Source organism: Ideonella sp., from assembly GCF_041914305.1.
Taxonomy (GTDB): Bacteria; Pseudomonadota; Gammaproteobacteria; order Burkholderiales; family Burkholderiaceae_C; genus Ideonella.
In genome coordinates this window covers 115,344-171,823 of record NZ_JAYSDQ010000005.1, presented here as the reverse complement: position 1 = coordinate 171,823, position 56,480 = coordinate 115,344, and the positions used below count along the sequence as shown (strand labels likewise).

Below are 56,480 nucleotides of genomic sequence, written 5' to 3'. Positions count from 1 at the left end.
AGGTCAATGCCGATGATCTTTCCCATGATTCGTGCTCCTGATGCGTTAGGGCGTGTTGTTCTGGATTTGTGGATAACTCAGGCGTCTTCAAGGGCCGGGGCCTGTGAAAAACCGCCTCGGGGTGCTTACTTCGGGGCGGCCACGGTGACCAGCGCCGGGCGCAGCACCCGGTCGGTGATCAGGTAGCCTTTTTGCAGCACGGCGACCACGGTGTTCGCGTCCTGCTCGGCGGGCACCATGCTGATGGCCTGGTGCTGGTGCGGGTCGAACTTGGTGCCGGCGGGCGGGTTGATCTGCAGCACCTTGTTGCGCTCGAGCGCGGCGCTCAGCTGGCGCAATGTGGCGTGCACGCCTTCGAGCACTTTCTCGAGCGGCGCGTCGGGCATGGCGATCGCCGCTTCGAGGCTGTCTCGCACCGGCAGCAGGCTGTCGGCGAACGATTCGACGGCGTACTTGCGTGCCTTGCTGATCTCTTCTTCAGACCGGCGGCGCACGTTCTCGGCCTCGGCCTTGGCGCGCAGGTGGCCGTCCTGGGCTTCGGCCAGCTGGGCCTGGGCCAGGGCCAGTTGGGCCGCCAGGTCGCCGGCGTCGGGGGCGGCCGCGGGGGTTGGGGTGTCGGGAGCGTCGGCCATGGAGTGGGGGGTCTCGAGGTTCGGTTCTTGGCTGCTCATGTCGAAGTTCGTCAGAGGTCAGTTTTCGGGTTCTGCGGCCATTTGGGGCCGCTTTCCCCGGGTTCAAGAGGGTTTCTGCCCGCCGCGGTCACAAAAAATGGCGGCATATGCTGTGCCCGTGGGCACGGCGGCGTCACTCGTCGGCCGAGGCGCTCCAGCGGTCCCAGTCGGCCAGTTGGCGCCGGTCACGCTTGGTGGGCCGCCCGTGCTCGATCGTCTGGGCCGGCTCCACGCCCTGGCGCCGCGCCTCGCGGGCCGCCTCGCGCGCAGCCAGGCTGGCGGCCGTCTCGGCATACAGCTGCTGGGCGATCGGGGCCGGGCCGCGCAGTTCGCTCAGGCCCAGCACCTCGACCGTGCGTGGCGGCAGGCCCGGCTCGCGCACGGTCAGCGCATCGCCCACGCGCACGTCGCGCGAGGGTTTGGCGGGTTGGCCGTTGACGTCGACACGGTTCTTGCCGATCGCCTCGACGGCCAGGGCGCGGGTCTTGTAGAAGCGCGCCGCCCAGAGCCATTTGTCCAGCCGGACCGGCGCTGCGCTGAGCTTGGGTTCCTTCACGGGCGGGATTTTCTCTCAACGCGCGGCCCTTGCCAGCGGCAAGCGCACGGTGGCGTCCAGGCCTTCCACCGTGCCGTGGTTGACCCGGTTCTCCAGCTCGATTTGGCCACCCAGCGTGGTAACGATCTCATGGCAGATCGCCAGCCCGAGGCCCGAGCCGCTGCGCGCGCTGCCGGCCGCAAAGGGCTGGAACAGGCGTTGGCGCTGCTCGGCGCTGATGCCGGCGCCGCTGTCGGACACGGTCAGTGCCGCGTGGTGGCGGTCGGCCAGCAGGTGGATGGACAGCCGGCCACCGACCGGGCCGTGCTTGATCGCGTTGTGGATCAGGTTGCGCGACAGTTCGCGCAGCGCCCATTCGTGGGCGTGCACCGGGGCGGCTTGCGTCTCGATGTCGAAGTCGAGCTGGTGCTCGACGATCAGCGCCGACAGGTCGAGCGCGACGGCGCGCACGATCTCGGCCCAGTCCAGCGCCTTGGCATCGGCCTGCTGGCGGATCTGCTCGACCTTGGCCAGCGCGAGCATCTGGTTGGCCAGCAGCGTGGCGCGGTCGACCGTGTCGCCGATCTCGCTCAGGGCCTGCTGCGGCGCCACGTCACCGCGCTGGGCCGATTGGACCTGCGCCTTCAGCACCGCCAGCGGTGTGCGCAGCTGGTGTGAGGCGTCGCGCACGAAGCGCTTCTGGTGGTCCAGCAGGTGGCTCAGGCGGCCCATCAGGTGGTTGGTGGCGGCCACCAGCGGCTGCAGTTCGCGTGGCACGCCGTCGTCTTCGAGCGGCGCCAGGTCGCCCTCGGCGCGCGAGCGCAGGCGCAGGCTCAGCTCGCGCACCGGGCGCGTCGCGCGCTGCACGACGAACACCACCACGCCGGCAATCAGCACCAGCATCACCGCCTGGCGCCACAGCGTGTCCAGCAGCAGGCTGCGGGCGAGCGTTTCGCGCAGCTCCAAGGTCTCGGCCACCTGGATCGTCGCCATGCCCTGGCCGGTGGCCCAGGTCACCGGTTGCAGCAGCACCGCCACGCGCACCGGGGTGCCCTGGTAGCGGTCGTCGTAGAAGTCGACCAGCGCGGCGTAGGGGCCTTTCTGCGGCAGCTTGCCGTGCCAGGGCGCCAGGGCTTCGAAGCCCGAGACGGTTTCACCATCGAAGCCGGTCACCCGGTAGTACAGGCGGCTGCGGTTGTCGGCCTCGAAGGGCTCCAGCGCCGAGTACAGCAGCGTCGACTTCAGGCGCGGCTTGTCGCCCTCGATGGTGACCTCGAGCAGGTCGCCGATCGACTTGGCGGTGGCCAGCAGCGTGCGGTCGTAGGCGGTGTCTGCCGCGCGCAGCGCCTGGCGGTACAGCACCCCGGTGTTGATGGCGATGAAGCCCAGCACCGGCAGCAAGATGCCCAGCATCAGCCGGTCGCGCAGCGAGCGCCGGGCCCACCAGCGTTTCATTCGGCAGGGGCCTTCAGCAGGTAGCCCAGCCCGCGCAGCGTCACCAGCTGCACGCCCGTCGGGGCAAGCCGCTTGCGCAGCCGGTAGGCCACGACTTCGATGGCTTCGAGCTGCACCTCGGGGTGGCCCGGGAAGACGGCTTCGAACAGGCGCTCCTTCGCCTGGGCATGGCCGGGGCGCTGCAGCAGCGTGCGCAGCAGCGTGGCCTCGCGCGGCGCCAGCTCCAGCGCCTCGCCGCGAAAGTAGACCGCGCCGCTGTCGGGGTCGCTGCGCAGGCCGGCGAACTCGGGCGCGACGAGCGTCGGCGCGCTGTGGCCGGCCTGCGCCTGGCGGCGGGTGAGGGCGCGGATGCGCGCGTCCAGCTCGTCCAGGTCGAAGGGCTTGGGCAGGTAGTCGTCGGCACCGGTGTTCAGGCCGATGATGCGGTCGCCGATGGTGCCGCGCGCGGTGAGCACGATGACCGGTGTCGTCAGCCCTTCGGCGCGGGCGCGTTCGAGCACCTTCAGGCCGTCGAGGCCGGGCAGGCTCAGGTCCAGCAGCACCACGTCGGGCACGGCGGCTTGCCAGCGCTCCAGCGCGCGGGCGCCGTCGCCACAGGTGACCACGCGCATGCCGCGGCGTTCGAGCGTGCGCTGCAGCGTGGCTTGCAGCGTGGGGTCGTCTTCGATCAGCAGGACTTTCACCGCAGCCACCTTAGCACCCCGTTTGCCCCTGCATTCGCGCTTCGCCTGTTGGCGGCGGATCCGGGGTTTCCCTAGCCGGATCGACAGCCGGATGACAGCCCCATTGGCGAGCATGCCAGTGTCCCCAAACGAACCTCCAAGGAGACTGCGATGCGCCGAGACACCTTCCTGAAGTCACTCGCTGCCCTGGCCGCCGGCTCGGGCCTGCCGCTGCAGGCACTGGCCGCGGGTGCCAACCTGAAGATGATGATCCCGGCCAACCCCGGCGGCGGCTGGGACACCACCGGCCGCGCGCTGGGCAAGGCGCTGCAAGAGTCCGGCGCCGCGGCCACGGTCAGCTACGACAACAAGGGCGGCGCGGCCGGCGCGCTGGGCCTGGCGCAGTTCGCCAACGCCAGCAAGGGCGACCCGAACGCGGTGATGGTGATGGGCGCGGTGATGCTGGGCGGCATCATCACCGGCAAGCCGCCGGTGAGCCTGTCGCAGGCCACGCCGATCGCGCGCCTGACCAGCGAATACAACGTCTTCGTGCTGCCGGCCGATTCACCCTTCAAGACCATGAAGGACGTGGTCGAGCAGATGAAGAAAGACCCGGGCAGCGTCAAGTGGGGCGGCGGTTCGCGCGGCTCGACCGAGCACGTGGCCGCGGCGATGATCGCCCGCGAGGTGGGCGTGGATGCGGCCAAGATCAACTACGTGCCGTTCCGTGGGGGCGGCGAGGCCACCGCAGCCATCCTGGGCGGCAACGTGACCATCGGCGGCAGCGGCTACAGCGAGTTCCAGAGCTACATCGAGGCCGGCAAGATGCGCGCGATCGGCGTCACGTCAGACACGCGCCTGAAGGGCATCAACGTGCCGACGCTGAAAGAGCAGGGCATCAACGTCGTGATCGGCAACTGGCGCGGGGTCTACGGCGCGGGCGGCATCACGCCGGACCAGCGCAAGGCGCTGACCGAGATGATCGTCAAGGCCACCAAGAGCAAGGCCTGGGCCGAGTCGCTGGAGAAGAACGGCTGGACTTCGGCGCTGATGGTCGGCCCGGAGTTCGAGAAGTTCGTCGACGACGAGTTCGCGGGCCTGCGCGCGATCATGGTCAAGGCCGGGATGATCTGACGATGGCCACGTCAGCGCACCGCCCTGCGCAGGGCGAACCGACGGGCCGGGCGCTGCGCGCCGGCCTGGCGTGGGGGCCGGCATGAAGGCGCCGCAGGCAGCGCCGCAGATGGCACTCGGTGCCGGCACGCTGCTGGCCGGCATCGGGTTCGTCTGGGGGGCCTTCCAGCTCTCTTCCGACGCGGGCTATGCCGGCGTCGGGCCGAACTTCCTGCCGCTGGTGGTGGGGGCGATGCTGTGCGTCTGCGGCGTGTGGCTGGTCTGGGAGGCCGCGAGCGGCGGCTTTCGCAACATGGAAGAGCCCTCGGGCGCTGACCGTGGCGACTGGCGCGGCTTCGCATGGGTCAGCGCCGGCATCCTGGCGAATGCCGCGCTGATCACGACGATTGGCTTCATCCTCAGCTGCACCTTGTGCTTCGTGCTGGCCGCGCGCGGCTTCAAGGAGGCCGAGGGTGAGCGCGGCATCCGGCTGCGGGCGCTGGCGCTCGACGCGCTGGTCGGCCTGGCGATCTCGGCCCCTGTCTTCTGGATGTTCACCCAGTTGCTCTCCATCGGCCTGCCCGGTCTCACCTCGACCGGATGGCTTTAATGAAACCCCCAAGCTCACAGCGTTCGCAGCTCCCCGAGGGGGTGCTGCGAACCTTGGGAACGGCCCGGCGGTACTCATGGAAATTTTGAACCAGCTGCTGCACGGCTTCGCCACGGCAGGCACCCCGATCAACCTGCTCTGGGCGCTGCTCGGCTGCATCATCGGCACGGCAGTCGGTGTGCTGCCGGGCATCGGCCCAGCCACCGCGGTGGCGATGCTGTTGCCGATCACGCTGAAGGTCGAGCCGACGGCGTCGATGATCTTCTTTGCCGGCATCTACTACGGTGCGATGTACGGCGGCTCGACGACCTCCATCTTGCTGAACACACCGGGCGAATCGGGCTCGATGGTGACCGCGATGGAGGGCAACAAGATGGCCAAGAGCGGCCGCGCCGGTGCCGCGCTGGCCACGGCCGCGATCGGCTCGTTCGTCGCCGGCACCATCGCCACGGTGGTGGTCACCTTCTGCTCGCCGCTGGTCGCGAACTACGCGGTCAAGCTGGGCCCGCCCGAGTACTTCATGCTGATGCTGCTGGCCTTCACCACCGTCTCCGCGGTGCTGGGGCAGAGCACGCTGCGCGGCCTGACCGCGCTGGCCATTGGCCTGGCGATGGGGCTGGTCGGCATCGACCAGATCTCGGGTGTGGCGCGCTTCACCGGCGGCGTGCCCGAGCTGATGGACGGCGTGGAGGTGGTGCTGATCGCGGTCGGCCTGTTCGCGGTGGGCGAGGCCTTGTACAACGTGCTGTACGAAGGCAAGACGGTTGACACGCAGAACAGGATGAGCCGCGTGCACATGAGCCGCAGCGACTGGAAGCGCTCTTGGCCGGCGTGGCTCCGCGCCACGTTCATCGGCATACCGTTCGGCACCATCCCGGCCGGCGGCAGCGAGATCCCGACCTTTCTGAGCTACGCCACCGAGAAGAAGCTGTCTGACCACAAGGAAGAGTTCGGCACCACCGGCGCGATCGAAGGTGTGGCCGGGCCCGAAGCCGCCAACAACGCGGCCATCACGGCCACGCTGATGCCGCTGCTGACGCTGGGCATCCCGACCTCGAACACCACGGCGATCCTGCTCGGCGCGTTCCAGAACTACGGCATCCAGCCCGGGCCGCAGCTGTTCGACACCAACGGGCCGCTGGTGTGGGCGTTGATCGCGTCGCTGTACATCGGCAACGTGATGCTGCTGGTGCTGAACCTGCCGCTGGTGGGGCTGTGGGTCAAGCTGCTGAAGGTGCCGAAGGCGCCGCTGTACGCCGGCATCCTGATCTTCGCCACGGTGGGCGTCTACGGCATGCGGCAGTCGGCGTTCGACCTGGTGCTGCTGTACGCGATCGGCCTGCTCGGCGTGGCGATGCGGCGTTACGACTTCCCGACTGCGCCGGTGGTCGTCGGCATGATCCTCGGGCCGCTGGCCGAGGCGCAGATGCGCAACGCGCTGTCGATCGGCGAGGGCCACTGGTCGATCTTCCTGCAGCGGCCGATGTCGCTGACGCTGATGATCATCGTGGTCGGCGTGCTGGTCCTGCCGCGCCTGGTGCGCTGGCTCAAGCCTCAGCACGAGCCAGACGCGGTCGTCCGCGCTTGACGATCCCAGGGCCGCCTTGTGCGGCCCTTTTCGATTCAGCGCGTCAGTCGCCGGCGCCCATGGCCAGGGCCCGCTGGCGCGAGGCCTGGCACTGCGCGTCGGTCGGCGCCGGCGCGTCGACCCAGCCCGCCAGGTGGCGCTTGGCCAGATCGGCCAGCGCGGCCATGCCGGCGGGCGCGTCGTTCAGGCAGGCGATGTAGTGGAAGGCCTGGCCGCCAGCGTGCAGGAAGGTCTCGCGGCCTTCCTGGGCAATCTCTTCGAGCGTCTCCAGGCAATCGGCGGCGAAGCCGGGGCAGATCACGTCCAGGCGCTTGGTGCCGCCGGTGGCCAGTTGCTTCAGCGTGGCGTCGGTCGCCGGGCCCAGCCACTTGGCGCGGCCGAAGCGGCTTTGAAAGCTGATGCGCCACTCGTGGGGCGCCAGGCGCAGCTCGTCGGCCAGCAGGCGCGCGGTCTTCTGGCACTGGCAGTGGTAGGGGTCACCCAGCGTCAGTGTGCGCTCGGGCATGCCGTGAAAGCTCATCAGCAGCATCTCGCCGCGGCCTTCGCGCTGCCAGTGCGCGCGCACGCTGGCCGCCAGCGCTGCGATGTGGGCCGGGTCGTCGTGGTACTGGTGGATGAAGCGGAACTCGGGCACCCAGCGCGTGCGCTGGCCCCAGCGGCTGACCGCGTCGAAGGTGCTGGCCGTCGTCGCGCCCGAGTACTGCGGGTAGGCCGGCAGCACCAGCACGCGGCGCACGCCGGCGGCCTGGAAGGCGTCGAGCGCCGAGGCGATCGACGGGTTGCCGTAGCGCATGGCCGGCTTGACGATGACCGTGCAGCCGCGCTCGCCCAGGTAACCCTGCAGCAGCTTGGCTTGCCGATCCGTCCACACCGCCAGCGGCGAGCCTTCGGGCAGCCAGACGCTGGCGTACTTCTTGGCCGAGGCGGCGGGCCGGGTGCGCAAGATGATGCCGTGCAGGATCGGCCACCAGACCACCTTCGGGATCTCGACCACCCGCGGGTCGCTCAGGAACTCGGCCAGGTAGCGGCGCAACGCGGCCGGCGTGGCTGCGTCCGGTGTGCCCAGGTTGGCCAGCAGCACGCCGATGGGTGATGGCTGGCCGTGGTGGTACGAAGCAGTGGTGGTCGGCATGTCCGTTGGCTCGTCTCAATCTGCGCGGCGCTCCGCCGGAGCCGCCGCCCTTCAAGTGGCGTGCGCGGATCCGGCTTGGCCGGCCCGCTGCGCGAGCCCCTCAGAGGGGCGTGGAGGCTCAATGCCCCGGTGAGGGCAGCCGCATCGGCACGGTGTCGTCCATGCTCGACATCACGCTGAACTGCAGCACCGGCACGCCCACCTCGTTGGGCGAGCCGCCCAGGCCGATGTCGCCGCTGCCGTGCAGCGTGCAGGCGCCGCGGCGCAGGCTCAGCACTTCGTCGTCGCCGGTGAAGCGCACATAGGTGCCGTTGATGCTGAGGTCGGCCACCTGCAGGCCGCCGCCGGTCCAGTCGATGCGGGCATGGGTGCGCGAGACGCGGGCTTCGTCGATCTGCAGGCCGCAGGTCGAGCCGCGGCCGATCAGCACCGGCAGGTCGCTGCGGCTCAGGCGGTAGACGTTGTCGCGGTACAGCAGCTGCAGGCCTTCGGGCTCGGCCAGGTCGAAGCGAGTTTCCATCAGCGTGGCGGTGGTGTCCACGCCGCGTGGCGGCAGCATGTGCACCTCGACCGGCTCGGCGCGGCCGCGCAGGTGCACCCGGTCGAGCGAGCGGTAGGCGGCCCGGGTGTCCATCGGCAGCTCGTCGTAGAGGTCGCCGGTGATCAGGGTTTCGTTGTCGCCGGCGTGGTCGAGCAGGCGGGCGGCCACGTTGACGGCGTCGCCGAAGCAGTCGCTGTTGACCTCGACCACTTCGCCGATCGCCATCGCGATCTGCAGCCGCAACCTGGCCACGCCGGGGGCGGCGTGGGGCGCCGCGACCGTGGACTCGAGCAGGTCGTGCATCTGCATCGCGCTGGCGACCGCCATCGTGGGGACCGAGAACACGGCCATCAGGCCGTCGCCCAGCGTCTTGATGAGCTGGCCCCCCATGGCGGGCACACGCTGCGCCAGGGCATTGATGGTTTGGGTGACAACCGCGGTGGCCTGCGCGTTGCCGAGGGATTCATACAACGCCGTGCTGCCGCGCAGGTCGGCGAACAGGACGGTGCGACGCTTGATGATGGCCATGCGTCAAGCAGTTTAGCTTGCCAACCCAAGGCCGGCAGGCGCCCTCCGAGAGGGCTCTGTACTCAGATGTTATTGGGGCAGGGGTGTGGCTCGCGGCTGAGCTGCGCCGCGGGCTGACGCCCGCCCAACATCCGACCGCAGGCGGTCAGATGTTGTCCAGATAGGTGCGCAACTTGTCCGAGCGGCTCGGGTGCTTGAGCTTGCGGATCGCCTTGGCTTCGATCTGGCGGATGCGCTCGCGGGTGACGTCGAACTGCTTGCCGACTTCTTCGAGCGTGTGGTCCGTGCTCATCTCGATGCCGAAGCGCATGCGCAGCACCTTGGCCTCGCGCGGGGTCAGGCTGTCGAGGATGTCCTTCACCACGTCGCGCAGGCCGGCCTGCATGGCGGCTTCGATCGGCGCGGTGTTGTTGGTGTCCTCGATGAAGTCGCCCAGGTGCGAATCGTCGTCGTCGCCGATCGGCGTTTCCATGGAGATCGGCTCTTTGGCGATCTTCATGATCTTGCGGATCTTGTCCTCGGGCATCTCCATCTTCTCGGCCAGCGTCGGGGCATCGGGCTCGAAGCCGAACTCTTGCAGGTGCTGGCGAGACAGGCGGTTCATCTTGTTGATCGTCTCGATCATGTGAACCGGGATGCGGATGGTGCGCGCCTGGTCGGCGATCGAGCGGGTGATGGCCTGGCGGATCCACCACGTGGCGTAGGTCGAGAACTTGTAGCCGCGGCGGTATTCGAACTTGTCGACCGCCTTCATCAGGCCGATGTTGCCTTCCTGGATCAGGTCGAGGAACTGCAGGCCGCGGTTGGTGTACTTCTTCGCGATCGAGATCACCAGCCGCAGGTTGGCCTCGATCATCTCCTTCTTCGCGTCGCGCGAGGCCTTCTCGCCCTCGTTCATGCGGCGGTTGATGTGCTTCAGGTCATCGACCGGTACCACGGCGCGGGCCTGCAGGTCGACCAGCTTCTGCTGCAGCTCCTGGATCGCGGGCAGGCTGCGCGTCATCACCGCGCTGTAGGGCTTGCCGGCCTGGCTTTCCTTCTCGGACCACTTCAGGTTCAGCGCATTGGGCGGGAAGGTCTTGATGAAGTGCTCTTGCGGCATGCCGCACTTGTCGACCACGATCTTGCGGATCTCGCGTTCGTAGCGGCGCACGTCGTCGACCTGCGAGCGCAGGATGTCGCACAGCTTCTCGATCGTCTTGACCGTGAAGCGGATCGTCATCAGGTCTTCGCTGATGGCGTGCTGGGCCTTGTTGTAGGCCTGCGATTGGTAGCCTTCTTTCTCGAAGGCCTTGCGCATCTTGTCGAAGTGGATGCGCAGCTCGCCGAACTTGGTCAGCGCCTGGCTCTTCAGCTCTTCGAGCTTCTTGGTCAGCGCCTTCGAGCCGCCGTTGCCGTCGTCGTCGTCTTCCTCGTCGAATTCGTCGAAGTCTTCTTCGGCCACGTAGTCGTCGGCCTCGTCTTCGGCGACGAAGCCGTCGACGACCTCGGAGATCTGCATCTCGCCCGCGGCGATGCGGTCGGCCATGGCCAGGATCTCGGCGATGGTGGTGGGCGACGCGCTGATCGCCAGCATCATGGCCTGCAGGCCACCTTCGATGCGCTTGGCGATCTCGATTTCGCCTTCGCGCGTCAGCAGCTCGACCGAGCCCATCTCGCGCATGTACATGCGCACCGGGTCGGTGGTGCGGCCGAATTCCGAGTCGACCGTCGACAGCGCGGCTTCGGCGGCTTCTTCGGCTTCTTCTTCGGTGGCGGTCGAGGTGGCGCCGCCGGCGATCAGCAGCGTGGCCGCGTCGGGGGCCTGCTCGTAGACCGCGATGCCCATGTCGTTGAGCATCGAGATGATGGCTTCGAGGATTTCCTCGTTGACCAGCTTCTCGGGCAGGTGGTCGTTGATTTCCTGGTGCGTGAGGTAACCACGCGTCTTGCCCATCTTGATGAGCGTCTTCAGCTCCTGGCGGCGCTTGGCGACCTCTTCTTCGGTCAGCGCCGTTTCGTCCAGGCCGAACTCGCGCATCAGCGCGCGCTCCTTGGCGCGCGAAACCTTCATCCGCAGCGGCTTGGCCTTGGGCTTGTCTTCGCCTTCCTCGACCTCGGCCGTTTCGCCGGCGTCAGCCTCGACTTCGCCTTCGATGTCGGCCTCGATGTCGGCCAGGTCTTCCTCGACCTCGGCGGCCTTCTTGGGCGTCGGTTCGGCCTTGCCGCCCTTCTTGGCCTTCTTGCCCTCGTCTTCAGCCGGCTTGCCCGCCTTGCCCTTGGCCGCCGCCTTCTTCGGGTCTTCGACCGCAGCGCTCGCCTTGGCCGCCTTTGCAGCGGGCTTGGCCGGTGCCGCCGTCGTCGGCTTGGCGGCGGTCTTGGCGGCAGGGGTGGCAGCGGCAGCGGGCTTCTTCGCGGTCATGCAGAGGTCTCGATGAGGTGATCCTTTGATGGCCCGGGGGATTTGCGCAGCCCTCTGCCGGCCGCGCTACAAGAGCACGCGGCTCCAGAGCGCGAAACAACGAAATCAGGCGGAACAAATCGCCCACCGGCCACCGAGGACAAAGGCGGCGGCGCGGGTCGGGCAGGCAAGCTGGCGTGAACGTCTGGAAGTGCAGCCCTGGCGGGGGAGTTGGCCTGTGATTGCCCTGTGTCGCAGGGGGCCGGGTCCGGAGGTGCTGCTGTCACTCTTGCCGCTGATACATGGATTGTACCGATTATGCACATGGCGCGACGGGTATCCAGGGGGGCTATTCCTGGGGCGCTGTACCCAGTCGTGACTTCGCATCTTTCCAGCGCAATTCGAGCTGTCGATACTCGGTCAGGGCTTCTCGGCGCGTGGCCGCTTCGGCGATCAGGCGTTTCATCTGCTCGCCCAATTCGCGTATCAGCACGGTGTCCATCGCGCGCCGCAGATCGGCCGGCGTGGCGCCCGGATCGGCGTCGCCATCGGCCAGGGCCCGGGCTTCGTTGTCGAGGCTGTCGTCGGCCTCCAGCGCTTCGCGGATGACCGCCCAGGGCCGGGCGCCGTGCTCGGCCAGCTCACGCTCCAGCCAGGCAATCAGGGTGCCGTGCGGGGCGGGCAGCTGGTGCAGCAGATCATGTTCATCGGCGGGCAGGTCGTCCCACCAGCCGGGCTGGCCGAACAGCATCTGCACCACTCGATCTTCGGGCCGCTTGGGGGGCTGGCGGCGGCCCTGTGGGCGCGGCAGGCCGTCGTCGTTCTCGTCGCGGCGTTTCCAGCGGCCCTTGCGTTCGCCGCCGCTGAACGAGCGACGCGGCTGGGCTTCGCCGGCGCTGTCGCCATCGTCTGGGTCGCGGTCGCGCGAGCGGGCGCCGCCCAGCTGCCACAGGCGCGCCAGCTCTTCGGCCGGCAGGCCGCCGCGAATGGCCAGCTCGCTCAGCAGCTGCAGGCGCAGCGCGCCCTCTGGCAGCGCCTGCCACAACGGCTTGGCCTGCGACAGCATGCGCGAGCGGCCCTCGGCGGTGGTCAGGTCGCAATCGGCCGCGGCATGGTCCAGCAGCTGGCGCGACAGCGGCACGGCGTTGCGCACGAAGCTCTCGAAGGCCTCGGCGCCGTACTCGCGCACGTAGCTGTCCGGGTCATGCTCGGGCGGCAAGAAGAGGAAGCGGAAGCTGCGCGTGTCGGTGGCGTGGGGCAGGGCGGCTTCGAGCGCGCGGCCGGCGGCGCGGCGGCCGGCAGCGTCGCCGTCGAAGCTGAACACCACCTGCTCGGTGAAGCGCAGCAGCTTGTGCACGTGGTCGGCGGTGCAGGCGGTGCCCAGCGTGGCCACTGCGTTGGGAAAGCCCAGCTGCGCCAGCGCCACCACGTCCATGTAGCCCTCGGTGACCAGCGCATAACCCTTGCTGCGCAGGCCGGCGCGGCATTCGTACAGGCCATACAACTCGCGGCCCTTGACGAAGATCGGGGTTTCCGGCGAGTTCAGGTATTTGGGCTCGCCCTTGTCCAGCACCCGCCCACCAAAGGCGATGGTCTCGCCCTTGACGTTGCGGATCGGGAACATGATGCGGTCGCGGAAACGGTCGTAGCGCTTCTGCTCGGCCTCGTCTTCACCCTGCACGATGACCATGCCGGACTCGGCCAGCGTGGGGTCGTCGTAGCGGGGGAATACGCTTGCCAGCGTGCGCCAGCCCTCGGGCGCGTAGCCCAGGCCGAAGCGTGCGGCGATCTCGCCGGTCAGGCCGCGGCCCTTGAGGTAGCCGATCGCCCGCTGGTTGCCTTTGAGCTGGCGGCGGTAGTGCTCGGCCGCCTTTTCCAACACATCGATCAAGGTGACTTGCTGTTCGCGGGCCTGGGCGGCCTGGGCCTGCTCCTGCGGGCTGGCCTCGTCTTCCGGCACGATCAGGCCGGCTTCCTGCGCCAGGTCCTTGACGGCTTCGACAAAGCTCATGCCGTGGTGTTCGGTGAGGAAGCGGATCGCGTCGCCATGCGCGCCACAGCCGAAGCAGTGGTAGGTCTGGCGCGATGGGCTGACGATGAAGCTGGGTGTCTTCTCGCCATGGAACGGGCACAGGCCCTTGTAGTTGATGCCGGCCTTCTTGAGCTCGACGTGGCGGCCCACCACACCGACCACATCGGTGCGGGCCAGCAGTTCCTGGATGAAGCCGGAAGGGATCACGGGCGGGGAGTCGGACGAAGGCTAGGCGCAAACGACATCGGGGCAGCCGAAGCTGCCCCGATGCGGGTAGGTGATCTTCGCACAGCGCCGGCCTTGGCCAGCACCGGCGGTGCGCTCAAAAAGCGCTCAGAAATCGCTCAGATGGCGAAGTCGTCGAGCGACTTGCCGCTGGCCAGCGCCGCCTGCAGCCACTTGGGCTTCAGGCCGCGGCCGGTCCAGGACTGGCCGCTGGCCGGGTCGCGGTATTTCGGGGCCACCTTCTTGCCGCCTTCGGCCTTGGCGGCCATGGGCGCCTTGCCGGCCAGGTCAGCGGCGGTCAGGCCATATTCGGCCATCAAGGCCTTGACCTTGGCGATGGCGTCGGCCTTGGCCGTGCGCTGGGCCTCGGCAATCCTCTTTTCGAGGTTCGCCTTTTGCGCCAGCAATTCTTGAATCGATTCCATGCGAGAGCTCCTGAGATACCCGGGGGGCGGGTGGATGATATCGCAGGAAACTGCCGCTGTTACGTGGCGCTCAGGTAATTACTTATACCCGACCCGGTCCAGCATTTGCTGGACCTTGATCTGGTTCATTCCGATCACCGAGATCGGCACGGATTCAGCCTTGAAGCTGCCCAGCTTGTCCAGTGCGGGATTCGCCAATTTCAAGCCCGCCACCGCCGGCCATTCGTTGTTGCCGTTGGCAAAGTACGACTGGGCGGCATCGCTGGCCAGGTATTCAAGGAAACGCACGGCCGCCGCGCGGTTCTTCGCGTAGCGGGCCACGGCGCCGCCGGCGATATTCACGTGGGTGCCGGTGGTGGCCTGGTTGGGCATCACCGCGGCAATCTGCTGCACGACGGCTTTGTCCTCGGGCTTTTCCGAGCGCATCAGCCGGGCCAGGTAGTAGGTGTTGGTCAGCGCGATCGCGCATTCGCCGCTGGCCACCGCCTTGATCTGGTCGGTGTCGCCGCCCATCGGCGGGCGCGCCATGTTGGCCACCAGCCCCTTGAGCCAGGCCTCGGTCTTGGCGGGCCCCAGGTGCTCGGTCATGGCGCCGAACAGCGACAGGTTATAAGGGTGCGAGCCCGACCGGGTGCAGAGTTTGCCGCGGTTTTTCGGGTCGGCCAGCTCTTCGTAGGTATCCACGTCTTCGCGTGCGACCACCTGCTTGTTGTAAACGACGATGCGGGCCCGGGTCGAGAAACCGAACCACTGCGAGCCTTCGCCTTTGTCCTGGCTGCGCAATTGGGCCGGGATGCGGCTTTCGAGCAAGGGGTCACGCACCGGCTGGAACAGCCCATCGACCTCGGCGCGCCACAGGCGGGCGGCATCGACCAGCAAAATCACATCGGCCGGGCTGGCGCTGCCTTCGCTTTTCAGCCGGGCCAGGATGCCGGCGTCGTCGGCGTCGACCCGGTTGATCTTGATGCCGGTGGCCTTGGTGAAATTGTCGTAAAGCGCTTCGTCGGTCTGGTAGTGGCGCGCTGAATACAGATTCAGCACGTTTTCTTCAGCCTGGGCAGCCAGGGGCATGGCGGCCACGGCGGCCATGGATGCGATACGGGCGGCCAAAGCCGCCAAGCGGGGAACCATGCGCATTCGAAACTCCAGACGTGGGTCAGTCAAACAACTGGCCCCAGTCTAGCCTATAAACGCGAATGGTTCGCAATTGCGTTGTTGACGCAGATCAGGCGCTGGGCGGCACGTAGCCGGTGGGCTGGTCGGCGTTGCCGCCGAAGAGGAACTGCTCCATCTGCCGCGCCAGGTACTGGCGGGCGCGTGCGTCGGCCAGGTTCAGGCGGTTCTCATTGACCAGCATGGTCTGGTGCTTCTTCCAGAGCTCGAAGGCTTCCTTGCTGATGTTGTCGTAGATGCGCTTGCCCAGCTCGCCCGGGTAGGGCGCAAAGTCGAGGCCGTCGGCCTCTTTCTTCAGGTAGGTGCATTGAACGGTGCGGGCCATGAGGCGGTCTCCAACGAAGATTGAAAGAAGTGCGCCCGGCGCGATCAGCCGAGCTTCTTGACCAGCACCTGCGAGCGCCGGTCCCAGTTGTATTTGCGCTTGCGGGCCTCGGGCAACCAGTCGGGGTCGACCGGCGCGAAGCCGCGCTTGATGAACCAGTGCATCGTGCGCGTGGTGAGCACGAAGATCGAATCGAGCCCCATCGTGCGGGCGCGCTGCTCGACACGCTTCAGGATCTTGTCGCCGTCGCCCTGGCCCTGCACCTGCGGCGAGACGGTGAGCGCGGCCATCTCGCCGGTGCGTGCCTCGGGGTAAGGGTAGAGCGCGGCGCAGCCGAAGATCACGCCGTCGTGCTCGATCACGGTGTAGTTGGCGATGTCGCGTTCGATCTCGGTGCGGTCGCGCTTGACCAGCGTGCCGTCGCGCTCGAACGGCTCGATCAGCTGCAGGATGCCGCCGACGTCGTCGGAGCCGGCTTCGCGCAGGCTCTCGAGCTTCTCGTCGACCACCATCGTGCCGATGCCGTCGTGGGTGAAGACTTCCATCAGCAGCGCGCCGTCGGTGGCGAACGGCAGGATGTGCGAGCGCTCGACGCCACCGTCGCAGGCCTTCACGCAGTGCTTCAGGTAGAAGGCCACGTCGGTCGGCTGCATCGGCACCGGCAACGAGGCCAGCAGGCGCTCGGCATCGGCCAGCGCCAGCTCGGTGTCGATCGGCGTCTCGGGGTTGTTCGGGTCTTCGTGGATGCCCGGCACCTCGGTCAGGAACAGCAGTTTGTCGGCCTGCAGCGCGATCGCCGTTTCGGTCGCCACGTCTTCCATCGACAGGTTGAAGGCCTCGCCGGTGGGCGAGAAGCCGAACGGCGACAACAGCACCATCGCGCCGATGTCGATCAACCGGCGAATGGCGGCCGAATCGACCTTGCGCACCACGCCGCTGTGCTGGAAATCGATGCCGTCGATGATGCCGACCGGCCGCGCGGTGAGGAAGTTGCCCGACACCACCCGCACCGTCGAATTCGCCATCGGCGTGTTCGGCAGGCCTTGCGAGAACGCCGCCTCGATCTCGAAGCGCAACTGGCCGGCGGCCTCTTGCGCGCAGTCGAGCGCCACGCCGTCGGTGATGCGCATGCCATGCGAGAAGTGGGCGGTCTGGCCCTTGGCGGCCAACTGCTCATTCACCTGCGGACGGAAGCCATGCACCAGCACCAATCGCACGCCCATGGCATGCAGGATGGCCATGTCCTGCGCAAAGAAAGCCAGCTTGCCGGCGGCGACCAGCTCGCCGGTGATGCCGACGACAAAGGTCTTGCCACGGTAGGCGTGGATGTGTGGAGCCACTGATCGAAACCAGGGCACGAAGGTGTGGGGGAAGACGAGGTCCATCTGGAACAGATTGTGCCGCGGATAATCCGCCCCCTCCATGTCGTCCCCTCGAACAGAACGCCCATCCGGCCCAGGCCCCGGCCCGAGACCGCCGCGCGCGAATCGCCCGCCGCGGCCGGTGACCGCCAACCCGGTCCCGCCCATCACCTATCCCGACGCGCTGCCGGTCTCGGCCCGGCGCGACGAGATCGCGCGCGCCATCCAGGACCACCCGGTCGTCATCGTCTGCGGCGAAACGGGCTCGGGCAAGACCACCCAGTTGCCCAAGATCGCACTGGAGCTGGGCCGCGGCCTGGGCGCCGGCGGCACCGGCCTGATCGGCCACACCCAGCCGCGGCGGATTGCCGCCAGCTCGGTGGCCAAGCGCATTGCCGACGAGCTGAAGTCGCCGCTGGGCGAGGTGGTGGGCTACAAGGTGCGCTTCCAGGACCGGCTGCAGCCGGGCGCCTCGGTCAAGCTGATGACCGACGGCATCTTGCTGGCCGAGACGCAGACCGACCCGCTGCTCAAGGCCTACGACACGCTGATCATCGACGAGGCGCACGAGCGCTCGTTGAACATCGACTTCCTGCTCGGCTACCTGAAAGAGGTGCTGGCGCGCCGGCCCGACCTGAAGATCATCGTGACCTCGGCGACGATCGATGCCGATCGCTTCGCCAACCACTTCGCCTCGGCCAAGGGCCCGGCACCGGTGATCCAGGTCAGCGGCCGCACCTTCCCGGTCGAGCAGCGCTGGCGCCCGTTCGAGGAAAGCCGGGAGTTCGATCTCAACGACGCGATCGCCGACGGCGTCGACGAGCTCTGGCGCGAAGGCTCGGGTGACATCCTCGTCTTCCTGCCCGGCGAGCGCGAGATCCGCGAGGCGGCGGACCACCTGCGCAAGCACCTGGCGCACCAGCCGCTGCACCGCAACGCCGACATCCTGCCGCTGTTCGCCCGCCTGTCGCAGGCCGAGCAGGACCGTGTCTTCGAGACCGGCGGCGGCAAGCGCATCGTGCTGGCCACCAACGTGGCCGAAACCTCGCTCACGGTGCCGGGCATCCGCTACGTGGTCGACGCGGGCCTGGCGCGCGTCAAGCGCTACAGCTACCGCAACAAGGTCGAGCAGTTGCAGGTCGAGTCGGTCAGCCAGGCGGCGGCCAACCAGCGCGCCGGCCGCTGCGGGCGCGTGGCCAACGGCATCTGCATTCGCCTGTACGACGAGAAGGATTTCGCCAGCCGCCCGCGCTTCACCGACCCCGAGATCCTGCGCTCGTCGCTGGCCGGCGTGATCTTGCGCATGAAGGCGCTTCACCTCGGCTTGGTCGAAGACTTTCCGTTCCTCGAACCACCGCCGCGCAAGGCGATTGCCGATGGCTACGCGCTGCTGGCCGAGCTGGGCGCGGTGGACGAAGCCAACGAGCTGACGCCGATCGGCAAAGAGCTCGCCAAGCTGCCGCTGGACCCGCGCGTCGGCCGCATGATCCTCGAAGCGCGCGAGCGCCAGTCGCTGACCGAGGTGCTGATCATCGCCAGCGCCTTGAGCGTGCAGGACGTGCGCGACCGCCCGCTCGAGCACCAGCAAGCCGCCGACGAGAAGCACAAGAAGTTCGACGATGAGAAGTCGGAGTTCATGGGCTACCTGAAGCTGTGGAAGTGGATCGAAGAAGGCCGCGGCACCCACGGCCACGCCGGCGCGAAAGAGCAGAAGACCGACAGCCACAAGCTCAGCAATCGCCAGCAAGAGCAACGCCTGCGCGAAAGCTTCGTCAACCCGCGCCGTGTGCGCGAATGGCGCGACATCCACTCGCAGCTGCAAACGGTGGTGGCCGAGCACGGCTGGCGCTTGAACGGCGCGCCGGCCACCTACGAGCAGGTGCACCTGGCCATGCTCGCCGGGTTGCTGGGCAACATCGGGCTCAAGGCCGATGACGACGACTGGTACCTCGGCGCACGGGGCATCAAGTTCTGGCGCCACCCCGGCGCGCACCTGAGCAAGAAGCCGGGCCGATGGCTGATCGCCGCCGAGCTGGTGGACACCACCCGCCTGTTCGGCCGCGGCCTGGCCGCGATCGAGCCGCAGTGGATCCCGCCGATTGCCGGCCATCTGCTGAAGACCCAGCTGCTGGAGCCGCACTGGGAGAAGAAGGCCGGCGAGGTGATCGCGCTGGAGCGGGCCACGCTCTATGGCATCGTCGTCTACGCCAATCGCCGCGTGAATTTCGGCAACGTGGACCCGAAGGCCGCGCGCGAGATATTCATCCGCGAGGGCCTGGTCAACGGCGAGTGGGAGACCCGGCTCCCTTTCCTGGCGCACAACCGCAAGATGATCGCGCAGGTCGAAGAGCTGGAGCACAAGGCGCGCCGGCAAGACGTGCTGGTCGACGACGAGCTGATCTACGCCTACTACGACCAGCAACTGCCGGCCGATGTGGTGAGCGGCGCCAGCTTCGAGCGCTGGTACCGCGAAGAGTTGAAGAAGCAGCCCAAACTGCTGATGCTCAGCCGCGAAGAGCTGATGCGCCACGAGGCGGCGGGCATCACCACCTCGGCCTTCCCGAAGACCATTCGCCTGGGTGGTGTCGACTGCGCGGCCACCTACCTGCACCAGCCCGGTGACCCGAAAGACGGCGTCACCGTCACCGTGCCGATCTACGCGCTGAACCAGGTCAGCGAAGAACGTTGCGAGTGGCTGGTGCCCGGCATGCTGGAGGGCAAGGTGTTGGCGCTGGTCAAGAGCCTGCACCAGCGGCCGCGCTCGCGCCTGGTGCCGCTGCCCGACTACGCGGCCGAGTTCTGCGAGCTGACCCCGTTTGCGCAAGGCCCGTTGATGGACGCGTTGCTGAAAGCCGTGCGCGAGCGCACCCAGCTGGCGGTGCAGCGCAACGACTTCAAGCTCGAGCAGTTGGCGCCGCACCTGTTCATGAACTTCCGCGTGGTCGACGAGCATGGCCGCCAGCTGGGCATGGGCCGGCAGCTGGCCACCTTGAAGGCCGAGTGGGGTGGCCAGGCGCGCTCGGCGTTCCAGGCTTTGGCGGCCTTGAAACGGCCCGATGCACCGCCACCCGCGCCCGTACCGTCTGCGACGCCTGCTGCGCCCTCGCGCGGCGTCACGGCCGTGGTCAAAGCGCCACCGCCGCCCGCGCCCGATGCACCCGCCGCGCGCTACACCGCCTGGACCTTCGGCGAGCTGCCCGAGCTGATGGAGATCCGCCAGAAGGGCCAGACGCTGATCGGCTTTCCGGCGCTGATCGACAAGGGCGCGCATGTCGAGATCGAGGTCTTCGACGAGCCCGACGTGGCGGCCGCGCAGCACCGCGCCGGCCTGCGCCGGCTGGTCGCGCTGCAGATCAAGGAGCCGCTGAAGTACCTGGAAAAGAACATCCCGGACCTGCAGAAGATGGCCGTGGCCTACATGCCGCTGGGCACGATCGAAGAGCTGCGTGACCAGATCATCGCCGTGGCGCTGGACCGCGCGTTCCTGCAAGACCCGCTGCCGCAGGATGCGATGGCGTTCAGCAAGCGCATCGACGAAGGCCGCGCGCGGCTGAACCTGATCGCCCAAGAGGTGGCGCGCATGGCCGGCACGGTGCTGGTCGAGTACGCCGCCGCGGTGCGCAAGCTCAAAGACAGCAAGCCGCCGAAAGACGTGGCCGACGACATCCAGGCGCAGCTGCAGCGCCTGGTGCCCAAGCGCTTTGTCGCGCAGAGCCCGTGGGCCCAGATGCAGCACTATCCGCGCTACCTCAAGGGCGTGGTGATGCGACTGGACAAGCTGCGTGCCGACCCCGCGCGCGACGCCCAGCGCCTGGCCGAGCTGCGGCCGATGGAGCAGCGCTACATGCGCCGCCTGGCCGACCTGAAAGGCCAGGCCGACGCGCGGATGGACGAGTTCCGCTGGCTGCTCGAAGAGCTGCGCATCAGCCTGTTCGCCCAAGAGCTGCGCACGCCGCAGCCGGTGTCGGCGAAGCGGCTTGAAAAGGTCTGGGCTCAACTGACCAGTTGAGCCCGGACCTTTCGGCGAAGACTGACATCTGCCCGCAGGGCATGTCATGTCGAAGCCAGAAGGTGTGGGCCCAGCTGACCAGCTGACGATCCGCACTTCGCTGAAGCACACCAAAGCAGAAGGGCCCGACGTTGCCGCCGGGCCCTGCATGAAGATCGCCTCGCCGGGTTTTACTGCCGGTGCGCGTTGAAGTAGTCGGCCATGCCGACCCACGCGGTGTCGCCGGCCACGCTGGGCGCCGCCTGGCAGGTGTTGGCGCCTTCGGTCTTGGCCTGGTATTGGCGGCACAGCTGGTAGCCGAAATCGGGGTAGTGCACGTCGACGTCCGACGCGTGCACCAGCTCCATCCGGAACGGGCGGTCGTAGGCGGCGTGGATCGGGGGCGCGCTCGGGCCGACAGCCTTCAGCGAAGAACCCGCGCCGGGTACCGCGGTGCACTGGGTCATGAACAGCGCACGGTCGCTTTCGAGCACGAAGTCGTTGGCCATCTCGGTGCAGTTGAAGGTCGTCTGCGCCTGGTAGGTCCACAGCGCGCGCACGGTCGTGCCGTTGGTGAAGCTGCCGGTCAGGGCGGTCAGCAGGCCCAGGCCGCCGCCACGCGATTGGCCGGTGATGAACGAGTTCGTCGTGTCGGCGTTCAGGGTCACCGCGTACTGGTTGGCGAAGTAGTTGATGGCCTTCTGGATGTCGTAGCGCGGGGCCGGGCTGCCAGCCACGTAGTTGACGACCGGGTGGCGGAACTCGTACGACACGACGATGTAGCCCTGGTCGGTCAGCGGCTTGACGAAGCGGCTGTACAGCGAGCCGGCGGTCTTGTCGAGGGCGATGAAGTTGCTGGTGCCGTTCGGGTGGCCGTAGTAGACGATCGGGCGCGCACCGCCGAAACCCGTCGGCATCCAGATGTCCATCACCTGGCGGGCCATCTTGCGGGTGGTCGGCTCGAGCCAGGTGGTCGAGCCGTAGGGCACGGCGCGGTAGCAGTTGCAGTTGGCGTTGTAGCCCGGGGGCACAGCGCCTTCGGCTTGTTGGGTCAGTGCTTGTGAAGCAACCGGGGTGAAGCCAGCGGCGAATACGGCGGCAGCGGCCCACAGCGACTTGGAGATGAGAGGCATGAGTCTTCCTTGGCGTCAGCGCCGGGCCCGACGGGCCTCGAAGCGCCGGATAGCGCCCCACTCAGCTCAAAACACCAGAAGAAGCGAGTCAGGCGACAGCCACCTCATCGACGCGGCGTCGATGCGGATAAGGAAGCGAAAAGCCGGAGATGGCCGTGAATCGGCGGCCGTCTTGCAAGATGGTTACAACTGCCGTGCTGGCCGCGGCGGGGCCTGTCACGGGCCCGCGCGGCCTCATTGGCCAGCGGTCATGCGCGCGCTGGCGGCGGTGTAGCGGGGCTCGCCGTTCACCAACTGGATCGTGGCCTGCTGGGTCGACGATGCGCTGGCGCCGCGGCCACCCATGCGCACCGTCTCTGTCACCTCCAGGCTCACGTCGGCCTGCTGACCATCGTCGGCCAGGTCGAACGAGAGGACGTTGACATGGGTGTCGATCGACACGCCCGCGGGCAGCGCGGCGTAGCCTTGCCGGAGGTAGTCGCACCACTGGGCCTTGTCGTAGTTCGCCACCTCCGAGCCCGAGAAGCGCACCGTCACCAGCCTGATCTTCGCGTCGTCGGCGTACTGGTTGCACAGCGCCGCGGCATTGCGCTGGCTCGAGGCCTGTGCGCCCGCCATCACGAAGGCCTCGACCCGTTGCTGGTCCAGCCCGGTGGCCTTGGCCGCCGTGCCGCGCAGGCCGAACCAGGCACCGCAGGCCACCGCGCCGATGGCCAGCGATTTGATCCATGACAAGCCGGTCAGCCGCTGCAGCACGACGACCAGCACCAAGACGCCGAAGGCGATGCCGGCGAGGCGGCCGTTGCGGTAGGCGGTGCTGGTGGTGTCGACCGCAGCCAGGCACAACGCCGGGCAGGCCCACAGCGCGGCCAGGGCCGCCAGGGCGAGCTTGTTCATGGTGATTTCTCCCTCGGGATCTTCTTGTCGGTATGGGCATGGGTGCCCGCGCAGGGGCCGGATTGTCCCGGCGCCGCGGCCCTGCTCAGGGCCTGTCTCGGTTCAATCTTGCCCGAGCGCGCAGTTCGTCACAGACGACTTCACATCTGCTTGAACAGGTGCGCGTAGCTCTCGGCCACCAGCAGCACCTCGTTGCGCTCTTTGAGCTTCAGCTGCAGGCGGCCGCGGAAGTCGCGGCTGGCGCCGGCGATGGCGGTGGCGTTGACCAGCGTCGAGCGGTGGATCTGCCAGAACAGCTGCGGGTCGAGCTCTTCGACCAGTTCTTTCAGCGGCTTGCGGATCAGGGCCTCGCCTTCACGCAGCGCCACGCGGGTGTATTTGTTGTCGGCCTGGAAGTACAGCACCTCGTCGACCGTGATCAGCTTCAGCGTCTGGCCGACCGAGGCGTTGATCCAGCGCAGGTACTGGCGCGCCTGGGCGGCGCCGGGCAAGGCGGCCAGGCGGTCCAGCACCGCGCCCAGGTCGCTCGGGGCTTCGCCCAGGCGCTCTTTGACGCGGCCGATGGCGGTGAACAGGCGTGCCGGCTGCAGCGGCTTGAGCAGGTAGTCGACCGCGCCATGGTCGAACGCGGCCACCGCATGCTCGTCGTAGGCGGTGACAAAGACCACGCGGCTGCGGCCGCTGGCCTGGCGCGCCACGTCCAGCCCGGTGGCGCCAGGCATCTGGATGTCGAGGAACATCACGTCGGGGCGCAGCTCGTCGAGCAGGCGCAGCGCCTGCACGCCGTCGGCGGCTTCGCCGACGATGCTCAGCTCGGGCCACAGCTTGCCGATCTGCTCGATCAGTTCGGCGCGCAGGGTGGCTTCGTCTTCGGCCACGATGGCGGTGGGGTGCTTCATGAGGGCAGGGTCAACGTGAATCGGGTGGTGCCGTCGATGTCGTGGCAGCGCAGGCCGGCCAGGTCGCCGGTCAGCACGCGCAGGCGCTCGCGGTGGGCGGCCAGCTCGGCGTCGTCGCCGCACAGCCCGGTGGCGCTGACCTGCAGAAAGACTTGCAGCGCCTGCGGGTTGGCCAGCGTGCCACGCTGTGCCCGCAGCACCACGCGCGGCGGCAGCCCGCCGGGTGCCAGGCGCAGCGCGCGCTGCAGCAGCGGCAGCAGCAGCATGGCCGGCAGCGGCGCACTGCGCAAGGCCGCCGGCAGCTCGTCCACCAGCTCGACCGGCTGGCGCTGCAGCCCCTGGCGCAGCGCCAGGTAGCTGCCCAGCAGCGCGGCCTCGGCGTCCAGCGTGGTCACGTTCTGCTCGCGCAGCCGCGGCAGCGCGGCCCGCAGGTGGTGGATCAGGCGCTCCAGCTGCTCGGCGGCGTCGTCGCTCTGGCCCAGCGCGTATTGCTGTTGCACATCCACCAGCACGTCGAACAGGAAACGCGGCTCGACCTGGGCCTGCATCGCGGCCAGGCGCGCGGCCATGGCCTGGCGGCCGAGGGCGGTCTGCTCTTCGACCAGTGCCTGCAACTGGGCCTGCGAGCGCCAGCGCCGGCGCAGCATCTCGACCACGCCGATGGCCAGCGCACCCGGCAGCAGCACCGACAGGAAGTCGCCCGTGAAGCGCTGCCACAGCGGCAGCGTCTGCGGCAGGCATTTGGGCGCGCACAGCTCTTGCAGCGTCGGCAGGTCCAGCCAGTCGGGCACGGCCCACATCAGCGGCACGGCGATCAGGCAGCCCAGCACCGTGGCCGCCACCAGCGCGTGGCTGCGGTAGCGCCAGGTGGGCGCGCTGCGGTCGGCCGGCAGCCAGGTCAGCAGCAGCACCACCGTGCACAGCGCGGGCGACAGCAGCAGGCGCCAGAACAGCGCCCACGGCCGCGCGATGTCTTTCGCATCGGCCAGCGAGGTCAGGTCGACCGCGCCGTACAGCAGGCCCAGCGCCAGGAAGCCAGCGATCTCGGCCCCGCGCACCGAGCGCCACGACCGCAGCAGGTGGCCCAGCCAGCCGGCGGTCGGAAAGCCCGCCGGCACGGCCACCGGAGCGTCCATCACCCGGCTCATGACACGACCACCGGCTCGGCCACGGTGCCGGGGGCCCTGGCGACGGCGGGCTCGGGCGCCACCGCCCGCAGCGGCAGGCAGACGCGGGCCAACACCCCACGGGGCTGCGCCGCTTCGAGCGACAGGCTGCCCTGCGCGCCATACAGCGCCAACAAGCGCGCGCGGGTGTTGGCCAGGCCCACGCCGCTGCCGCCGGCGCCGACGAAACCGCGGCCATCGTCCAGCACCTCGACCGCCAGCCGGCCATCGGCCTCGATGCGGGCGCTGATGTGCAGCCGGCCGCCTTCGGGCAACGGCGACAGGCCGTGCTTGATCGCGTTCTCGACCAGCGTCGCGATCACCATCGGCGGCATCTCGGCGTCGTGCAGCGCGGCGGGGGCGTCGATCTCGAAGCGCAGCCGGTCGCCCATGCGCATCTGCAGGATCGCCAGGTAGTGGCGCACACGCTCGAGCTCGTCGCCCAGGCAGGCGCGCTGGCTGCGCATGCCGGGCAGGGCCGACTGCAGGTAGGCGATCAGGCTCGTCAGCATGTCGCGGCCGCGGCCGGGCGCCACGTCGTACAGCCGTTTCACCGTGGCCAGTGTGTTGAACAGGAAGTGCGGCTCGATCTGCGCCTGCAGCGCCGAGAGCTCGGCCTCCATCTGCTGGGCGGCCAGCGCCTCGCGCGACAGCCGGGCCTGCGCCAGCCGCTCTTTGGCGGCCAGCTCGGCCAGCGCCAGCTGCAGCAGCACATAGCCGGTGCAGCCCAGCAACCACCACAAGCCGCCGGTGTAGACGAACCACCACCAGTAGAACGGCTCTTTGAACTCCGGCGCGTAGATCACCGTGTAGCGGATGACCGCGCCGGCCGAGGTGCCGATCAGGATGGCCAGCGCCCGCACGCCCCAGGCGGCCTGGGGCGACGGCCGCGTGCGGGTCAGCACCGCCTCGGCCGCGCCGGCGCACACCAGGATGGTCAACGCGCTGATCAGCGATTGCCGGGTGAACAGCGCGAGCTTGAAGACCCAGGTGTCCCAGGCCTCGTCGCCGGTGCGCCAGGCGATGGCGCGCGACAGCGCCAGCGCGAAGGCCAGGTAGAACACCGCCGCCACATGGGGCAGGGTGACCACGCGCCGAAAGGCGGCCCAGCGCGTGGTGGCGGCGTCCAGGGCGGTGGGTGGGGGCGTCATGGGCGGGATTGTCCGCCGCCCCACCGGCCGGCGGGGCCCGGCGCGACGAAGCCACCCGCAGCGCGGACGAAGCCGGGAGGGCCGCGACCGAGGGAACTGTCGGCCCCGAGGTCCGGGCCATGCCCGGCCCGCCCCCCGAGGGGGTCAAGAAGCTAGGGGCGGCCCGTCGCTTCTTGAGGCCCCTCGCACGAGGTGCTACTTCTTGCAGAACGCGATCTGGTCTTGCACCGGCAGCGGCGACGAGTCGCCGGTGGTCAACAGCAGGTGGGCCGACAGCGTGACGATGTAGGCGCAGTCGGGCAGGGTGTTGAAGGTCCAGCCGCCGGCCGGCGGTGCGACGCCGTTGATCGCCTGGCCGAACTGGTCGGCCGCGTTCAGCGGCACCGGCATGCCGAAGCCATACGGCCCGCCCGGCCCGTTCATGCTGACGCCGACCGAGCCCAGGTTCGGGTGCGCGGCGGTGAACAGCACGTCCAGCGCGGCATTGAGGCCGGCGCAGCCGCCGGCGCGCAGTTGCAGCGAATCGACCGAGCAGGCGCACAGCTGGCTCGACACATCCACCGGTGCCCACGAGCCGCCCTTGTGCACGTTGTTGTAGACGGTGTTCTCGATCGCCACGTGGGCGCAGGTGCCGGCATCTTGCTCGGTGCCCGGCAGGCCCACCGCGCGCACCCGCATCCGCAGCGCGATGTGGCGGTTCTGCGCCAGCGCCGCGCCGTGGGCGGTGCTGCTTTCGCCGGCGATCACGCCAGCCATGTTCAGCGCCGGCTGGGGCACCAGCATCGGCGTGATCACGCGCAGCATGTCGCCGTTGGGCACGAAGAAGCCGTTCACGTCGAGCGCGTTGCTGAACTGCGGCACCTGGATCCAGCCGCCGACGATGGCCGCGTGGGCGGCATCGGCACCGGGGCTCGCCGGGTCGGCATGCACGTAGTGAGTCAGCGTCATCCAGGTGCCCAGCACGAACACCAGGCGCTCGATGCGGCCGATGATCGTGTCGCTGAACTGGGTCGGTGCCACCACCGTCCACGGCCCGGTCGGGTTGCCCAGCGCGTCGGTGGTGCGGAACTCGAAGCGGTATTCCATCGGCTGGCCGCCCAGCGTCTTGGGCAGCACGCCATTCAGCCGCACGGTCGAATAGAACGCACGGTGGTCACCCACCGTCAGGCCGCTGCCCGGCACGGCGCTTTCGATCTGGCTCGCATACAGGTAGCCGCCCAGCGCGTCGAACACCGGCAGCGGCTCGGTCACCGGCGGCGACTCTTTCAGGCACAGGTCGGCGCAGAAGCAGGGGCCGGCGTTCTCGCGGTCCGGCGCGCGTCCGCGCGAGGGCGGCTCGGCCAGCAGCGGCACGCCACCCAGCGTCTCGACCTTGAAGTACAGGTCCGGCCCACCCGTCCATTCCAGGTTGATGGTGGGCGAGAAGATGGTCTGCTTGAAGTCGCTGGCGAGGTAGTCGATGCGGAAGTGGCCGCTGAAGTCGGTCACGTCGTCGCCCAGCGCGTCGTCTTGCAGCCAGTCGACATCGAACGCGCGAACCCGCACGCCGCCGATCGGGGCCTGGGTTTCGCAATGGCGCACCTGGCCGCAGATGACCCAGGCGCCGAAGCGCCCGCGGATGCCGCACCAGATGCGGTACGGGATGGTGTAGTCCCACGCGGCCACGCGGTCGTCGCGGAATTCGCGCCACATCGGCTGCAGCACCGTCAGCGTGAACTGCATCGGCCGCGGCAGCCCCTCCTGGTTCTTGCGCCGCGGCACGGTGGCGCAGTACAGGTCGAGCTCGATCGCTTCGCCCTTGTAGTTGGGCGCCTTGCTGAAATCGAGCACGTAGGCGCCGGTGGCGTCGATCGTGGCCTCGGCCAGCAGGCGGCCGGCCTTGGCGTCGCGGTCGGTGTCGGGCACGCCCTCGAAGGTGTCCTTGGTGCGGGCGGCGGCCAGTGCCGCCACGTCGCGGCCCTGCGCCAGCGCGTAGGCCTTGATCACCAGGCCCTCCAACGGCTCGATGCAGTCGGAACAAAGCGCGCCCTTCAGCGTGCCCTTGAGGTAGTAGCTCATGATTCGGCTCCCTGTGTGGATGGACTCGGCGGCTGCCGGTGCACCTCGCCCCACGACAGCAGGCGAACACCGGGTGCTCAAGGTAGGCGCTCGGCCGTGGCTTCCCCATCCCTATGGGGCGGGGCTGGGGCACCTAGAAATTCGGGTGAGCTAGGGGGGCGGTGGCACCCACCGGCATTCGCCCTTCGACGTAGTCAGCCAAGAGGATGCGCGCGGGCGTCCATCGGGCTAGCCTTGCACCACGCGACTTCGTCTGGTCGTGCAGGAGCTTTCATGAAAGCAGTTTTCGGATGGATGGCGGCGGCCCGGGCCGCGCGGCTGCCGATGCGGGCCTGCCGCCTCGTCATGCTCGCCGCGGTGCCGCTGGCGCTGGGCGCCTGCGCGGCGTTCGACGGCTACCCGCAGCGGGTGACCGACCCGGAAGCAGACTTGAAGAAGCTCGAGGCCGTCATCGACGTGGAGGCGATGAAGACCTGCCTGAAGACGCCGAGCGAGGCGTGCCGCAGCGAGCTCGTCAGTGCCCGCATGTACGCGATCGACATCCGCTTCTCGCAGTTCGAGGAGACGCTGTTTCGCGACACGCGCAAGGCCGGCTTCAGCGCCACGCTCGCCACGCTGGGCCTGAACAGCGCGGCGGCCGTGTCCAGCGGCGGTGCTGCGCAGGTGTTGTCGGGCCTGAGTGCCTTCATCATCGGTGGCCGCGAGGCCTACGACAAAGAGGTGCTGGCCGAGCGCACGCTGATCGCCATCCACACCGGCATGCGTGCGCGGCGCGCCGAGGTGGCGTTTCGCCTGCGCGCCGGGCTGGGCCAGAGCCTGGTCGAATACCCGGTCGGCATGGCGCTGTCGGACCTGAACGAGTACTACAACGCCGGCACCGTGCTGGGCGCGCTGGTGGGCATCACCGAAGCGGTGGGCGCCAAGGCCGAGAAAGCCGAGGCCAAGCTGACCGAACAGTTCAGCTTCCAGAAAGACGAGGCCGGCGACGCCTTCTTCATGGCGGTTTGCGCGGGCGACCCGAAGTGCCCGACGCCGAACATGGGCGTGTTCGACAAGGTCAAGCAGGACTGCTTCAAACCGGCCGGCGTGGCCCCCGGCACCCTGTTCACTGACCTGGTGCTGTCGCCCGAATTCGCCCGCGAGCGGGCACGGGTGGCGGTGTGCATGAAGTGGCTGAAGCCCAAGACGCCTTGAGGAGACACCATGACCATTCAACGAGTCATCACCGACATCCCCGCCGACCGGCTGCCCTTCGTGCGCGCCGTGATCAAGGCCGACGGTGGGCGCATCGTCAGCGAGCAGCCCGAGGCCGATGGCGAGTTCACCATCGTGGCCGAGTTCCCGGACCCGGTGGCCACGATGGTGGCGCCCATGCCCGCAGTGGCCGTGGCCGGGCTGGCCGCGGGGGCGGCTGTACCCGCCGCCGTGGCGGCGACACCGCCTCCCGTGCTGGCTGCGCATGCGCCGGCGGTGGCCGTGGCGGCCCCACCTGCAGCACCCGCCGCGGCCGCCCCGCCCGCTGCCCACGCACGCATGCTCGAGATTGCCCGCGCCGAGCTGGGTGTGGCCGAGGTGCCGGGGGCCGGCAACAACCCCCGCATCGAGGCCTTTCACGCCAGCACCAGCGGCGGCAAGGAGCCCGACTCGGTGCCGTGGTGCTCGTCGTTCGTCAACTTCTGCGTCGAGCAGGCGGGGCTGAAGGGCACCGACTCGAAGGCTGCGCGCTCATGGATGACCTGGGGCCGCGACGCGGACGACTTCTTCCCCGGCTGCATCGTGGTGCTCGAGCGCGGCGCGGCGCCGCAAGGTCACGTCGGCTTCTTCGTCGGCACCGAAAACGGCCGCATCCGGCTGCTGGGGGGCAATCAGGGCGACCGCGTCAGCATTGCGAGCTTCGACCCGCAGCTGGTGCTCGCGCGCCGCCAGGCGCCCTGAGCGGGCGCGCAGATGTCGCTCAGCGCAGCACTTCCAGCGCGCGGTCCATGCCGCCTTGCTCGATCGACAGCATCGCCTGCTCGCGCACGGCGGGCTTGGCGTGGAAGGCGATCGACAGGCCGGCGGCGGCCATCATCGGCAGGTCGTTCGCGCCGTCGCCCACGGCAATCGCCTGGGCCGGTGAAATGCCCATCAGCTCGCACACTTCGAGCAGCACGCGGCGCTTCTCGGCGCCGTCGACGATGTCGCCCCAGGGCCGGTCGACCATGCGGCCGGTGAGCGCGCCGTTGGCCACGTCCAGCACATTGGCGCGGGCAAAGTCGAGCTGCAGCCGCGCGCGCACCTTGTCGCTGAAGAAGGTGAAACCACCCGACACCAGCAGCGTCTTCAGCCCGGCCGCACGGCAGGCCAGCACGAAGGCCTCGACGCCGGGGTTGAGCTTCAGCCGCTGGGCATAGACATCGTGCAGCGCCTGCTCGCTGACACCGGCCAGCAGCGCCACGCGGCGGCGCAGGCTGTCCTTGTAGTCGGTGATCTCGCCGCGCATCGCGGCCTCGGTGATCGCGGCCACCTCGGCCTTGCGGCCCGCCGCGGCGGCAATCTCGTCGACGCACTCGATGTCGATCAGCGTCGAATCCATGTCGAACGCCACCAGCTTGAAATCGGCCAGCGCCAGCGGCGGCGTGATGCCGCGGGTGAAGAGTCCGGGGGCGAATTCGGTGGCGGTCATCGGCGAGTGGGGCAGGGCGAGGGCGAGTGGGGCGTGGGGCGCCTGGTGGCGGGCCCACGCTGCAGATCAGGCGGCAAAGTATCGCAGCACCGCGCCGCCGCAAGAGCCCGCCGCCTGGTCGGGTGGCGTCAGCAGAGGGTGCGCAACCCGGTATCCGACGTTGCCGGGGCCAGCGGCAGCCAGAGGGTCACCTCGGTACCCCGGCCGGACTCGCTGGCCAGGGTCAAGTTGCCGCCCAGCAGTTCCACGATTTCCTTGACGATGCTCATGCCCAGCCCGGTGCCGGGGATGTTGCCCGACGTGTCCGCCCGGAAGAAGCGTTCGCAGACGCGGGCGAGCTGGTCCTGCGTCATGCCGATGCCATGGTCTCGCACCACCAGGCCCACCCGCGACGCTTCTTCGTCGAGCTCCACGCCGATCGCCACCGGCCCGCCATCGGGCGAGTACTTGTAGGCGTTCGACAAGACGTTGCCCAAGGCCTGGCTGAACTTGCTGCGGTCGACCTTGGCAAGCAGAGGCTGGGCCGGCAAGTCGAGAGCCGGCGCGTCGCGCTCGTTGGGCGGCTTGAAGTCATGCACCACGTCGCGTACCAAGTCGCCCAGGTCGAGCGTCTCGATCACGAAGTCCTTGCCGCGCCGGGCTTCGATGCGTGCCAGGTCGAGCAGCTCATTGACGATGGAGATCATCAGCCCCGTCTGGCGATAGATCGTCGAGATGACTTCGGTCTGGCGCTCGGGCGAGAGCTTGCGGTGCATCATCAGCTCCGAGAAGCCGTAGATGCTGGCCATCGGCGTGCGCAGTTCGTGCGCCGCGGTGGACAAGAACTCGCTCTTCATCTGGTCGACTTCGGACTCGAGCGTCACGTCGCGCAGGTACAGCACTTGCGAGATCTTGCCAGCGTCGCCGGGCCTGAGTGCGACCTCGAGCGTGCGCTTGGTCGGGCGCTCGATCTCGATGAAGCGGCGCCGCTCTCGGCGTTGCGTGCCGTCGCGGTCCTCTGCGCGCAGCATGTCGAACGATGGAAACTGGGTTTGCTTGCCCAGGCAGTGCGCGCTGAGCTGGCGTGCGAATTCGTGCTCGTAAAGGGCGAGGACCTCGGAGGCGTCCAGGCCCGTCAGGCGCGTGAACGCCGGGCTGACGTAGCTCACCGCCAGCCGGTCGTCGAACGAGACGAAACCGTCCGGGCTCAGCGCGAAGATAGCGCTGAGCTGTTCGCTGTGCTCCTGCATCCGTTGCACGAGTTGCGAAATCATCAGCGAGATCGCCTCGATGTCGTCAGAGCGTTCGCTGCGGCCGGTCGAGACCTGCGGGATCAGCCCTTCGAGCACGCCCCGCAGCGCTGTCAGCGCCGACCGCCGCGTGCGCTGCTCGTCCTGCAAGCGCAGGTCCAGCGCCTGCTGTTCCGACACGTCCCGGCAGGCCAGCACGTGGCCGCACAGCCGGCCTTGCGCATCGGTGATCGGCGACAGCGTAGTGTCGATGATGCGCGCGCGGCCGTCTTGTGCGGTGATCCGCTGGCGCTTTCCCCGCCACGGCGAATAGGTCCCCGGCCGTGGGAACAGCTCCGGGATGAGCTCGTGCAGCGGGTGCCCCAGCACCGCGTCGGGCAACGCGGCCAGTATCTCGCAGGCCGCCGGGTTGGCCAGCACCACACGCCCATTGGCGTCGAGCGTGAAGACGCCGTCGGCGATCGCGCCGAGCGTCACCGCTGCCTGCTCGCGCTGGCTGTGCAAGGTGGCGGCCACGCGGCTCAAGACCTCGAACGTTCTCTGGAACTCGATCGGCGCGTCCGACGCCAACAGCTCTTCAGCGCTGGGGTGACCCAGACTCATGTCTGCTTCGAAAGACTGCAGCCGGCCCAGGTTGCCAAGCCAGTGCTTCAGCGGCAGCCAGATCAGCAACAGGCCAGCCACCAGGCCGGCCGCGGCGAGGGCCAAGGCCGCGCGGGCCTGGCGCCACATGTCGCCGGCGATGTGGTCGGCCGCATAGCTCAGGCGCAGCACGCCATAGTCGCGCCCACCTACGACGATCGGCAGGTTGGCATCGTAGAGGTGGGTCGAGACACGCGCCAGCAGCCAGGCTGGCGGTGTGACCTCCGGTGGCTGTTTGCGCAAGGCGGTTACCGAGCCGCCCTTCAGGTCGATGAATGCGGCGAAGGCGAAGTCAGACCGGGCGATGGCCGATTCGAGCGTGCGCTTGATCGTGTCGTAGTCACCGATCACCGCGTTGTCGGAAATGGCCGGCGCCACGACGCTGATGAGCCCATCTGCCCGCTCCAGCGCGGCCTCGAGCTCGCGCGAGAACTGAAAACGGTAGAACAGAGCCAGTGCGCCGCCGACGAACAGCAGCAGCGCTGTCGTATACAGCGCGAACACCCGGCCGACCAGCGACTTGGGCAGCCCGCGCGAGAGCCAGCGTATGCCGATCAAGGGGCGGCCCCGGTCAACGCACCTGCAACGGCGCGGTTCGATAGAAATCGCGGTAGGCGCCGTACTCGCTGCCGTCCGACGGGACGAAGAAGGCTTCTGCCGTTAGCCCCACGAGCTTGGACGACTGTTCGAGAATCTCGCGCCCGGCGGGGTCGTTGTGCATGTCGAAAAAGGCCTTCGCCACGGCCCTCAGGTCTTTCTCGGGCACCTTGCCCGAGTGCATCAGCGCCAGGTCGTGCAGTGGCGCCGACGACCACAGCACGCGGTATTTCTTGTCCTCGCGGCGGGCATAACCCTCGACGAGTTGCGAATTGACGCCAGCGGCGACCACCTTGCCACTGAACATCTGCGCCAGCGCGCCATCGGTATTGCCGCCGAAGACCACCTTGGTGTCGATCTTGCGCGACAGCAACTGACCATAGGTGAACTTGTAGGACACCGTGGCTTCTGGGCCGGGGTACACCACCTCCTTGCCGGCCAGCCCGCTGAGATCGGTGATCGGCGAGTCGGCCGGGACGACGATCTGGCCTTGGACGGGCGGGGTTTGCCGCCGGCCGAACGCCTTCCAGCCCAGTTGCTCACGCTCGGGGCTGAACAAGTGGTTGCTGAACACGAAGTCGACTTCTCGCGCCAGCACGTAGCTGGTGGTGTCGGCAGAGGTGCGGCCGATCTTCAGTTGCAGCTTCACGCCGCTCTTGGCGCTGACGTGGTTGATGATCGGGTTCCAGTAGGCGGCCGTCAGCTGGATGCCGTATTGGTTGACCGGAGAGAACTGGTACACCGTGTCGGCTGCCGCCACGCAAGGGCTACCAACCAACGCGCCAAGCAGAAGCAGGCTGGCCGTGCGGCGGGTCGTGTTCGTCATGAAGAGGCCTCGGTGGATGAAAGGTTCGGTGCTGCGAGCAGGCGCTCGACGGTTTCGAGCAGCCGCTGCGGGCTGAAGGGTTTGACGATGTAGGCGTGCGCGCCGGCCTGGTTGCCGCTGCGCACATCGGCGGCCTGGCCGCGCGCCGAAATCAGAATGACCTTGGTGGATGCCAACTGCTCGTCGGCACGGATCTGGCGGCACACCGCCAGCCCGTCGATCGGCCCGGGCATCATCACGTCGAGCAAGACGAGATCGGGCTTCACCTGTTGCACCATGTGCAGGCCGGCACTGGCGCCGTTCGCTTCATGCAGCTCGGCCGCGGGTTCGAGCAGTTCGAGGGACCAACGAACCAGCCGGCGCAGGTCGGCCTGGTCGTCGATGATCAAGACGCGTTTCATCGTGGGGATTTCGGCGGTGCGGGCCCAGGCTTGAACCCAGATTGCGGCCAAGTGCGGCAAAACATCCGCACCATGGTCGGCTTGGCGTTGGTCGGCGCGCGACACGCAGCGGCGGCGGCTTGTTACAGCCGAAACGTGGCCACGGCGGCCGTCAATCGCCCGGCTTCGTCGCGCAGCCGCAGGGCCGCGGCACTGGCCTGGGTCACCAAGGCGGCGTTCTGCTGTGTGTCGCGGTCGAGTTCCGAGACCGAGCCGTTCACCTCGGAGATGCCCGTCTGCTGCTCGGCGGATGCCAGCCGAACATGGCCGATGAGCTCATTGGTGCGCTGAACGCCCTCGACGATCTGGCTCATGGTCTGGCCGGCCTCCTGCACCACCCGGTCGCCCGCCGCCACGTTCTGCACGCTTTCGGCGATCAGGGCACTGATCTCCTGGGCGGCCGTGGCGCTGCGCTGCGCCAGGCTGCGCACCTCGGCCGCCACCACGGCGAAGCCGCGTCCGTGGTCACCTGCGCGCGCCGCCTCGACGGCCGCATTCAACGCCAGCAGGTTCGTCTGGAACGAAATACCGTCGATGACGCCGGTGATCTCGGCGATCCGGCGGCTGGAGGCCTGGATCTGCGCCATCGTCTGCACGGTGCGTTGCACCGATTCGCCGCCGCGAACCGCCACGCCGCTGGTCTGTGCGACCAGCTCGCTGGCCTGGCGAGCGCTTTCTGCGCTCTGGGTGACGCTGCCGGTCATCTGCTCCATCGCCGCCGCCGACTGCTGCAGGTTGCCGCTCTGGCGTTCGATGCGTTGGCACATGTCGGTGCTGCTTTGCGCAATCTCCTGGCTCGCCAGCGACACGATACTGGCGCTGCCACGGATCTGGTCGACAGCCGCATGCAGGTCGTCGCGAACCTTCAACATGCCGTCGGCCACGCTCTGCTGGCCGGTGGTGACGCTGCGGTCGTGGCCTGCCAACTCGGCCACCAGGTTGCCCGACGCCATCTGCAACGCGAACTGCTTCAAGGCGCCCGGCTCGGCGCCCAACTGGCGCCAGATGTGCCGCGCAAGAAACTCGCTCGCACCGATCAGCAGGGCCAGCAACGCCAGCATGCCGCCACCCAGCCACACCATGTGTTGCGACGAAGCCGACAGCTCTCGCTTTTCGAGGATGTTGGCGTCGTCGGCGATTTCGTCGCTCAGCTGGTCCAGCAGCTTTTCCAGGGCCTTGAAATCGGCGACGAAAGCCGCGTCTGCGTCCGCTTGCACCGAGCCGTCCAGCGCCTGCCGGACGAGGTTGTTCGCGCTCTGGCGGTAGCGGGTGAGCACCGGCATGGCGCGGTCGATGGCCGTCTGAACGTCCTCATCGTGAGGGGTGCCCTGCAATCGCTCGAGCGCCTTGTCGATCGCGCCGCTGGTCTCGGCAAGCTCGCCGAGGATCGCGTTCTTGGTGGCCTCGTCGCTGTCGGCGCCGCGAACCCGTGATTCATAGACCAGGCCACGCAGCGTGTCGTGAAACATGTCGAGGCGGCCGGCTGCACCGGTCAGCAACACGTTGGCCACCAACTCTTGCGAGGTCGTGTCGGCATCGGCCGATGTGCGCATCGCCAGCAGGCCAAGTGCGGCCAGCGCAACGGCTGAGCACAGGCTGGTCACCCGAAGGCCGGTGCGCACGCTGATTTGGCTGAAGGATCTGAACATCTGGAAGACCTCGATACTTTGAGAAAGTGAAGCTCGCGCCGAGCTCGATGCCGACACGCTGGTGAATGACTGCCGGGGGCAGTGCGTAGAGGTCTAGAAGCTCGACCAGTCGCCGTCTGCGGCGGTGGTTGCGGCCATCGGTGCCGACGCCGCCGCGGGCGCGCGGGCCGGCGCGCGACCCGTCGGCGTGGCGCCGCTTCTCGCCGGCGCGGTGCCTTCGATGTCGCGGAACACCTGAACCGCATCGACCAGCCGATGGGCCTGGTTGCGCAGGCTGTCCGCAGCCGCGGCAGATTGCTCGACCAGGGCGGCGTTCTGCTGGGTTGCCTGGTCCAGCTGGCTCACTGCCTGGCTCACCTGGCCGATGCCCGACGCCTGCTCGACCGTGGCCGAGCTCATTTCGCCGATCAGGTCGGTCACCCGCCTGACATTGGTCACGACATCGCCCATCGTGTGGCCGACCCGTTCCACCAGGCCTGCACCCACCTCGATGCGCTGCACCGAATCACCGATCAGTTGCTTGATCTGCTTGGCGGCCTCGGCGCTGCGCTGCGCCAGGCTGCGCACCTCGCCGGCCACCACGGCAAAGCCCCGCCCCATTTCGCCGGCACGGGCCGCTTCGACCGCGGCGTTGAGCGCCAGGATGTTGGTTTGAAAGGCAATACCGTCGATCACGCCGATGATGTCGCCGACCTTCTTCGAGCTGGCGGTGATGTCTTCCATCGTCCCCACCAGCTGGGTGACGGCTTCGCTGCCCTTCGAGGCTACCGTGCCGGCTGAAACCGCCAGCTGGTTGGCTTGCCGGGCCGACTCGGTGTTCTGCTGGACGGTCGAGTTCAACTGCTCCATCGATGCCGCCGTTTGCTGCAGGCTCGAGGCTGCTTCTTCAGTGCGCGAGCTGAGGTCGAGGTTGCCGCTGGCGATCTCGGACGTCGCGATCTGCAGGCCGCCGATCTGCTCACCGACATCGTCGATCAGCGATCTCAGGTTCAGCCCTGACTGGTTGATGGCGCGCAGGATCAGGCCCACTTCGTCGACACGGTCGAAGTGCACGCTGGCGTCCGGCTGGCCGGCCGAGACGGCCTGGGCCTGCGCCAGCACACGCTGCAACGGACGCGCCAGTTGCCGCTCGAGCCACGCGGCAACTGCGACGGCTCCGACCAGCGCCACGCCGATGGCGAACGGCAGGGCGGTGGCCGCCATGCCGCTGGCCACCACCGCGCCGGCCTGCGCCGCCGCCAGCGTGCCGATCGCAGCGCGCACGCGCCAGTGCGCCGGAGCCTTCTGCAGCAGCGAGCGCCAGGCCATCAGCCCGGTGTGGACGACCAGCCCGTGGTGGAACGTGCGGCTGCCGGCCCGGCCCTCGCGCAGGCTCTTGTAGAACGCCTCGGCGTGGCGAACCTCGTCGGAAGAAGGCTTGGTTCGCACCGACAGGTAACCGACCACCTGGCCATTGCGGCGCATCGGGGTTGCATTGGCGCGAACCCAGTAGTGGTCACCGTCCTTGCGGCGGTTCTTGACCAGTGCCGTCCACGACCGCCCGGTCTTCAGCGTTTGCCACATGTCGGCAAAGGCCTCGGACGGCATGTCCGGGTGGCGCACGATGTTGTGCGGCTGCCCAATCAGCTCGTCGAGCTGGAAGCCGCTGACCTTCACGAAGGCGGCGTTGGCGTAGACGATGCGGCCTTTCAGATCGGTGGTCGACAGCAAGGTCATGCCCTCGTCGATCGGGTAGTCGCGTTGGGTGACGGGCAGGTTCTTTCTCATGGGGGCTCCGGAAGGTGCGCGTGATGAAGCAGGCCGCGCGCTCGGCAGGGCGTGAAGAGGGGCGAAAGGGCTGAGGCGCGCTCAGGTGCGCCAGAAGGTGTCGTCGGCCAGCCAGCGCTGGATGTCGACGAGCATCAACATGCGACGGTCGTCGTCCGAGCCCAGCGTGGCCAGGCCGAGTACATGGCCAAGGTCCAAGGCGGCGCCAGCAAACTTGGGCGGCGGCTTGATGGTCTCGGCACCCAGCTGCAGCACATCGGACACGGCATCGACGACGACGCCGACAACGCGGTCATCGAGGTTCACGACGATCGTCACCGTGGTGGAGACGTAGCTCGGCTCGAGCGTGCCCAGCTTGATGCGCAGGTCGATGATCGGGATGATCGTGCCGCGCAGGCTGATCACGCCCTTCAGGAAGGCCGGTGCATTGGCGATGCGCGTGGGCTCGGTGTAGCCGCGGATCTCGCCGACATAACGCGTGTCCATGCCGTACTCTTCGCCGCCGAGCTGGAAGGCCAGGTACTGCGAGGCCAGCGAAACGAGCTTGTCTTCGGCTGGCGCGGTGACCGCGGCGATAGAGGGTGCTGCCACCGCAGGGCGGCTGACCAGGGCTTCAATGAACATATTCGGCCTTTCGTGCTTGCGGCGGTGGCTTGCGGGGGCCGACCGTCGGTGTCAAAGATTTGATGAAGAAATGATACATCTATCATTTCAAGATTCAAATCTATCAAGCTTGCCGAATCATTTCTATCGTGACGTGGTGCTCATCTTTGGCCGGCACCGGGGCCCGCGGCGCCAGCCAGCTCTCAGTTGGCAGCGGTGGCCAAGCGCTGCAACAGTGGTTGCAGGCGGCACCAGGCGCCTTGGGCGAGGTCGAAATCGCCGGCGGCGGCGCTGTCTTCCACGCTGGCCGCCAGGTCGCCCAAGGCCACGTGCCCGAGCGATCGCAGCACGGTCTTCAGATTGTGCGCCACCCGGCGCAGCGCCTGCACATCGCCGGCGTCGCACGCGGCGTCGCCGGCCTGCGCGTCGAGCCCGAACTGCTGCAGGCAGCTTTGGCGGAAGCTGCGGTAGAGCTCGGCGTCGCCCTCGAAATGCCGCGCAATGGCTTGTGCTTCGTCGACCACGTCCAGCGACAGGGTGCTGGCCTCGACGGCAGCGGCGGCTGATGCAGGCCCGTCGTCGGCAAAAGGTGCGAGCGCCTCTTCGACACAACGCTCCAGCTCTTTCAGGCCGATGGGCTTCGACAGTGCGCGCCACACGCCCAAGCTGCTCATGCGTTGGTGTATCTCGGGCGTCAAGCCGGCGCTGAGCACCACGACGCGGGCATCGCCACGCAAGCGCGCATCGGCCGACAGTTGTTCCAGGAACGAAAAGCCCGACTCGCCTGCCAGCATCAGATCGGTCAGCACCAGGCGGGCCGGCGCCTGCCGAAGCGCGTTCAGGGCTTCGGAGACGTGCGAGCAGGCCACGAATTCGATCGCCATGCCTTCGAGCGCCAGCTGGGCATAGCGGCGCAACGAGGCGTCGTCCTCCAACAGGATCACGCGGGGCAGGGCGCCGGGCGAGGTCACGGGGCTGCCTGGGAATGGGCGCCGATGCGCGCCAGGCAGGCCGCGAACAAGGGCGGCAACTCGGCGACCAGCCGAGACTTGTGCACCACCGGCAGGCCGTCCAGCGCGTAGGCAAAGGGCGCCCGCTGGCTCTCGTCCAGCGAGGTCACGACGATCAGCTGGCTGCCGCTGAACTGGGGCGACGAGCGCAGGCTGGTCACCAGCGCCGCGCCGTCGATCCCCGGCAGCAGGATGTCGACCAGCAGCACGTCCGGCTCCAGCCGGCCCACCATCGCCAGGCCGGTGATGCCGTCGCTGGCCACGTGCAGGTCGACCTGCGGAAACCGCTGGCGAATCAGCAGCGACACGAGGTTCTGGAAGTGCACCGAATCCTCGATCAGCAACGCCCGCGGCCTGGCTACCGCTGCAGGCGCCTGGGGTGAGTGGGGCGCCGGCAAAGCCGCTGCTTCGCGGCGGTGGCCGGCGCCGCCGCGCAGGGCCAATGCCCGCTCCACCGACGCACGCGAGATCCGGCGGTGGCCGCCCGGGGTCTTCCAGCCTTCGAGTTCGCCGCGGTCCACCATCAATTGCACCGATCGCACCGCCATGCCGAGCAGCTTGGCCACTTGCACGGTGGTGAAGTCGTCATCCGGCTCCAGCTCGGGTCGATTTGCGTGATCCATGCCCAAATCTAACACTTTTGTCGAATCAAGCAAAATTGATAGCAATGATATTTGATACATTCGCGCTGTTCGTATCAAGAAGGCGCCGCCATGGGCAAGAACATCCTGATCGTTGAAGACCACGCCGACATCCGCCGGCTCATCCGCATGACGCTGGAAATGGAAGACCACCAGCTGCGCGAGGTCAGCCGCGCAGAGCAGGCGATCGCCGAAGTGGCGAAGCAGCCGCCCGACCTGGTGCTGCTGGACGTTTGCATCCCCGGCGGCATGAACGGGGTGCAGTTGTGCCGCCGCTGGCGCCAGAACCGCTGGTTGGACGGCATGCGCATCGTGATGCTGACCGGCAGGAGCGCCAGCGAAGACCTGAACGCCGGCATCGACGCCGGTGCCGACGCGTACATGCTCAAGCCGTTCAGCCCGATGCAGTTGATTCAGACCATCGAATCTCAGATCGTCGCGCCGAGGGGTATTGCATGAGCCGCTTCATGACATTCAACGAAGACGTGGCCCGATTCGAGCCTGAGGCCGCCGCGCAGATGGAGCGCTTGCTGTTCGATCTTCAGCAGGTCAACGCGGCGCGAAAGGCGGCGCTGCTCGAGGTGCAGCGGGCCCAGCACGACGCGCTGCTGCGCCTGGCCCGGGCGGCAGAGTACCGAGACGACGACACGGGGGTGCACATCGTTCGCCTCGGCATGCTGTCGCGCAAGCTCGCGCTTCGGCTCGGCCAGGACGCCGGCTATGCCGAGATGCTGAAGCTCGCCGCGCCCATGCACGACATCGGCAAGATCGGCATCCCTGATGCGGTGCTGAAGAAGCCCGGCCCGCTGACGGCGGACGAGCGCGAAATCATGAACCGGCACCCCGCCATCGGCGCCGAGATCCTGGGCCGCTCGGAAAGCCCCGTGTTCCTGCTGGCGGCCGAGGTTGCCATGACCCACCACGAGCGCTTCGACGGGCGAGGCTACCCGCACGGGCTGTGCGGCCAAGCCATCCCCTTGTCTGGGCGGATCGTGGGGGTGGTCGACTTCTTCGACGCGCTGACGATGGACCGGGTCTACCGGCCGGCGTTCAGCGACGAGGTGGCGCTGGAGATGCTGCTGGCCCAAAGCGGCAAGGCCTTCGACCCCTGGATCGTCCGTACATTCTTCGAGCACGTCCGTGAGTTCACCGCGTGCCGAGATGCCTTGAACCAGCAACGGCCCGATTTGCAGGCCTTGCTGGCCTGACGGCGTCTTTCGATCAACGCAGCCGCCCGATCCACCCAGCCGCCACGTCGAGCAGCCCTTGCAGCACCTCAGCATCTTTGCGGCCGCTGCGCGCCGGCACGTGGAACGAGTGGTCGGCGTCCGGCACAAGTTCCAGCGTGGCGCGCGGGCCCAGCTCCTTCGTCACACCGGTGATCAGCGCCACCTCGGCCAGCTCGTCGCGCGTGCCCTGCAAGAACAGCATCGGGCAGCCGACCTGCGCCAAGTGCGCCGCCCGCTCGACTGCGGGCTTGCCGGCGGTGTGCAGCGGAAAGCCGAAGAACACCAGGCCGCGCACGCCGGGCAGAGGTGACGCCGCCTGCGCCTGCGAGGTCATCCGCCCGCCGAAGGACTTGCCACCCGCCACCAGCGGCAGGCCAGGGCAGCGCTGCGCCGCCTCGGCCACCGCTGCGCGCACCGCCGCATGCGCCACCGCCGGCGTGTCCGGCCGCTTCGAGCCACGCTCCATGTACGGGAACTGGTAGCGCAGCGTCGCGATGCCGCGCTCGGCGAACCCGGCTGCGACCGCAGCCATGAACGAGTGCGCCATGCCGGCGCCGGCGCCGTGGGCGAACACGTAGCAGGCGCGGGCGTCTGCCGGGGCTTGCAGCAGCGCCGACACGGTGGTCGCGGCGTCGACGGTCAATGCCAAAGGCTGGGTGTCGGTCGTCATCGGGTGATCGCTCCTCCATCACGGGGCAGCATCTTGCGCGCTGCCGTCAACGTCTGCTTGCAGCCCCAGTAGTCGGCCCACGGGTCGTCTTTGGCGAAGCTGAGGTGTTCGCGGGCGTTGGCGATGGTCCATTGGGCGCTGCTCTTGAGGCTGTGCAACTGATCCCAGCTGATCGGCATCGAGACACCCAGCCCCGGCCGTGAACGCGCCGAGAAGGCGGCGGCGGTCGTGGCGGCGTGGCCGTTGCGCAGGTAGTCGACAAAGACCTTGCCGATGCGGTTCTTGGGCCCCGGCACGGCGACGAACTTCTGCGGGATGGTGCGGGCCATGTGCTCGACCACCGCTTTCGAAAACGCCTTGACCTCGGTGTAGCCCAGCCGAGGCGACAGCGGCACCACCACGTGCAGGCCCTTGCCGCCCGATGTCTTCAGCCAGCACTGCAAGCCCAGCGCATCGAGCATGGCGTGCATCAGCTGCGCCGCTTCTTGCACCTCTTTCCAGCTCACGCCGTCGCCGGGGTCGAGGTCGAAGACGATGCGGTCGGGCTTGTCGATCGCCTGGGTCGTCGAGTTCCAGGTGTGGAACTCGATCACGTTCATCTGCGCCGCGGCGACGAGCGCCTTCACGTTGTCCACCGCCAGCAGCGCGCCGTGGCCGGGCCACAGGCTCGGGGCGAGCGCGCGCACGCCGGGCATCTTGCTCTCGGGGTGCTTCTGAAAAAACAGCTCGCCGGTGATGCCGTCTGGCGCGCGCACCAGCGACACCGGCCGGTTCTTCAGGTGCGGCAACAGCCAGTCGGCCACGCTCTCGTAGTAGCGCACCACGTCGATCTTGCGCAGGCCGGTGGAGGGGTCGATCACCCGCTCGGGGTTGGTCACCTGGATGTCGGTGGCCGGCTTCTTTGACGTGGGGGCGGCCACTGCGTCCGGCTCGCGCGCCACCTCGGCTGCGGCCTTGTCGGTGCGCAGGCCTTTGTAGATCGAGTGGCGCACGCGGCCCTCGGGTGTCCACTCGCCGAACTGCACCTCGACCACCAGCTCGGGCCGCACCCAGCGCTCGCCCCCGGCGGTGCGGCGGCCCCAGCGGCCGGGCTTCACGTCGGCGGCGTCGACCGGTGGTTTGTCGATCTCGATCTTTTGCAGCCGCGCGTGCAGGTCGCTGCCGGTGCGGTGGTCCCAGCCGGTGCCCACGTTGCCGGCGTAGTGCAGCACGCCGCCTTCAAAGTAACCCAGCAGCAGGCTGCCCACCTCGCCCGGCGCGTTGGCCCGGTCGTTGAAGCCGATCACGACGAACTCTTGCCGGCGCGAGCCCTTGAGCTTGAGCCAGCTGTCGGTGCGCGCCGAGACATAAGGCGCGTCCACCCGCTTGGCGACGATGCCCTCCAGCCGCATCGCGCGCGCGGCCTCCAGCATCTGCGCCGCGGGCACGTCGAAATCCTGGCTGAAGCGGATGCGCTCGGGCGCGCCCGGCCCGATCAGCCCGCGCAAGGCGGCGCGCCGCGCGGCCCAGGGCACGGCGCGCAGGTCCATGCCGCCGAGGTAGGGCACGTCGAACACAAAGTAGACGATCTCGTCATTGCGGCCCGCGTCGATGGCGTTTTGCAGCGCGTTGAACTCGGGCGCGCCGTGCGCATCGAGCACCACGATCTCGCCATCGAGCCAGGCCTCGCCGATGCCCAGCTGCTCGATGGCCGCGGCGAGCGTGGGCATCTTGCGTGTCCAGTCGTGGCCGTTGCGGGTGAACAGGCGGGCTTGGCCGTTTTCAATGCGCGTCAGCAGGCGGTAGCCGTCCCACTTGGGCTCGAGCGCCCAGCGGCCGGGCGGCAGCGAGCTGGCGGCGGTGGCCAATTGAGGCGCCAGCGCGGCCGGCAGCTTGGCCTTACGCGCCAGCGACAGGTCGCTCGCCACCGCGGCACCGGCCGCCGCGCCGACCGGCGTTGATTCGAGCCCGCGCGGCTCACGCTCTTCCACCAGCCCCAGCGGCTTGGCGATCACGCTGTCGGGCAGGGCGGCGATCACGTCGTACTCTGTCGTCGGCCGGGCCCACGCGTCGCGCTTCTTGAACAGCATCCACGGGTCTTGCTTGTCGCCCGGCTTGGCGATGCGAACCAGCTCCCACCGGCCGGCGAGTTTTTCGCCGTGCAGGTCGAACACCAGCTTGCCCGCGGCCATGCCGGCGCGCGGGTCGCCCACGGGCGACCAGGTGCCGCGGTCCCACACGATCACTTTGCCGGCGCCGTATTGCTTGGGCGGAATGGTGCCTTCGAAGCTGCCGTAGGTGACGGGGTGGTCCTCCACATGCGCCGCCATGCGCTTTTCTTTCGGGTCGAAGCTGGGGCCACGCGGCACGGCCCAGCTCAGCAGCACGCCGTCCAGCTCGAGCCGAAAGTCGTAGTGCAGGCGGCTGGCCCAGTGCTTCTGGATCACGTAAGACAAGCCTGCCGTGGGCTCGCTGCGCGCCACGCGGTCGGCCGGCGGCTCGGGCGTGAGGTGGAACTGGCGCTTGGCGCCGTAGCGGCTCAGCGGGTCGGCGGCGGGCTGGTTGACGGCGTTGGCGACGCCTTTTGCGGCAGGCTTGGCCGTGGCCGCACGGCGGGCCACCCCGGGCGCCTTCGCCTCGCTTCGGGCTGGGGCCCGGGTGGCGCGCGACGCTGGGGTGGGGGCTTTCACGTTTCGTCTAAGGCTCGGTGGTCACGGCGCAGAGATCACGACTCAGTATTGGCCGCCAGCTGCAGCCGGCGGTAGGCGCTGTAGTGGCGCAGCGCGCCCTGGCGGTCGCCCATCTGTTCGTACAGCTTGGCGGCGTTGTGGTGCGCGTCCACGAAATCTGGTGCCAGCTTCAGGCAAGCTTCGTACCGGGCCAGCGCCTCGCGCCGGCGGTGCAGGTCTTCCAGCGCGATGGCGGCGTTGAAATGAAGCAGCGGCTCGTCCGGCTTCTGGCGAATGGCCCGCTCCAGCACCTCGATCGCTTCTTTGCAGCGGCCCGCCTCGCACAACATGGCGCCCAGGTTCACCGCGGCGTACACGTGGTCCGGCTCCAGCGCCAGGGCCTGGCGATAGGCCTCTTCGGCCGACGGGGGATCTGCGCTTTCGAGCTGCTCGGCATGGCGGTACCACTCTTGCGCCGTGTGTTCGGGTGAGGGCGGCGCGGGGGGCGCTGCGGCGGCCTGGTGCAAGCTTTCGCGCGACAAGAAGGCCACGCTGCCTTGCTGGCCCGTGGCCGGCGTGACCTCGAAGTCCATCAACAACTGGCCCGACTCGGCCCCCCATTGAGCATCGCCCTCTTTCACCGCCACCTGGTTGCCCACGGCCTTGATGCGCAGGCCGCTAAGCGGCAGCTCGGCCGGCAGCCGATCGCGCAGCGACTTGAGCGAGCTCAGCAGCCGCTTGGGCGGGATGTTGGCGGCGCGCAGGTGGTGCGCGGTGCGCAGCAGCACCACGTCTTGAAATGAGAAGCGCAGCTCGTTGCGCGGGCCGCGCGCGGGCGTCACGAAGCCGGCGTTGACCAGGCCCGTGACCACGCTGCGGCTCAGGCCGAGCATCTCTTCGATGTGGCGCAGCGTGTAGGGCGTGTCGACAGCAGGCGTTTGTTCGCTCACGGGCGCTCGTTCACTTGCGTGCACGGGTGCGCGCAGGCGCGGCGGCAACTTCTTCCAGCAGCTTCGGCGCGCGCTTCACCGGCTTGCGCTCTTTCAGCGCACCGGCGGGGATGGCCTCAACCGCCGCCTTGGCCGGCTTCTCGGCCTTGCCATTGCCGGCCTTGGCCGGCGCGGCGGCAGCCTTGCCGGCCTTCTGGCCGATGCTGGCCCGCAGCGCCTCCATCAGGTCGATCACCTGGCCGCTGCTTGGCTCTTCACTGCGGGCCGAAGCCACCACCTGCTTGCCGGCGATCTTGGCGTCGATGGCGGCCAGCACGCGGCCCTTTTCTTCGTCCTTGAACTCGGTCGGGTCGTACTCGTCACGCGAGATCTGGTCGATCAACTGCAGCGCCAGCTTCAACTCAGCAGGCGACACATCGGCCGGCTCGATGTCCAGGTCTTTCAGTGAGCGTACCTCGTCGGCATACAGCAGTTGCTGCAACACCAGGCCGTCTTCGACCGCACGCACCTGCACCACGTATTGCTTGCCCTTGCTCGTCCAGCGCGCCAGCGCACAACGCCCGCTCTCGCGCATGGCCGCGCCCAGCAGCGCGTAAGGCTTGCCGCCGCGCTTGTCTGGCGCCAGGAAATAGGCGCGGTCGTAATAGATCGGGTCCACCGACGCCTCGGGCACAAAGGCCACGATCTCGATCACATGGCTCGCCGCCTCGTCCAACGCCTTCAGCTCATCGGGCGTGAAGAGTACGAACCGATCCTTCTCGAACTCGTAGCCCTTCACCATCTCGGCCCGCTCGACCACCTTGCCGGTGGATTCGGACACGTACTGCTGCTTCACCCGCGACCCATCCTTGGCCAGCATCTTGAAGCTCACGGCACTCGACGACTCGGTCGCCGAATACAGCTTCACCGGGACGTTGACCAGGCCGAAGCTGAGGGTCAAGGATGCGATGGAACGGGCTGCCATGGGGGCTCCTGAACCGCAAGGGGGTAGGGCGGGGAATGGAGCATAAAGCGTTCCGAGCGGTCGTGGAAGCGTAACTCCTTACTTTCGATATCCAGCTGCGCGCGCCCAGAACGCTAAGGTTGACCGGCGGTTTGAGCAGTGTGCCCAATCGCCTCGGCTGGCTTTTGAAGTTCTTGTAATGCCTGCACGAAAACGACGGGAATCAAGTCGCCGCCGGTTAAGTCAATCATTACCTCTTCCGCAACTAGGTGAGCAAGATCCTTCCTGCCCGGACCACGAACGAATTTCCTCAATGCTTCCGTCTTTTCCACAAACGTTTCGCTGAGAACGTGCCCATTCATGCTGACAACGCGCTTGTCGGATAAAACTTCCAGGCCGCCGATATACTTGACACGGTGATCCCTCGCGTTGTCGGCTCCCAGCAATCGTTTGATAAACCAGTCTGCTGCAGTCTGCGGGACGCCATCAATTGTTAACCACTTGTTGATCCCCCCGTCGCAACCACTGATCTCCTGTGCGGACAGGCCGCTGCAGCTGCCACATTTGGTGGCAACGAAAATTGCAGTCGCGAGAGGATCAATGAAAATGTTCTCCTTTGTATAGTAGACGCCTTCGCCCATAACAACAACGGATGCTGCGGATTTGTTTTTTGCATCCCAGTCTACTAATCCTCTGATTGATCGATTGCCGAGCTCGGCTAGGCTATTAACGGTTGAATAAACTTGGTCGCAGTTGCCGCTCCCATTAAGAATGGTTAGGAACTTGCCGGCTTGCGCTTTTGCTTGCTCACCAAAGACCGTTGTCAGAGCCTGTTCAACATATAGGGGAGGCATTTTGGGGCCGCTTGGCACAAATTCGATGGATATTTTTTCGTCAAGTAGGTTTTCTTTTCGCTTCAGGCAGGCGTAGAGTATTTGGTAAGTCGCCGCGTCGAAATGGCTTTCGACGAAAACTTGTCTACGATTTTCCGGGTCGATAGCAATTTGGGTGACGCCGTCCAAAAGGGCGCCCACTGCTGCATCGTTGCTAATTTTTGTTAGGCGGTCTCCCTGCAGCAAGATGATGCTGTCGCGAGGGGCAAGTGCTGCCGTCGTGGGCGAATGGGTCGAGAAAATAATCTTAGCGCCGCAGGACTGAGTGATCATTTCGAAGGCCGAGTACATCTGAGTCACCATCTTCGGATGCAAATAGGCGTCCGGTTCATCAAGTAGAAGAAGCTTGCCTCCTAAATGCTGCGAAGCAGATGGGAGCTGTGCCCTAAATAATGAAACTGCGATTGTAAGTAACACCTGCTCTCCGGTCGAGAGTTGGCTGATGTCTAGCATGAGGTCATTTTCTGCCACCAATTTGGCACTAAATCCAGCATATTCGATATTGCCGGATTCTACCTTTAAGCTATATTTCCCTTGAAATACCTTATGAAGCAGTGCGTCAAACAGTTCCCAAGGCGGAGGGCCGAATCGTTCAACGAACGTTGTGTCATCGAGGCATTCTGTCTTGACTCTCTTTTGGGTCGCCAGAAATTGGTAGTATTGGTTCTTTTCTCTTCGCTTCGCGTACTCATCAAAAATCTCCACTATCCCTTGCCCCTGGAAGGGATCTTTAGTGGGCGTTGGAGATTTGAAGTGCAGCATGAATTCAACATCGGTAAGTTCGTGAGGATTCTTTCCCACTGCCGTTGCGATCTCCTGAACTAAATCGTAAAGGTGATCCATGCGAAGGCCGTCGCCTGGGAAGTATTTTGGATCGTATGCGGCTTGTCGCGCACGGTTGAAGTGAGCTCGATATCGTCTGTACGATTCCAGGGACTCTTCCGCGAGTCTAGTGGTTCTTATGGATAATGGTAGCTGTGGCTTAAAGGTCGTAAAATCAAAATACTTAATATCTTCTGTTTCTAATAGGTTTTGACCTGTGTCGCGAGTAATGATGGCGCCTGACGCAACCGCCTCGAAAAATCTGGTCTTCCCGCAGCCATTTGGACCAGTCAGTAGTGAGATCGAGCCATTGATTTCTGGTCCAGCCACGATGGACAAGCCCTTGTGCGGGCGCTTTTGAATGAAATTCACTGTTGAACCCCCTTAGCGAGAAATACATGTTTAGTGGGCCGCATGTCCGCAGGTATCAACATTCACGCTAACCCTGCTTGACGTTTCTAGGACTCAAACGGGTCGAGTCGCCGCATAGAGCTCGGTACGCCAGCGTTCGCGCAGCGTGGATCACGCGTACCGAAGGCACGTTGGCGAGGGTCATTGGCGAGGGTCAGGTCTTGCGTTGCATAGCTTTCTCGCTCGATGCCGTTCGCCTTGGACCCAACTCCAGCTTGCCGCAGAATCAACAGACTTCTGCTCCGAGGTAGTTCAGCAGGAAGAACGCCCGGCTGCTAACCGGGAAGGCGCTGGTTCGAAGCCAGCCCTCGGACCCCTATCGAGCCTATGCATCACGACGAAGAAGATCCGCCTCGCTCGCCGCAGATTTCCATCGGATACCCGGCTGGACAACTGGCGCGCGCGTTGGCTCGCGCAAACGAGAGCGGAGACCCACAGGCGCTGGAGCGAGTGCGGCGGTGGACGGATGCGCTGAACAACATCCTCAGCGGCCATGTTGTTCCGGGTCAGCGGCAGGCGGTGGGTAGCCTTCCCACCTGGGTGACGCTCGAAGTCGTGACGGGTGGCTTCGCGACTGGCCACGCGCTGTCGGCTGGGCCACTTCGAGCCCATGAGCGCCATCTCCTTGCCGAGCTTGGACTGGAGTCCGATCCGCTGCCGCGCTTGGCGTTGAACCGCTACTTCCTCTCTGATGAAGGGCTTCGCAGGCTGGGCGACGCGCTGACCTCCGGTCGCTACGAGGTGGAGGTGCCGGAGGAGGGCGCGCTGCTCGTTGTCGCATGGCTCGCTGATCAGGGGCATGCGGACCAAGGGCGCGAGTTGCTCGACGCCATCGCACCTCACATGGCGCAACTGCGCTTCTATCCCGTGTTGACTGATGTGCCGCGGAGCTTTGGCACCCAGGTTTGTCTGGAAACCGTTGGCGTGGTGGCCAATCGTCTAGAGCGGATTCCGCCCAACCGGCGGGTGCTGGCTCAGCGCGAAGCGGTCGGCGTGTGGACGCCGCTCTACGACCGCTTGGTGGCGCTCTTCTTGGAGACTGTCGTCGGCAAGCCGCCGGTAGCGAAGAAAGACGACTCGGGTCGGTGGCAGCGAGGCCCGAAGGGTCAGTTCGTCGTCGAAGGGGGCTGGCCATGCGCTCAGTACCCGGCAGGTTGGCGTGATCGCGGCACCGTGCTGATGGCCGAGCTGCGCACCGCTCGCAAGCAACACCAATCTTGTGGCAAGGCGTCTCGTTCGAACGAGACGCTTGCCATGCTGATAGACAGCCTCGACGCCGTTTTGAAGGATCCTGCCTCACTCACTGGACGGGAGGTCGGGCGGATCCGCCTGACGCTCGCGCGCTACGTCGCCTGCCGGGGGTTGCCTGGATCCGAGTTGGCGCGGGCGGTACGTGATCGACAGTTGCCTCACGCTACGGCGCCTACGTACCAAGAGATTGCTCGCCATGTGGGCCAGCGGCTGGCGAAGCTTGCCCAGAACGATGGGTTGGATGACCTGACGGAGTTGATCGCTCCCATACAGCCTGGGGAGGCTTTGGGCGAGCGCTTGGCGCAGGGCGCGCTTGTCCCAGCCGCCATCGCGCGCAAGTTGGAACGGTGTCTTCGCGATTCGGTCGAGGGCCTCGTCGAACGAGGGCTCATTCCGTCGGGCGAGGTGCTGGCTCAGGTTCTGCCGCAACTGACGTCTGGCTTGCGCGCCGCTGGGATCGAAGATCCCTCGCTGCGCGGGCTTTATGGATCGGTCTATCGGGCATTTCGCCGCCGGCGCTCTCTGCTGTTGCTGGACTTGCAGAAGCAGGTGCAGATCGAAGAGCTGCCATGGGTACAGACCATCGAGCGTTATCGCCGCCAAGATTTGCCAGCGGCGGAGCTTGCGCTGCAGGCGTTGGTCGAGACCTCTGCCTTGGCCTTGAAGGCCTTCCCTCAGGCGATCTTGCCCAACAAGCTGATTCAAGAGCTTGTTGCGCTGGCGCGCGGTGCAAACTTGTCAATTCCTCTGACTGAAGAGGTGGCCGCCGACATCTTCATGGGGCAGTTTTCGCGCAAATTCAGCGAGGCTGTTGGACTTGCCGCGAAGGTGCTCGGCGATTCAATCTACTCGCGCTACTACGCCATCGACTATGACCGCGTGCTGGCCGACCTCGCAGAGGCTATTGCCGCGCCCGAGCCAAGTGCTCGCCGGACAGGTGCGCGCGGGCCTGACGCCTTGGCTCGACTTTGCGCTACCCGTGCCGGAGTCAGCCTCGGAACGTACCGGCCAGCCGTGAATGGCCAAGTCATTGAGCAGCAGTTGATCCTGACTACCCACAACCTGGCAGCGCTGGCCTCGTTGCCTGGTGTTCGCGAGTCGCTGACAGGCCGATGGGACTCTTTGGCAAAGCACTGCTTTGCGTGGCTAGTTCAGCATCTACAGCTGCCCGAAGCTGGATACCACGTCGGACTGGTGCGAATCAAGAACGCCGCCTATGCATGGCGACAGATGGTGTTCTTCCTCTCGCAAGACGAACCCTCCGCGGGCGGCTTCTTGCGATGGGCGCGCGAGCACGTGATGGAACAGTCAGGCGACTTCGTCTTGCGCTTCGAGCCTGCATTGAGAGGGCTGGAGTTCGCGATCGAGGGAAGCGGTGGTCGCGGAGCAGTGCACCAAGTCTTCTTGGGCTGGACGAGCCAGAGGCACTGGCTGATGCTGCCGAAAACTGCCTAGCGAAACGATTCGTCCAGAGGCGCAAGGGGAGGGTCTTTCGGTGCAATACGCTGTGCTACGGTCAGCCTGCCGCTTCGTCGCCTTGCTCGACCCCCAGCTCATCGACCAGCAAGTCGATGAATCGCCTGACCCTGGGCTCCAACAGACGTTTGGTGGGGTAGATCGCGACAACCTTCACTTCGCCAAAATCATGATCCGCAAGGGCGTGTCGCAACCGCCCTGAGACCAGGTCTTGCTGGATCAGGAACGCGGGCAGGAATGCTAAACCAAGACCTGCGACCGCAGCCTGCCGAATGGCCTCACCACTGTCCAGCCTCAAGCGGCTGCGCCCCTCGGCTTTGACCCATTCGCCGACTTCGTTCTGCACATGCCAGCTCTGTCTGCGGGCCTGGCTGCTGAAGAGCAGGCAGTCGTGGGTTGCCAGATCGCTGACGGTGGCGGGTGTTCCGCGTTGGTCGAGGTAGGCCGGTGAGGCGCAGACCGAAACCTTGTAGCTCGCCACGACGCGCGACACCAGCCCGGCGTCCAGGTCGGCGCCGCCGATGCGCAGGGCCAGGTCGAATCCTTCTTCGACCAGGTCGGCCAGGCGATCGGTGAGGTTGACTTCGACCTGAACCTCCGGCCATGCATCGAGGTACTTCTTCAGCACCGGCAGCACCACGTGGCGGCCGAAGGCGTCGGGCAATGTGATCCGCAGGACACCTCTGGGCACGCCGCCAGGGCCGGCCACGCTCTCTTCGGCCGCATCAACCGCTTCGAGGATCCGCAGGCCGTGCTCGTAGAGCGTGCGCCCCTCGCCGGTCATGCTCAGGGCACGGGTCGTGCGGTTCAGCAGGCGTGAGCCGAGCCGCTCTTCCAGCCGGCTGATCGCCTTGCCGGCCGCCGACCGCGTCAAGCCCATGGCCTGACCGCCTGCGACGAAGCTTCCCCTGTCGACAACGGCCATGAATACGAGGATGTCGTTCAGGTGGGCGCGCAGCATGAAAGGGGCTTGCCGTTCGGCGAAAGGCTCTCGGGAGACGGGGGCCGACCGATGCTAGCAGCGCCAAGCGTGCCTCAGCCGCCAGAGGCAAGGGCACAGATCCAACGAAACGCCGTCGCCTGTGTGTAGACGCTGATTCGACAGTGGCCTGTCTACAGTGACTCGCATCGCCATCCACTGAAAGCCTTCATGCCTGTGACGCTCATGAACCCGGAAGGGCTCTTCAAACCCGAGGTGTACCGACAGGTGGCCATCGCGACGGGAACCAAGCAAGTGCACGTCGCCGGGCAGGTCGCCTATGGCCCGGACGGGAAGCTCGTCGGGCCGGGCGACCTGGCCGCCCAGGTCGCGCAGGCCTATCGCAACGTGGCCACAGCGCTGGCAGCGGCCGGCGCAACATTCAAGGACGTCGTTCGACTGACCCTCTACGTGGTCGACTGGCGGCTCGAGCTCATGCCAGCGCTCGTGGCAGGGCTCGAGCGTGTAGCGGACGAGCTGCAAACGGCGCCTGCGCCGGCTTCGCTGATCGGCGTGTCGGTCTTGTTCGAGCCGGGTGTCCTGGTCGAAGTCGAAGCCACTGCCGTGGTCGACTGACAAGGGCCGTCAGCGCCGTCGCCGCCATCCGCTTGGGGCCTGGGCTGGCTACGCGGCGAGAAACTGCTCGATCAAGCGGGCGTTTTCCGCCGAGACGTTGGTCAGCTCGAGGCCAACGCGAAACCCGTGGGTGGTGCTGCGCATCGCGTGCGTGACGCAGGCCTGCAGGCGAAGCATGTGGCCATGGCCGTCGACTGGCAGGGTGAGCACGACGAAGCACTCGGCCTTGGCGGACAAAGCCTCGTCGACCTCGACCGCCAGGCCCCGCACGCCGATGTCGATGGTGCGGGCCGTCATCTGCTTGCCGGCCACCACCATGCCGGCGCGCACGCTCAGCGGTTTGCGGATCCCTCTGCGCCGATCCAGCGCGTCCGCAATGGCCGCCTTGATCGCTTCACGCTTGTCATCTGTCATCGCTGCGCTCGTCCAAGTCGAATGTTCAATCGCCGCGCGGACAGTGTCCGCCGCCGCGACGCCTGGTTCTGAAGGGATCTGGTGTCACTTCTTCGGCCGGTCGACGCCGAACTTGAGCAGAAGATGCCCGCAGCCGATGCCGGCTGCCCCGGCAAGCCAAGACCCGCCGTCAACGAAGTCACGCGCCACCGGCCCCGGTGGGCCCCAAGGCGACCGCGCGCGGCCGCCACCCACCACGGTGCCTACACTGCGGCCCCATGTACGCCCATTGCCCCAAGTGCGACCACGCGCCCATGCCTGCGCAGCAGGCTTTTCCGGCGGTGTGCCCGGCTTGTGGCGTGATCCTGGCGCGGGTGGGCTCGGGGCCGGGCAGGGCGCAGCGCGTGGTCAGCCAGGGCGGCGGCGACGAGGGCAGCCCGTGGCGCCAGCGGTTGCTCGAGGTGCCGGCCGAGGTGGACCCGCTTGGCTTCTGGGCCCGCGTGGCGTTGCTCACGGGCTTTGCGGTGTGGGCGGTGGTGTTGATGTCGCTCGACTACCGCAGCGCCGAAATCAACAGTTCGTTTCTGCACCGGCCGCTGCTGATCTTTCATGAGGCGGGGCACGTGGTCTTCATGCCGTTTGGCCACTGGGTGTCGGTCTTCGGCGGCACGTTGGGCCAGTTGCTGATGCCGGTGATCATGGGCGGCGCCTTGCTGTGGACCAACCGCGACCCGTTCGGTGCCGCCATCGGCCTGTGGCTGCTGGGCGTGTCGTTGCTGGACGTGGCGCCGTACATCTACGACGCGCTGGTGCCGCAGATGATGTTGTTGTCGGGCCGCACCGGCGAGGCCGGCGGGCACGATTGGATCTTTCTTCTGCGCTCGATGGGGCTGCTGCCGCAGGCGCAAGGGCTGGGGTCGCTGGTGCACGCGCTGGGCGCGGCTGTGGTCTTGCTGGCGCTGGGCTGGGCCGCCTGGGTGCTGAAGCGGCAGCATGCGCAGTTGAAACGTTAGCCCCGGCCGCTCTGAGCCAGCGGTAAGACGGAACTTTTCGGCCGCTGGCAGAAACTACAGCCGTTTGCCGTGCAGCCTGGTTGTCAGCGTCGGTTCATGAGACGCGGGTGGCATGGCTTTTGTGACGTTGATTGCATGCTTTCTAACCTGATGTTGTTGCCCATCCGGCGTCTGGCCCTCGTGATCGGTTTGTGCGGGCTGTTGCCGATGCCACCTGCCCAGGCGCAGGTGTCGCCGCCGGCGCTGTCGGCCACGCAGTTGGTGGGCATCGGTGGCCGGCAGGTCGAATACTGGGCCAGCCATGCGCCGCAGGCCCGCGCCAGCCTGGTGTTCGAGAACGGCCTGATGCTGCCGCTGACCACGTGGCAGGCGGTGGCCTCGGCGCTGGCCCACTGTTGCAACATGCTGGCCTACAACCGCGCCGGTGTGGGCCGAAGCACGTTGCCCGACCAGCCCCAGGCGGCTCACCAGGTGGCGGGCGATCTGCTGGCGCTCTTGCAGTCGCAGGGCATGAGGCCGCCGTACATCCTGGTGGGGCATTCGCTCGGCGGGCAGTTCGCGCAGCTGTTTGCCAGCCACTACCCCGACCTGGTCGGCGGCATGGTGCTGGTCGATGCCTTGCCCGTGGGCACGGTCAAGCCGGTGGCCGAGTTTCCGTGGTTCACGCGCCTGGGCCTGTGGCTGTTTGCGCCAGAGCAGGCGCGGCGCGAGATCGACGCCATCCACCCGATGGGCGAGGCGCTGCTGGCGGGCGCGCGGCTCGAAGGCAAGCCGATCGTCCGCTTGGTGGCGCAGAGCAACGCGCCCAAGCCCGAAGGCCTGGTCAAGGACTTGCTGAAGGGCGTGGTCCTGGCGGGCGACTTCGACGTCTGGGCGGTCGACCCCGACGAGGCCGAGGTGCGGATGGACGCGCTCTACCCGCAGTCGATCGTCAGGCCGGTGCAGGCGCACCACCGCGTGCAAGAGGTGGCGCCCGAGGTGGTGATCGAGGCGATTCAGCAGGTCATGGAGAAGGCGCAGGGCCCGAGCTGAGGTCTCGCAATCCCCAGGCTACGGTGCCGACCGCGCAGGAACCCTGCGGGGCCGCCAAGAGGGCATAGGGGCCACGACTTGATGGCCACCACCGCGGGCCGCTGGGGGCGGCGGCCCAAGCCGGCGTCGCGCCGGCTTGGTGTGGTGATCGGCGCGGCTCAGGCCCCCAGGCGCACGATCTTGGCGGTCGACGGAACGCCATGCGCGTCGAGCGCGAACAGCATGTAGAACCCCGGCGGCGCGTAGTTGGCCGAGGCTGGCATCGTGACGCTCAGGTTCTGGCCGTCTTGCGTGAAGGACAGGTCCTGGAAGCGCTGCTCGTTGCTGAAGTCGTGGGTCACCGCGCCGAAGCGCACCAGCGTCAGGCGGGACACCGTGTTCGCATCGGCCATCGCCACCGGCACCGTCTGCCCCCAGCTCGAAGCGGTGGGCGCGGATGAGATCACCGGGCGCACTGCCGGCAGGCCCGAGCCATCGGCTTTGTACAGGTAGGGCGGGAAGTAGATTTCTGCGTTGAGGTTGGCCACCGGGCCGGGTGCGCCGCCCGCCCCGGTCAGCACCGTGCCATCGGGCATCAGCATCGAGACGCTGTGGTACAGGCGCGGCTTGGTGGCCGTGGCGGTCATCGTCCAGGTGCCCGTGGTCGGGTTCCAGAGCTCGGAGTCGTAGCGCGCGCCGACCAGGTCGTTGCCGGTCGACGAGCCGCCATTGGCCCAGACCTTGCCGTCGGCCAGCACGGTGGCGTTGCCGAAGCGGCGGTCGGCCGAGAGCGACGCCGTGGGCGTGACCACCGGCGTGGCGTTGTTGATGTCGACCACCACGGCCTTGGCTCCGGCACGGATCGACAGCACCTTGCCCGGCTGGTACATCGCGGCCGGCAGGTTGTAAGCGCCCAGCGGCAGCACGCCGGGCACCTTGGCCACGGTGCCGGTGCCGGCGACATCGAGCGAGAAGAACTCGCCCTTCATCGTGAAGATCAGCACCTTGCCTTGCGGCGACCACCACGCCTTCGGGTAGTTCCAGGCCTGGACTTTCGAACCGTAGGCCCATTCATTGGTGGCCTTGGTCAGCGTGCGC

General features: G+C 67.4%; 48 protein-coding genes and 1 tRNA gene (2 of these 49 cut by a window edge). 13 read left to right on the top strand and 36 right to left on the bottom strand.

Annotation, left to right across the window (positions count from 1 at the left end; translation table 11 throughout):
• The 5 genes from dnaK to ACE3SG_RS08705 all read right to left on the bottom strand — a co-directional run.
• A protein-coding gene (dnaK, locus tag ACE3SG_RS08725) for a molecular chaperone DnaK (protein WP_374564187.1) crosses the window boundary here: on the bottom strand, positions 1–26 show its 5' portion. 1,924 nt of this gene lie to the left of the window's left edge; 26 of the gene's 1,950 nt are visible here — the first part of the coding sequence; it begins with the start codon at positions 24–26; its stop codon lies off the left edge, out of view.
• 99 nt (positions 27–125) lie between these two features.
• On the bottom strand, positions 126–671 hold the full coding sequence (gene grpE, locus ACE3SG_RS08720) for a nucleotide exchange factor GrpE (RefSeq protein ID WP_374564186.1): 546 nt from the start codon (positions 669–671) through the stop codon (positions 126–128).
• Positions 672–804: 133 nt separating this feature from the next.
• Positions 805–1,227 (bottom strand): RNA-binding S4 domain-containing protein, encoded by a 423-nt coding sequence (locus ACE3SG_RS08715; protein ID WP_374564184.1) that lies wholly within the window; start codon positions 1,225–1,227, stop codon positions 805–807.
• Positions 1,228–1,242: 15 nt separating this feature from the next.
• Positions 1,243–2,661 (bottom strand): sensor histidine kinase, encoded by a 1,419-nt coding sequence (locus tag ACE3SG_RS08710; RefSeq protein WP_374564183.1) that lies wholly within the window; start codon positions 2,659–2,661, stop codon positions 1,243–1,245.
• The gene (locus tag ACE3SG_RS08705; RefSeq protein ID WP_374564181.1) at positions 2,658–3,344 is read right to left on the bottom strand and encodes a response regulator transcription factor; all 687 of its coding nucleotides are present in this window, start codon (positions 3,342–3,344) and stop codon (positions 2,658–2,660) included. Before ACE3SG_RS08705 ends, ACE3SG_RS08710 begins: the two co-directional genes overlap by 4 nt.
• Positions 3,345–3,494: 150 nt before the next feature.
• On the opposite strand from ACE3SG_RS08705, the gene ACE3SG_RS08700 reads away from it, so the two are divergent.
• The 3 genes from ACE3SG_RS08700 to ACE3SG_RS08690 all read left to right on the top strand — a co-directional run bounded on the left by ACE3SG_RS08700 (position 3,495) and on the right by ACE3SG_RS08690 (position 6,634).
• Positions 3,495–4,457 (top strand): Bug family tripartite tricarboxylate transporter substrate binding protein, encoded by a 963-nt coding sequence (locus ACE3SG_RS08700; protein ID WP_374564179.1) that lies wholly within the window; start codon positions 3,495–3,497, stop codon positions 4,455–4,457.
• A gap of 82 nt (positions 4,458–4,539) precedes the next feature.
• Positions 4,540–5,046: a tripartite tricarboxylate transporter TctB family protein gene (locus ACE3SG_RS08695; RefSeq protein WP_374564177.1), complete on the top strand. Its 507-nt coding sequence runs from the start codon at positions 4,540–4,542 to the stop codon at positions 5,044–5,046.
• A 76-nt stretch (positions 5,047–5,122) separates the two neighbouring features.
• On the top strand, positions 5,123–6,634 hold the full coding sequence (locus ACE3SG_RS08690) for a tripartite tricarboxylate transporter permease (protein WP_374564175.1): 1,512 nt from the start codon (positions 5,123–5,125) through the stop codon (positions 6,632–6,634).
• Positions 6,635–6,677: 43 nt separating this feature from the next.
• Here the strand turns inward: ACE3SG_RS08690 and hemH are convergent, their stop codons facing one another.
• From hemH to argA, 8 genes are all read right to left on the bottom strand, one after another.
• Positions 6,678–7,766 (bottom strand): ferrochelatase, encoded by a 1,089-nt coding sequence (hemH, locus tag ACE3SG_RS08685; RefSeq protein ID WP_374564173.1) that lies wholly within the window; start codon positions 7,764–7,766, stop codon positions 6,678–6,680.
• Positions 7,767–7,884: 118 nt separating this feature from the next.
• Positions 7,885–8,835, bottom strand: coding sequence for an adenylate/guanylate cyclase domain-containing protein (locus tag ACE3SG_RS08680; protein ID WP_374564171.1), 951 nt, complete (start codon positions 8,833–8,835; stop codon positions 7,885–7,887).
• Between the two features lie 145 nt (positions 8,836–8,980).
• Positions 8,981–11,236, bottom strand: coding sequence for an RNA polymerase sigma factor RpoD (gene rpoD, locus ACE3SG_RS08675; RefSeq protein ID WP_374564170.1), 2,256 nt, complete (start codon positions 11,234–11,236; stop codon positions 8,981–8,983).
• A 328-nt stretch (positions 11,237–11,564) separates the two neighbouring features.
• On the bottom strand, positions 11,565–13,454 hold the full coding sequence (gene dnaG / locus ACE3SG_RS08670) for a DNA primase (RefSeq protein ID WP_374564168.1): 1,890 nt from the start codon (positions 13,452–13,454) through the stop codon (positions 11,565–11,567).
• A 137-nt stretch (positions 13,455–13,591) separates the two neighbouring features.
• Positions 13,592–13,897, bottom strand: a complete 306-nt coding sequence (locus tag ACE3SG_RS08665) for an H-NS family nucleoid-associated regulatory protein (protein ID WP_374564166.1) — start codon at positions 13,895–13,897, stop codon at positions 13,592–13,594.
• Positions 13,898–13,975: 78 nt separating this feature from the next.
• Positions 13,976–14,968, bottom strand: a complete 993-nt coding sequence (locus tag ACE3SG_RS08660; protein ID WP_374564164.1) for an extracellular solute-binding protein — start codon at positions 14,966–14,968, stop codon at positions 13,976–13,978.
• 154 nt (positions 14,969–15,122) lie between these two features.
• Positions 15,123–15,395 carry an oxidative damage protection protein gene (locus tag ACE3SG_RS08655; protein WP_374564162.1) on the bottom strand — a complete coding sequence of 91 codons (273 nt, stop codon included), beginning with the start codon at positions 15,393–15,395 and terminating at the stop codon, positions 15,123–15,125.
• Between the two features lie 44 nt (positions 15,396–15,439).
• On the bottom strand, positions 15,440–16,780 hold the full coding sequence (argA, locus tag ACE3SG_RS08650; RefSeq protein ID WP_374564160.1) for an amino-acid N-acetyltransferase: 1,341 nt from the start codon (positions 16,778–16,780) through the stop codon (positions 15,440–15,442).
• A gap of 37 nt (positions 16,781–16,817) precedes the next feature.
• On the opposite strand from argA, the gene hrpA reads away from it, so the two are divergent.
• Positions 16,818–20,765: an ATP-dependent RNA helicase HrpA gene (gene hrpA / locus ACE3SG_RS08645; RefSeq protein ID WP_374564158.1), complete on the top strand. Its 3,948-nt coding sequence runs from the start codon at positions 16,818–16,820 to the stop codon at positions 20,763–20,765.
• A gap of 170 nt (positions 20,766–20,935) precedes the next feature.
• On the opposite strand, the gene ACE3SG_RS08640 is transcribed toward hrpA, so the two are convergent.
• From ACE3SG_RS08640 to ACE3SG_RS08615, 6 genes are all read right to left on the bottom strand, one after another.
• The gene (locus ACE3SG_RS08640; protein ID WP_374564157.1) at positions 20,936–21,877 is read right to left on the bottom strand and encodes a hypothetical protein; all 942 of its coding nucleotides are present in this window, start codon (positions 21,875–21,877) and stop codon (positions 20,936–20,938) included.
• A 234-nt stretch (positions 21,878–22,111) separates the two neighbouring features.
• Positions 22,112–22,774 carry a hypothetical protein gene (locus ACE3SG_RS08635; protein ID WP_374564155.1) on the bottom strand — a complete coding sequence of 221 codons (663 nt, stop codon included), beginning with the start codon at positions 22,772–22,774 and terminating at the stop codon, positions 22,112–22,114.
• 140 nt (positions 22,775–22,914) lie between these two features.
• Positions 22,915–23,673, bottom strand: coding sequence for a LytR/AlgR family response regulator transcription factor (locus tag ACE3SG_RS08630; protein ID WP_374564153.1), 759 nt, complete (start codon positions 23,671–23,673; stop codon positions 22,915–22,917).
• Positions 23,670–24,809, bottom strand: a complete 1,140-nt coding sequence (locus ACE3SG_RS08625) for a sensor histidine kinase (RefSeq protein ID WP_374564152.1) — start codon at positions 24,807–24,809, stop codon at positions 23,670–23,672. Before ACE3SG_RS08625 ends, ACE3SG_RS08630 begins: the two co-directional genes overlap by 4 nt.
• Before the next feature lie 8 nt (positions 24,810–24,817).
• Complete coding sequence (locus tag ACE3SG_RS08620) at positions 24,818–25,990, bottom strand: sensor histidine kinase (RefSeq protein WP_374564151.1); 1,173 nt, start codon at positions 25,988–25,990, stop codon at positions 24,818–24,820.
• Positions 25,991–26,185: 195 nt separating this feature from the next.
• Positions 26,186–28,048, bottom strand: coding sequence for a hypothetical protein (locus tag ACE3SG_RS08615; protein WP_374564149.1), 1,863 nt, complete (start codon positions 28,046–28,048; stop codon positions 26,186–26,188).
• A 273-nt stretch (positions 28,049–28,321) separates the two neighbouring features.
• On the opposite strand from ACE3SG_RS08615, the gene ACE3SG_RS08610 reads away from it, so the two are divergent.
• On the top strand, positions 28,322–29,242 hold the full coding sequence (locus tag ACE3SG_RS08610; RefSeq protein WP_374564147.1) for a hypothetical protein: 921 nt from the start codon (positions 28,322–28,324) through the stop codon (positions 29,240–29,242).
• Positions 29,243–29,251: 9 nt separating this feature from the next.
• Entirely contained in the window at positions 29,252–29,983 is a 732-nt protein-coding gene (locus ACE3SG_RS08605; RefSeq protein ID WP_374564145.1) for a TIGR02594 family protein, read from the top strand.
• Between the two features lie 19 nt (positions 29,984–30,002).
• Here ACE3SG_RS08605 and serB read toward each other — a convergent pair whose 3' ends face one another.
• The 9 genes from serB to ACE3SG_RS08560 form a co-directional block, all read right to left on the bottom strand.
• Entirely contained in the window at positions 30,003–30,713 is a 711-nt protein-coding gene (gene serB / locus ACE3SG_RS08600) for a phosphoserine phosphatase SerB (RefSeq protein ID WP_374564143.1), read from the bottom strand.
• A 128-nt stretch (positions 30,714–30,841) separates the two neighbouring features.
• A complete protein-coding gene (locus ACE3SG_RS08595) occupies positions 30,842–33,142 on the bottom strand; it encodes an ATP-binding protein (RefSeq protein ID WP_374564141.1) in 2,301 nt (766 codons plus the stop codon).
• A 13-nt stretch (positions 33,143–33,155) separates the two neighbouring features.
• Positions 33,156–34,007, bottom strand: a complete 852-nt coding sequence (locus tag ACE3SG_RS08590) for a phosphate/phosphite/phosphonate ABC transporter substrate-binding protein (protein WP_374564140.1) — start codon at positions 34,005–34,007, stop codon at positions 33,156–33,158.
• On the bottom strand, positions 34,004–34,408 hold the full coding sequence (locus ACE3SG_RS08585) for a response regulator transcription factor (protein ID WP_374564138.1): 405 nt from the start codon (positions 34,406–34,408) through the stop codon (positions 34,004–34,006). Before ACE3SG_RS08585 ends, ACE3SG_RS08590 begins: the two co-directional genes overlap by 4 nt.
• A 122-nt stretch (positions 34,409–34,530) precedes the next feature.
• A complete protein-coding gene (locus ACE3SG_RS08580) occupies positions 34,531–36,096 on the bottom strand; it encodes a methyl-accepting chemotaxis protein (protein WP_374564136.1) in 1,566 nt (521 codons plus the stop codon).
• A gap of 93 nt (positions 36,097–36,189) precedes the next feature.
• Positions 36,190–37,863 (bottom strand): methyl-accepting chemotaxis protein, encoded by a 1,674-nt coding sequence (locus tag ACE3SG_RS08575; protein ID WP_374564134.1) that lies wholly within the window; start codon positions 37,861–37,863, stop codon positions 36,190–36,192.
• Between the two features lie 81 nt (positions 37,864–37,944).
• Positions 37,945–38,487, bottom strand: coding sequence for a chemotaxis protein CheW (locus ACE3SG_RS08570; RefSeq protein WP_374564132.1), 543 nt, complete (start codon positions 38,485–38,487; stop codon positions 37,945–37,947).
• Between the two features lie 182 nt (positions 38,488–38,669).
• A complete protein-coding gene (locus tag ACE3SG_RS08565) occupies positions 38,670–39,437 on the bottom strand; it encodes a response regulator (RefSeq protein ID WP_374564130.1) in 768 nt (255 codons plus the stop codon).
• A complete protein-coding gene (locus ACE3SG_RS08560; protein WP_374564128.1) occupies positions 39,434–40,099 on the bottom strand; it encodes a response regulator in 666 nt (221 codons plus the stop codon). The genes ACE3SG_RS08565 and ACE3SG_RS08560 overlap by 4 nt, the downstream gene beginning before the upstream one ends.
• Before the next feature lie 90 nt (positions 40,100–40,189).
• On the opposite strand from ACE3SG_RS08560, the gene ACE3SG_RS08555 reads away from it, so the two are divergent.
• Positions 40,190–40,576: a response regulator transcription factor gene (locus ACE3SG_RS08555; protein ID WP_374564126.1), complete on the top strand. Its 387-nt coding sequence runs from the start codon at positions 40,190–40,192 to the stop codon at positions 40,574–40,576.
• Between the two features lie 8 nt (positions 40,577–40,584).
• A complete protein-coding gene (locus tag ACE3SG_RS08550) occupies positions 40,585–41,325 on the top strand; it encodes an HD-GYP domain-containing protein (RefSeq protein ID WP_374564124.1) in 741 nt (246 codons plus the stop codon).
• 13 nt (positions 41,326–41,338) lie between these two features.
• Here ACE3SG_RS08550 and ACE3SG_RS08545 read toward each other — a convergent pair whose 3' ends face one another.
• The 5 genes from ACE3SG_RS08545 to ACE3SG_RS08525 all read right to left on the bottom strand — a co-directional run bounded on the left by ACE3SG_RS08545 (position 41,339) and on the right by ACE3SG_RS08525 (position 48,644).
• A complete protein-coding gene (locus ACE3SG_RS08545; RefSeq protein WP_374564123.1) occupies positions 41,339–42,016 on the bottom strand; it encodes an alpha/beta family hydrolase in 678 nt (225 codons plus the stop codon).
• On the bottom strand, positions 42,013–44,616 hold the full coding sequence (gene ligD / locus ACE3SG_RS08540) for a DNA ligase D (RefSeq protein WP_374564121.1): 2,604 nt from the start codon (positions 44,614–44,616) through the stop codon (positions 42,013–42,015). The genes ACE3SG_RS08545 and ligD overlap by 4 nt, the downstream gene beginning before the upstream one ends.
• 104 nt (positions 44,617–44,720) lie before the next feature.
• Positions 44,721–45,614, bottom strand: a complete 894-nt coding sequence (locus tag ACE3SG_RS08535; RefSeq protein ID WP_374564119.1) for a tetratricopeptide repeat protein — start codon at positions 45,612–45,614, stop codon at positions 44,721–44,723.
• 10 nt (positions 45,615–45,624) lie between these two features.
• Positions 45,625–46,578 (bottom strand): Ku protein, encoded by a 954-nt coding sequence (locus ACE3SG_RS08530; RefSeq protein WP_374564117.1) that lies wholly within the window; start codon positions 46,576–46,578, stop codon positions 45,625–45,627.
• A gap of 113 nt (positions 46,579–46,691) precedes the next feature.
• Positions 46,692–48,644, bottom strand: coding sequence for an AAA family ATPase (locus ACE3SG_RS08525; protein ID WP_374564116.1), 1,953 nt, complete (start codon positions 48,642–48,644; stop codon positions 46,692–46,694).
• 280 nt (positions 48,645–48,924) lie between these two features.
• On the opposite strand from ACE3SG_RS08525, the gene ACE3SG_RS08520 reads away from it, so the two are divergent.
• Positions 48,925–48,997: transfer RNA gene (locus tag ACE3SG_RS08520), tRNA-Ser, on the top strand.
• 13 nt (positions 48,998–49,010) lie between these two features.
• Positions 49,011–51,389 carry a hypothetical protein gene (locus ACE3SG_RS08515; RefSeq protein WP_374564114.1) on the top strand — a complete coding sequence of 793 codons (2,379 nt, stop codon included), beginning with the start codon at positions 49,011–49,013 and terminating at the stop codon, positions 51,387–51,389.
• Between the two features lie 61 nt (positions 51,390–51,450).
• On the opposite strand, the gene ACE3SG_RS08510 is transcribed toward ACE3SG_RS08515, so the two are convergent.
• Positions 51,451–52,371: a LysR family transcriptional regulator gene (locus tag ACE3SG_RS08510; protein ID WP_374564112.1), complete on the bottom strand. Its 921-nt coding sequence runs from the start codon at positions 52,369–52,371 to the stop codon at positions 51,451–51,453.
• 189 nt (positions 52,372–52,560) lie between these two features.
• Here ACE3SG_RS08510 and ACE3SG_RS08505 point away from each other — a divergent pair, with 189 nt between their 5' ends.
• The gene (locus tag ACE3SG_RS08505) at positions 52,561–52,965 is read left to right on the top strand and encodes a RidA family protein (protein ID WP_374564111.1); all 405 of its coding nucleotides are present in this window, start codon (positions 52,561–52,563) and stop codon (positions 52,963–52,965) included.
• Positions 52,966–53,013: 48 nt separating this feature from the next.
• On the opposite strand, the gene ACE3SG_RS08500 is transcribed toward ACE3SG_RS08505, so the two are convergent.
• Positions 53,014–53,379, bottom strand: coding sequence for a PilZ domain-containing protein (locus ACE3SG_RS08500; protein ID WP_374564109.1), 366 nt, complete (start codon positions 53,377–53,379; stop codon positions 53,014–53,016).
• Positions 53,380–53,672: 293 nt separating this feature from the next.
• Here ACE3SG_RS08500 and ACE3SG_RS08495 point away from each other — a divergent pair, with 293 nt between their 5' ends.
• Both ACE3SG_RS08495 and ACE3SG_RS08490 read left to right on the top strand, forming a co-directional pair.
• On the top strand, positions 53,673–54,371 hold the full coding sequence (locus tag ACE3SG_RS08495) for a hypothetical protein (protein WP_374564107.1): 699 nt from the start codon (positions 53,673–53,675) through the stop codon (positions 54,369–54,371).
• A gap of 207 nt (positions 54,372–54,578) precedes the next feature.
• Positions 54,579–55,403: an alpha/beta fold hydrolase gene (locus ACE3SG_RS08490; RefSeq protein ID WP_374564105.1), complete on the top strand. Its 825-nt coding sequence runs from the start codon at positions 54,579–54,581 to the stop codon at positions 55,401–55,403.
• Between the two features lie 158 nt (positions 55,404–55,561).
• On the opposite strand, the gene ACE3SG_RS08485 is transcribed toward ACE3SG_RS08490, so the two are convergent.
• Positions 55,562–56,480, bottom strand: the 3' portion of a protein-coding gene (locus ACE3SG_RS08485; protein WP_374564103.1) for a galactose oxidase-like domain-containing protein. Its footprint extends 812 nt past the window's final position; only the last 919 of its 1,731 coding nucleotides appear in the window; its start codon lies off the right edge, out of view; it ends in the stop codon at positions 55,562–55,564.

Excerpts from the sequence above, each read along its gene's own strand:
- grpE (WP_374564186.1), bottom strand. The coding sequence starts at position 671 with ATGAGCAGCCAAGAACCGAACCTCGAGACCCCCCACTCCATGGCCGAC.
- ACE3SG_RS08710 (WP_374564183.1), bottom strand. The coding sequence starts at position 2,661 with ATGAAACGCTGGTGGGCCCGGCGCTCGCTGCGCGACCGGCTGATGCTG.
- ACE3SG_RS08700 (WP_374564179.1), top strand. The coding sequence starts at position 3,495 with ATGCGCCGAGACACCTTCCTGAAGTCACTCGCTGCCCTGGCCGCCGGC.
- ACE3SG_RS08695 (WP_374564177.1), top strand. The coding sequence starts at position 4,540 with ATGAAGGCGCCGCAGGCAGCGCCGCAGATGGCACTCGGTGCCGGCACG.
- ACE3SG_RS08690 (WP_374564175.1), top strand. The coding sequence starts at position 5,123 with ATGGAAATTTTGAACCAGCTGCTGCACGGCTTCGCCACGGCAGGCACC.
- hemH (WP_374564173.1), bottom strand. The coding sequence starts at position 7,766 with ATGCCGACCACCACTGCTTCGTACCACCACGGCCAGCCATCACCCATC.
- ACE3SG_RS08680 (WP_374564171.1), bottom strand. The coding sequence starts at position 8,835 with ATGGCCATCATCAAGCGTCGCACCGTCCTGTTCGCCGACCTGCGCGGC.
- rpoD (WP_374564170.1), bottom strand. The coding sequence starts at position 11,236 with ATGACCGCGAAGAAGCCCGCTGCCGCTGCCACCCCTGCCGCCAAGACC.
- ACE3SG_RS08665 (WP_374564166.1), bottom strand. The coding sequence starts at position 13,897 with ATGGAATCGATTCAAGAATTGCTGGCGCAAAAGGCGAACCTCGAAAAG.
- ACE3SG_RS08660 (WP_374564164.1), bottom strand. The coding sequence starts at position 14,968 with ATGCCCCTGGCTGCCCAGGCTGAAGAAAACGTGCTGAATCTGTATTCA.
- ACE3SG_RS08655 (WP_374564162.1), bottom strand. The coding sequence starts at position 15,395 with ATGGCCCGCACCGTTCAATGCACCTACCTGAAGAAAGAGGCCGACGGC.
- argA (WP_374564160.1), bottom strand. The coding sequence starts at position 16,780 with ATGGACCTCGTCTTCCCCCACACCTTCGTGCCCTGGTTTCGATCAGTG.
- hrpA (WP_374564158.1), top strand. The coding sequence starts at position 16,818 with ATGTCGTCCCCTCGAACAGAACGCCCATCCGGCCCAGGCCCCGGCCCG.
- ACE3SG_RS08640 (WP_374564157.1), bottom strand. The coding sequence starts at position 21,877 with ATGCCTCTCATCTCCAAGTCGCTGTGGGCCGCTGCCGCCGTATTCGCC.
- ACE3SG_RS08635 (WP_374564155.1), bottom strand. The coding sequence starts at position 22,774 with ATGAACAAGCTCGCCCTGGCGGCCCTGGCCGCGCTGTGGGCCTGCCCG.
- ACE3SG_RS08630 (WP_374564153.1), bottom strand. The coding sequence starts at position 23,673 with ATGAAGCACCCCACCGCCATCGTGGCCGAAGACGAAGCCACCCTGCGC.
- ACE3SG_RS08625 (WP_374564152.1), bottom strand. The coding sequence starts at position 24,809 with ATGGACGCTCCGGTGGCCGTGCCGGCGGGCTTTCCGACCGCCGGCTGG.
- ACE3SG_RS08620 (WP_374564151.1), bottom strand. The coding sequence starts at position 25,990 with ATGACGCCCCCACCCACCGCCCTGGACGCCGCCACCACGCGCTGGGCC.
- ACE3SG_RS08615 (WP_374564149.1), bottom strand. The coding sequence starts at position 28,048 with ATGAGCTACTACCTCAAGGGCACGCTGAAGGGCGCGCTTTGTTCCGAC.
- ACE3SG_RS08610 (WP_374564147.1), top strand. The coding sequence starts at position 28,322 with ATGAAAGCAGTTTTCGGATGGATGGCGGCGGCCCGGGCCGCGCGGCTG.
- ACE3SG_RS08605 (WP_374564145.1), top strand. The coding sequence starts at position 29,252 with ATGACCATTCAACGAGTCATCACCGACATCCCCGCCGACCGGCTGCCC.
- serB (WP_374564143.1), bottom strand. The coding sequence starts at position 30,713 with ATGACCGCCACCGAATTCGCCCCCGGACTCTTCACCCGCGGCATCACG.
- ACE3SG_RS08590 (WP_374564140.1), bottom strand. The coding sequence starts at position 34,007 with ATGACGAACACGACCCGCCGCACGGCCAGCCTGCTTCTGCTTGGCGCG.
- ACE3SG_RS08585 (WP_374564138.1), bottom strand. The coding sequence starts at position 34,408 with ATGAAACGCGTCTTGATCATCGACGACCAGGCCGACCTGCGCCGGCTG.
- ACE3SG_RS08580 (WP_374564136.1), bottom strand. The coding sequence starts at position 36,096 with ATGTTCAGATCCTTCAGCCAAATCAGCGTGCGCACCGGCCTTCGGGTG.
- ACE3SG_RS08575 (WP_374564134.1), bottom strand. The coding sequence starts at position 37,863 with ATGAGAAAGAACCTGCCCGTCACCCAACGCGACTACCCGATCGACGAG.
- ACE3SG_RS08570 (WP_374564132.1), bottom strand. The coding sequence starts at position 38,487 with ATGTTCATTGAAGCCCTGGTCAGCCGCCCTGCGGTGGCAGCACCCTCT.
- ACE3SG_RS08560 (WP_374564128.1), bottom strand. The coding sequence starts at position 40,099 with ATGGATCACGCAAATCGACCCGAGCTGGAGCCGGATGACGACTTCACC.
- ACE3SG_RS08555 (WP_374564126.1), top strand. The coding sequence starts at position 40,190 with ATGGGCAAGAACATCCTGATCGTTGAAGACCACGCCGACATCCGCCGG.
- ACE3SG_RS08550 (WP_374564124.1), top strand. The coding sequence starts at position 40,585 with ATGACATTCAACGAAGACGTGGCCCGATTCGAGCCTGAGGCCGCCGCG.
- ACE3SG_RS08545 (WP_374564123.1), bottom strand. The coding sequence starts at position 42,016 with ATGACGACCGACACCCAGCCTTTGGCATTGACCGTCGACGCCGCGACC.
- ACE3SG_RS08530 (WP_374564117.1), bottom strand. The coding sequence starts at position 46,578 with ATGGCAGCCCGTTCCATCGCATCCTTGACCCTCAGCTTCGGCCTGGTC.
- ACE3SG_RS08515 (WP_374564114.1), top strand. The coding sequence starts at position 49,011 with ATGCATCACGACGAAGAAGATCCGCCTCGCTCGCCGCAGATTTCCATC.
- ACE3SG_RS08510 (WP_374564112.1), bottom strand. The coding sequence starts at position 52,371 with ATGCTGCGCGCCCACCTGAACGACATCCTCGTATTCATGGCCGTTGTC.
- ACE3SG_RS08505 (WP_374564111.1), top strand. The coding sequence starts at position 52,561 with ATGCCTGTGACGCTCATGAACCCGGAAGGGCTCTTCAAACCCGAGGTG.
- ACE3SG_RS08500 (WP_374564109.1), bottom strand. The coding sequence starts at position 53,379 with ATGACAGATGACAAGCGTGAAGCGATCAAGGCGGCCATTGCGGACGCG.
- ACE3SG_RS08495 (WP_374564107.1), top strand. The coding sequence starts at position 53,673 with ATGCCTGCGCAGCAGGCTTTTCCGGCGGTGTGCCCGGCTTGTGGCGTG.
- ACE3SG_RS08490 (WP_374564105.1), top strand. The coding sequence starts at position 54,579 with ATGCCACCTGCCCAGGCGCAGGTGTCGCCGCCGGCGCTGTCGGCCACG.